This is a genomic window from Streptomyces sp. NPDC107562, from assembly GCF_055657325.1.
On record NZ_JBVKBE010000009.1, the window covers coordinates 113478 to 168850 of the forward strand.

Genomic DNA, 55373 nt, shown 5'->3' on the forward strand with positions numbered 1-55373 from the left:
GTCCGAGATCTCGTCGGCCCTGATGGCTCATATGCGGTACCCGCAGGACCTGTTCAAGGTCCAGCGTGAGCTGCTGACCCGCTACCACGTCAAGGACGCCGACACCTTCCTCAGCGGCAGCGAGGTGTGGCAGGTGCCGGACGACCCGACCAACAAGTCGGGCGACGCGGTACCGCCGTACTACCTCAGCATGCGGATGCCCGACCAGGCGGATCAGGCGTTCTCGCTGACGACGACGTTCACGCCCAACGGCCGCGACAACCTGAGCGCGTTCATGGCGGTCGACGCCGAGGCGGGCAAGAGCGACTACGGCAAGATCAGAATCCTGAAACTGCCGACGAGCACGACGGTCAACGGACCCAAGCAGGTCCAGAGCCAGTTCAACTCCGAGCAGGACATCGCCGAATCCATCCGGCTGCTGAGAGGCGGCGACTCGGAGGTGGAGTACGGCAACCTCCTCACGGTGCCGCTGGACGGCGGACTGCTGTACGTGGAGCCGGTGTACGTCCGTGGTGGCGGACTCCAGTACCCGCTGCTGCGCAAGGTGCTGGTGAGCTACGGCGGCAACACCGCCTTCGAGGACACCCTCGACGAGGCCCTCAACAAGGTGTTCGGGGCGCAGGGTTCGACCCCGCCGCCACCGGAGGAACCCGGCGAGGACGACGGCACCACCACGCCACCGCCGACGAGCGACAACCCGACGGTCCAGGAGGCGCTCAACGACGCCCAGAAGGCCTTCGAGACCGGCCAGGAGGCGCTCAAGAACGGCGACTGGGAGGCGTACGGCCGCGCCCAGGAGGACCTGGAGGCGGCGCTGCGGCGGGCCGAGGAGGCACAGTCGCGGGCCGGCGGTGGCGGCGCCGGTTCCGGTGGTGCCACCAGCAGCCCGAGCCCGAGCGGCAGCCCGAGCCCGAGTGGCAGTCCGAGCCCGAGCGGAAGTCCACAGAGCAGCTGATCGAAAAGCTCCTCCCGCGTCGTGATACGGTTGCAGAACAACGGCGCGGGGTGGAGCAGCTCGGTAGCTCGCTGGGCTCATAACCCAGAGGTCGCAGGTTCAAATCCTGTCCCCGCTACTGAAGTCGACGTGACGTCGGCCAAGCGAAGGCCCGGATCCTCCAAGGATCCGGGCCTTCGTGGTGTGCGAACGCATGTGCCGACGGGCCATATCGCCGTGCCGCCGTGGGGAGTTGGGGGATCTGTGTTTGACTTGTCTCTCTGTGGGCATGTCGACAAAACGCTGAAGTGACCTCACTGGCTGCGGTATACGAGGTGTACCCAGGTTGCAGGTGGTGCGACGATGGACGTTATGGGGGACAAGGCAACTCTGTTCGAGACAGGGCGATTTGTGCAGTCTGCCGGCCAGGAGGAGACCCGGGACGAAACGGGCGAGGCGGTCGAGGAGGCGCGTCAGCGGCTCGCCGCCGAGGCCGGTGACGTCGAGGCGATGAGCGTCCTCGGGGCCATGCTGCTGCGCCGCGGCGATCTCGACGGAGCCGAACCCCATCTGCGCGCCGCGACCGCCGAGGGCGACCGCGCCGCCGCGAACAATCTGGGCGTCCTGCTGCACCAGCGGGGATACGCCGACGAGGCCGCCGGCTGGTGGCGGATCGCCGCCGTCGCGGGCAGCGCGGCCGCCGCGCACGCCCTCGGGCGGCATCACCGGGAGCGGGGCGACGAGCCGGCCGCCGAGTACTGGCTGCGGCAGTCGGCCGAGCAGGGCCACGTCCTCGGGGCGTACGCGCTGGCCGACCTGCTGGAGCACCGGGCGGACGGGGGCGCCGAGCAGTGGATGCGGGTCGCCGCCGAGCGGGGGCACCGGGAGGCCGCGTACCGCCTGGCTCGCACGCTTGATCGCCGAGGGCTGCGCGAGGGCGGGGCCGGGGCCGACAACGGTGTCGTGAGCACGGGCGGATTCAGCGGCAGGTCCGGCGGTGGGGCCGTCGTCGTGCCCGCCGCCTCCGCGGGCGCTGGCGCGAGTGCCTCGCCGGGTGCTCGCGCGGAGGTCCTCGCGCAGGAGGAGGCCGAGCAGTGGTACCGGCAGGCCGCCGCGCGCGGGCATCGCCGGGCCGCGCTCCACCTGGGGGCGATCCTGGAGAAGCGCGGGGAGCTGAAGGAGGCCGGGCGCTGGTACCTGACGTCCGCCAAGGACGGGGAGGCGCGGGCCGCCTGCGCGCTCGGGTTCCTGCTGCGGGACGCCGGGGACGAGGAGAGCGCCGCCGTGTGGTGGCTGCGTGCCGCACAGGACGGCGACGGCAACGCGGCGAACGCGCTGGGCGCGCTGCACGCCGAGCGGGGCGAGACGCAGACCGCCGAGCGGTGGTACCGAGCGGCCCTGGACGCCGGTGACGTGAACGGGGCGTACAACCTCGGGCTGCTCTGCGCCGCACAGAAGCGGATCACGCAGGCCGAGCAGTGGTACCGGCGCGCCGCCTACGCCGGACACCGGGAGGCGGCCAACGCGCTGGCGATCCTGCTGCTCCAGGAGGGCGACGAGAGCGGGGCGGAGCCCTGGTTCTCCAAGGCGGCCGAGGCGGGGAGTGTCGACGCCGCCTTCAACCTGGGGATCCTGCACGCCAAGCGGGGCGAGGACCGGGCCGCCCTGCGCTGGTACGAGCGGGCGGCGGCCGCCGGGCACATCGAGGCGGCCCTGCAGGTCGGGATGGCACGGCTGCGGGAGGGGGACGAGCGCGAGGCGGAGCGGCACCTGCGGTGCGCGGCGGGGGGCGGCAGCGCCGAGGCGGCGTACCGGCTGGCGGCGGTGCTCGACGCCCGGCGGCCGCCGGTGTCGCCGCACGAGCTGGGGGAGCCGTCGCACGAGAAGTCCGAGTGCGAGGAGTGGTACGAGCGTGCCGCGACGCAGGGGCACCGGCGGGCGCAGGTGCGGGTCGGCATGCTCGCGGCCGCCCGGGGTGACGTCGTCGAGGCGGCCCGGTGGTACCGGGAGGCGGCCGAGGCGGGATCGCGGAACGGGGCGTTCAACCTGGGGCTGCTGCTGGCGCGGGAGGGCAGTGAGCCGGAGGCGGCGGTGTGGTGGACCCGGGCGGCCGACGCGGGGCACGGGCGGGCGGCGTTGCGGCTCGCCCTCGTCTACGCGCGCCGTGGGGAGCTGGCCGAGGGGCAGCGCTGGGCTGATCGCGCGGTGACGCTGGGGCCGGCTGAGGTCGCCGAACGGGCGGCGCGGCTGCGGGACGCCCTGCGGGAGGAACTGTCGGCCTGAGGGCGGGGCGGGCGCCGTCGCTGCCGGGGCGGGCGCCGTCGCTGCCGCGCAGGCCCCTCCCCGGTCCAGCCTTCTCAAGTGATTTGCTTCTGTCCGCGTCCTTGACGTAACGTTGCATTCACCGACGCGGGGTGGAGCAGCTCGGTAGCTCGCTGGGCTCATAACCCAGAGGTCGCAGGTTCAAATCCTGTCCCCGCTACTGAAGGCCAAGGGCCGGAGTCCAGTCACTGGACTCCGGCCCTTGGTGTTGGTGCGGGCGCCCGCGTCTCAGCACAACAGCAAGCCCCCGGCGGCCGATCGGCGCCGGGGGCTTGCTCAGCAGGGCGAAAACAGTGGAAGCGGCGAAACGGCGCAGGCTTACGCCGCGGCGCAGTTCGGGCACACACCGCGATAGGTCACTTCGACGTCCGAGACCGCGAAGCCGAAGCGCTCCGAGTCGGGGAGGTCGGCCAGCGGGTTGCCCGTGGGGTGGACGTCGCGGATCGCGCCGCACCGGGCGCAGACCAGGTGGTGGTGCGGCTGGCGGGCGTTCGGGTCGTAGCGCTTGGCACGCTTGTCCGTGCTGACCTCGAGCACCTCACCGAGGGAGACCAGCTCGCCCAGCGTGTTGTACACGGTGGCCCGGGAGATCTCGGGCAGCTTCGCGACAGCCCTGGCGTGCACCTCGTCGGCCGTCAGATGGACGTGTTCGCCGTCGAGGACCTCGGCCACGACGCGCCGCTGCGCGGTCATCCGCCATCCGCGTCCGCGCAGCCGGTCCAGAAGGTCACTCATGACAACCACCTTAGCAGCAAGCGGAATAAATTCCGAACAGGTGTGACTTTGGAGCTGTGCTTGACTTAGACAAAGTCCATTGTAGGATCGAGTTCGGCTCTGGTCGAAGGACAGGAATCGGCCATGCAGCTGGAAGACGCAAGAGTGACGCAGGAGGCGTACGTGACCCAGGGACCGCTCACGACGGAGGCCGGAGCTCCGGTCGCCGACAACCAGAACAGCGAGACCGCGGGCGCGGGCGGCCCCGTCCTCGTCCAGGACCAGCTGCTGCTGGAGAAGCTGGCCCACTTCAACCGTGAGCGCATCCCGGAGCGTGTCGTGCACGCCCGTGGCGCCGGGGCCTACGGCACGTTCACCGTGACCGCCGACGTCACCCCGTACACACGGGCCACGTTCCTCTCGGAGCCCGGCAAGCAGACCGAGGTCTTCCTCCGGTTCTCGACGGTGGCCGGCAACCTCGGCGCGGCGGACGCCGTCCGTGACCCGCGCGGCTTCTCGCTGAAGTTCTACACCGAGGAGGGCAACTACGACCTCGTCGGCAACAACACCCCGGTCTTCTTCGTCAGGGACGCCATCAAGTTCCCGGACTTCATCCACACCCAGAAGCGCGACCCGTACACCGGCTCGCAGGAGGCGGACAACGTCTGGGACTTCTGGAGCCTGTCCCCCGAGTCCACGCACCAGGTGACCTGGCTGTTCGGCGACCGTGGCATCCCCGCCTCGTACCGTCACATGGACGGCTTCGGTTCGCACACCTTCCAGTGGAACAACGAGGCCGGCGAGGTCTTCTGGGTCAAGTACCACTTCAAGACCGACCAGGGGATCAAGAACCTCACGGCGCGGGAGGCGGAGGTCCTCGCGGGCCAGGACCCCGACTCCCACCAGCGCGACCTGCGCGAGTCCATCGAGCGGGGCGAGTACCCGTCCTGGACCGTGGGTGTGCAGATCATGCCGGCGGCCGACGCGGCGACGTACCGCTTCAACCCGTTCGACCTGACCAAGGTGTGGCCCCACGCGGACTACCCGGTCGTCGAGATCGGCAAGCTGGAGCTCAACCGCAACCCGCGCAACGTCTTCGCCGAGGTCGAGCAGTCGATCTTCAGCCCCGCCCACTTCGTGCCCGGCATCGGCCCCTCGCCGGACAAGATGCTCCAGGGCCGCCTCTTCGCCTACGGCGACGCCCATCGCTACCGCGTCGGCATCAACGCCGACCACCTGCCGGTGAACCGTCCGCACGCCACCGAGGCGCGCACCAACTCCCGCGACGGCTTCCTGTACGACGGCCGCCACGGCGGTGCGAAGAACTACGAGCCGAACAGCTTCGGGGGGCCGGCGCAGACCGGGCGCGCGCTGTGGGAGCCGTTCGACGGCTTCGCCGGCGGCACCGGCAACCACCCGACCCCGGTGCACGCCGAGGACGACGACTTCGTCCAGGCGGGCAACCTCTACCGGCTGATGTCGGCGGACGAGCAGGAGCGTCTGATCGCCAACCTGGCCGGTGCGATCTCCGGCGTCTCGCGCGACGACATCGCCGCGCGGGCGATCGACAACTTCCGCCGGGCGGACGCCGACTTCGGCAAGCGGCTGGAGGCCGCAGTCCAGGCCCTGCGCGGCTGACACCACCAGCACTGGACCGCTTGCCGGGGAAACGGGCCGGGTCTCCCTCGGGAGACCCGGCCCGTTCGTGTGCTCAGGTGCCCGGTGCCCCCGTGTTCACGCGGGGACCTGCTGCCGCAGGGGTGCCCAGCAGCGGATGATGTCGCGGACCGAGACGATGCCGGTGGGTTCGCCGCCGTCCAGGACGATCAGGTGCCGGAAGCCGCCGTGCGCCATCGCGCGGGCCGCCTCCTCCAAGGTCCACGACGGGGCGGCGAACACCACGTCCGTGGTCGTGTGGTCGTGGGCGAGTTCGGTGTCGGGGTCCTGGCCGAGGCCCACGGAGTTCAGGATGTCGCGTTCGGTGAGGATGCCGATGCCGCCGGCGTCGGGGTCGTGGACGACGGCCGCGCCCACTCTGCGGGCGGACATCAGTGCGGCGGCCTGGCGCAGGGTGTGGGTGGGGCCGATGGTGAGGACGACTGTGCTCATGGCGTCACGTACGAGCATGGATGGAGCCACCTCCTGGTGTGTCCCCGCCGTTTGTTCATCGTTTCACAAATTCACAATCGGGGGGACTTTCAGAGTGGCAGGTAAAGCACGGGTCAACAAGTGCGCGTTCAGTACCGCTGGTTGAGGTAGCCCAGCAGTTCGTCGTGCAGCACGCCGTTCGACGCGGCGGCGTTGCCGCTGTGCGGGCCCGGGCGGCCGTCCAGGCCGGTGAAGGTGCCGCCCGCCTCGGTGACGATGATCGCGTTGGCGGCCATGTCCCACAGGGACAGCTCCGGCTCCGCGCACATGTCGACGGACCCCTCCGCGACCATCATGTAGGGCCAGAAGTCGCCGTACGCGCGCGTGCGCCACACCTCGCGGCCGAGGTCCAGGAAGCCGCCCAGGCGACCCTGCTCCTCCCAGCCGGAGAGGGAGGAGTACGCGAAGGAGGCGTCGGACAGCTTGGAGACGCGGGAGACCTGGAGCCGGCTCGCGGAGGTGAGGCTGCGGCCGCTGAAGGCGCCGTTGCCCTTCGCCGCCCACCAGCGGCGGCCGAGGGCCGGGGCGGAGACCAGGCCGACGACGGGCTGGTAGCCCCCCTCCGCCGCCTCCATCAGGGAGATCAGGGTCGCCCAGACGGGGACCCCGCGCACGTAGTTCTTGGTGCCGTCGATGGGGTCGATGACCCAGCGGCGGGGGCCCGTGCCCTCGACGCCGTACTCCTCGCCGAGGACCGCGTCGCGTGGTCGGGCCCGCTGGAGGTGGCCCCGGATGAGCTCCTCGGCCGCCCGGTCGGCCTCGGTGACCGGCGTCATGTCGGGCTTGGTCTCGACCTTGAGGTCGAGGGCCTTGAAGCGGTCCGTCGTCGCGGCGTCGGCGGCGTCCGCGAGGACGTGGGCCAGACGCAGGTCGTCGAGATAGTCGGGCATGTGACGAACCGTATCTGTCATGGTCCGTGCGGAGCTACAGGGGGGAGGTGGTGGCGAGTTGCGGCGAACGGCGGGCGCACGGCGGGAGCGCGTGCCCCGGCGCGAGGACACCGACCGAGACCTCCACCCCGGACGACCTGCGCGAACCCTTGACAGTGCTCGCGTACGCGTCAAATCTGGGCGCAGTGTCCGTCCCCCCAGGGAGGCGACGATGCCTGCTGCCCGGGAATCCCTGCTGGACGCCGCCTCCACGGCACTCGCGCGGCGGCCGTGGGCCGCCGTGCGGATGGTGGACGTGGCCGCGGCGGCCGGCGTGTCCCGGCAGACGCTGTACAACGAGTTCGGCAGCAAGGAAGGGCTGGCCAGAGCCCTGGTGCGCCGCGAGGCCGACGGCTACCTCGCCGGCGTCGAACGGGCCCTCGTCACGCAGGGCGACGCCCGCGACCGTCTGACGGCGACCGCCGAGTGGACCGCCTCCGCGGCCCGCGACAACGTGCTCGTCCGTGCCCTGCTGACCGGCTGCTGGAGCGAACGGCTGCCCTCTCCCACGCTGTCGGCGGTGCCGTCCTCCTCCGCGGTCCCCGCGCAACGGCGGGCGGACGGGGCGCTGCCGTCGCCCGGCGACTTCGTGGCGCTGGTCCGCGACCGCGCCGTGACGGTGCTCGGCGGACCGGGCGCGCCCCCGACGGAAGCCGCCGACCTGGCCCGCGCCTGCGAACTGGTCGTCCGGCTCGCGCTGTCCTGCGTGGCGGCGCCGCCCGGTGAGGGCGGCGTCGGGGACCTGGTGCGCGGCGCGCTGCTCCGCCGGACGGTGTGAGGCGGCGCTGCGAAGGGCTCAGTGGGACGAGCCGGAGAGCTGGAGGCCGATGACGCCGATGATGACCAGGCTGATCGAGACGATCTTCAGCGTGGAGACGAGGTCGCCCAGGAAGACCATGCCGTAGATGGCCGTCCCCGCCGCGCCGATGCCGGTCCACACCGCGTAGGCGGGACCCACGTCGAGCTTCCGCAGCGCGAGCGTCAGCAGGCCGAAGCTGCCGAGCGCGAAGACGGCGAACGCGATGGTCGGCCAGAGCCGGGTGAAGCCGTGCGAGAGCTTCAGGCAGACCGCGAAGCCGGTTTCCAGCAACCCGGCCACGATGACCAGCAGCCACGCCATGTGCTGTCCTCCCCGTTTCTCCACGTACTGTGACCGCTTGTCGGCGTTTGTCAGGGTTGGCATCCGGCTTTTGCGATTATGCCCTTACCGAAGCCGCCCCCGGACAAACCCCGCGTGAAGAGAAACAGCGGAAACGTCAGTCACCTTCCGGCTGCTCCCGCGTCGCCAGCAGCCGCCGCAGCGAGTACAGCCGGGCGGGGTCGGCGTGCCCGTCGGCCACCCACTGGTCCAGCGCGCAGTCCGGCTCGTCGTGACTGCACGCGCGCGGGCAGCCCTCCGTGCCCGGCTCCAGGTCGGGGAAGGCGTGGATGACCCGGGACGGGTCGACGTGCGCGAGTCCGAACGACCGGACGCCCGGGGTGTCGATCACCCAGCCGTCCGTGCCGTCCAGCGGGAGGGCGAGCGCGGACGTGGTGGTGTGCCGGCCCCGCCCGGTCACCGCGTTCACATGCCCGGTCGTGCGCCGCCGCTCCTTCGGTACCAGGGCGTTGACGAGGGTGGTCTTGCCGACGCCGGAGTGCCCGACGAAGGCCGTGACCCTCCCGTCCAGCTGCGCGAACACCCGCTCCGCCGCGTCGCCGTTCGCCAGCTCCTCGCGGCTGGTGACGACGTAGGGGATGTCGAGGTCGCCGTACAGTTCGAGGATCTTGTCCGGCGGGGCGAGGTCCGACTTGGTCAGCACCAGGAGCGGTTCCAGACCGCCGTCGTACGCCGCGACCAGGCAGCGGTCGATCAGGCGCGGGCGCGGCTCGGGGTCGGCGAGGGCGGTGACGATGGCGAGCTGGTCGGCGTTGGCGACGACCACCCGCTCGTAGGGGTCGTCGTCGTCCGCGGTGCGGCGCAGCACCGAGGTGCGCTCGGCGATGCGCACGATCCGCGCCAGCGTGTCCTTCTTGCCGGACAGGTCCCCGACCAGGGCGACCCGGTCGCCGACCACCGCGGCCTTGCGGCCCAGCTCGCGGGCCTTCATGGCCATGACCACGGTGTCCTCGACCAGGCAGGTCAGGCGGCCGCGGTCGACGGTGAGGACCATGCCCTCGGCCGCGTCCTCGTGCTTGGGGCGGATGTGCGTACGCGGCCGGTTGCCCTTGCGGTTGGGGCGGGCGCGGATGTCGTCCTCGTCGGTGTGCTTGCCGTAGCGGCGCATGGCGTGACCCCTAGGCCCCGAGCATCCCGGTCCACAGGTCGGGGAAGTCCGGCAGGGTCTTCGCCGTCGTCGCCACGTTCTCGATCTGCACGCCCTCCACCGCCAGGCCGATGATCGCGCCGGCGGTGGCCATGCGATGGTCCTCGTACGTGTGGAAGATCCCCCCGTGCAGGCGGCGCGGGCGGATGTGCAGGCCGTCGGCGGTCTCGGTGACGTCACCGCCGAGCGCGTTGATCTCCTTGGTGAGCGCGGCCAGCCGGTCCGTCTCGTGCAGCCGCAGGTGCGCCACGCCGCGCAGCGTGGAGGGGGAGTCGGCGAGCGCGGCGACCGCCGCGACGCCGGGGGTCAGCTCGCCGACGTCGCCGAGGTCCACGTCGATGCCGTGGACCGCGCCCGATCCGGTGAGGACCAGGCCGTACTCCGTCAGTTCGCAGGAGCCGCCCATCGCGGTGAAGATCTCGCGCAGCCGGTCGCCGGGCTGGGTGGTGCGGGACGGCCAGTCCGGGATCAGCACCTTGCCGCCGGTGACCAGGGCCGCCGCGAGGAACGGCTGGGCGTTGGACAGATCCGGCTCGATCGTCAGGTCCCGGCCGAGCAGGGCACCCGGCGTGACCCGCCAGACGTCGGGCTCCCCGCCCGCCTCCGGGGTGTCGACCTGCGCGCCGACCGCGCGGAGCATGTCGACGGTCATCCGGATGTGCGGCACGGACGGCAGGGTCGAGCCGATGTGGCGGACCTCTACGCCCTGGTTGAAACGCGGGCCGGAGAGCAGCAGGGCGCTGACGAACTGGGAGGAGGAGGACGCGTCGATCTCGACCGGGCCGCCGTCCAGGGCACCCCCGCCGTGCACGGTCAGCGGCAGCGCGCCGCGACCGTCGTCGTCGATCCGGGCGCCGAGCACGCGCAGGGCGTCGATGACGCCGTTCAGGGGACGCTCGTACGACCTCGGGTCGCCGTCGAAGCGGATCGGCCCGTCGGCGAGCGCGGCGACCGGCGGCAGGAAGCGCATCACCGTGCCGGCGTTGCCGACGTCCACCGTGGCCGGACCGCGCAGGCCCGCCGGAAGCACCCGCCACGCCTCGCCCGTGCCGTCGGGGCCCACGCCCTCCTCGATGCCGACGCCCATCGCCCGCAGGGCGGCGGCCATCAGCAGCGTGTCGCGGGAGCGCAGCGGGCGGCGCAGCCAGCCGGGCTCGGAGGCGAGGGCGGCGAGCACCAGGGCGCGGTTGGTGACCGACTTGGATCCGGGCACATGGACCGTCGCGTCGACGGCTCCGCTCGCGTGCGGGGCGGGCCAGAGGGAGGTGTCTGCGGGGTTCTGCGCCATGGGCCCCACTCTAGTGGGCGGCGGGGGATCGGGTGCTGGTGCGTTGTGGCTGGTCGGGCAGTTCCCGGCACGCCCTCGCGCGCCGCTCACACCTCCAGCAGCCAGCGCCCGCCACCGATCAGCGAGCTCAGCGAGACCGCGTGGAAGAAGAACAGCCACAACCCGGCCGGCACGTGTGTCAGCCGCGACAGCTGGTCGGCGTCGGAGTCGCCCGCGCCGCCCCGGCGCCGCTTGGCCTGGAGCTCGAACGCCGGGCGCACCCCGCCGAGCAGCAGGAACCACACCACCACGTACGCGAACGCCGCCTGCACCTGGGGCCCGGCCAGCCAGGAGACCAGCAGGAACGAGCCGCCCGCCAGGACGACCGTCAGCACGCCGTAGGCGTTGCGGATCATCACCAGCATCGCCACCAGCAGGGCCGTCGCCACCCACAGCAGCAGCGTGATGTGCCCGGAGGCGAGCAGCGCGGCACCGCCGAGGCCGAGCAGCGGGGGAGCGGTGTAGCCGGCGGCGGCCGTGAGGATCATGCCGATGCCGTAGGGCTTGCCCCGGCTGACCGTCAGTCCGCTGGTGTCGGAGTGCAGGCGTATGCCCGTCAGGGTGCGGCCGGTGCACAGCGCGATCAGGCCGTGGCCGCCTTCGTGGGCGATGGTGATCGCGTTGCGGGCGAGCCGCCACAGTCCGTGCGGGACGACCACGGCGACGGCGGCGGCCAGGGTCGCGAGGACGACCCACAGGTCCGGGTCGGGCTGGCTGCCGATGAGTTCGTCCCAAAGAGACGTGGCTGTCGTGCTGTCCATGTTTCCGGGGCGCTCCCTCTGTTCGGCGGAGGTCTGGCAGTGTGGCACGTATGTGCGGACGGTATGCGGCCAGTCGTGGACCCGAGGATCTCGCGGGAATCTTCGAGATCGAGAAGTGGGAGCCGGAGGAGACCCTGGAGCCCGATTTCAACGTGGCGCCCACCAAGGAGGTCTACGCCGTCCTGGACCGTCCCTTGAAGGACGTGGCCGATCCGCGACCGGTTCGGCAGCTGCGCAAACTGAAGTGGGGGCTCGTCCCGTCCTGGGCCAAGACGCCCGAGGGCGGCGCACGGATGATCAACGCGCGTGCCGAGACGGTGCACGAGAAGCCGGCCTACCGCCGTGCCTTCGCCACCCGCCGCTGCATCGTGCCCGCCGACGGCTACTACGAGTGGGTCACCGGGCAGCAGGAACGGGAGCTGGAGGTCGAGGGCAGGAAGAAGCGGCCGCGCAAGCAGCCGTACTTCGTGCTGCCCGCCGACGGTTCGGTGTTCGCGATGGCCGGTCTGTACGAGTTCTGGCGGGACCGCACGCTGCCCGACGACCACCCGCGGGCCTGGTGGGTCACCTGCTCGGTGATCACCACCGAGGCCGAGAGCGACCCGCTGGCGGTGTCCCCGGCCGAGGGCCCGCACACGCTCGCCGACATCCACCCGCGGATGCCGCTGATGCTCACCCCCGACCGCTGGGACGCCTGGCTCGACCCGTCCCGCACCGACCCCGACGACCTGCGCGACCTGCTCGCCCCGCCCCCGCCGGGACGGATGCGGGCCTACCCGGTGACCACGGCCGTGTCCAACGTCCGCAACAACGGGCCGGAGCTGCTGAAGGAGCTGGAGGGACCGGTCGAGGGCACACTCTTCTGATGTGAGTCCAGAAGTGACCGACGAGACGGTCGAGACCGAGGTGGGCACCGCCCGCATCACCTGGCACCGGCCGCGGGGGGCCAGGCTCGTCCTGGCCGTCGGCCACGGCGCCGGCGGCGGCATCGAGGCCCGTGACCTCAAGGCGTTGGCGCAGGCCCTGCCCCCGCACGGGGTGACCGTGGCCCGGGTGGAGCAGCCCTGGCGGGTCGCCGGGAAGAAGCTGGCGCCCGCGCCGAGGACGCTGGACGCCGGCTGGCGCGGGATCTGGCCCACGCTGGCGGCCCAGGGGCTCGCGGTCGTCTCCGGCGGGCGCAGCGCCGGCGCCCGGGTCGCCTGCCGCACGGCGACGGAGCTGGGCGCGGCGGCCGTCCTCGCGCTCAGCTTCCCGCTGCACCCGCCGGGCAAGCCGGAGCGGTCCCGCGCCGCGGAACTGCTCGGCGCGGGGGTGCCCACCCTCGTCGTGCAGGGCGGGAACGACCCGTTCGGCAGGCCGCGGGAGTTCCCGGACGGCGACCACGAGCTGGTCGAGGTGCCCTACGGCGATCATGGCTTCGCCGTGCCGAAACGGGCGGAAATCGGCCAGGAGGAAGCTGTCGCGATCATCACCGACGCGGTGCTCGGGTGGACCGGGTCACTGGGGTGACGCTCCGGGAATGCCGGGAACCCGGCCACTGTTGAGGCGGACAGAAGTGCTGATGACCAGCACCGACGTCGTAGGAGAGGAAGTCCGCCGCATGGGTTCGACCTTCTGCCCGAGCCGTGGCAGCCGTGCTGACCTGGACTGGACGGTGCTGCACGCGGCCAAGACCGCCCCCATTCGAGCGGCGGCGGGTGCGGATCGTCGTCTATCCTCCGATTCTGGTGGGACCGGCTTCGGGCCTGCCCAGATTCCCGAGGAGGTGGGTCCGGTCACCGGTAACGACGCAGGGACCGACAACGGCCAGGCGGAGCTGCCCGAGGGCCAGGGCATCGGCGCGGAGACGACCGCGGAGCGCAGTGCGCGCTTCGAGCGGGACGCGCTCGAATACCTCGACCAGATGTACTCGGCGGCGCTGCGCATGACGCGTAACCCCGCCGATGCCGAGGACCTGGTGCAGGAGACGTACGCCAAGGCGTACGCGTCCTTCCACCAGTTCCGCGAGGGCACCAACCTCAAGGCCTGGCTGTATCGCATCCTCACGAACACCTTCATCAACTCGTACCGCAAGAAGCAGCGCGAACCCCAGCGCAGCGCCGCCGAGGAGATCGAGGACTGGCAGCTCGCCCGCGCCGAGTCGCACATGTCGACGGGGCTGCGCTCCGCCGAGTCGCAGGCGCTCGACCACCTGCCCGACTCCGACGTGAAGGAAGCGCTCCAGGCCATCCCCGAGGAATTCCGCATCGCCGTGTATCTCGCGGACGTAGAGGGCTTTGCGTACAAGGAGATCGCGGACATCATGGGGACACCCATCGGTACGGTGATGTCCCGGCTGCACCGGGGTCGTCGTCAGTTGCGCGGCATGCTCGAGGACTACGCCCGCGAGCGCGGGCTGGTCCCGGCCGGCGCCGGAGAGTCGAACGAAGCGAAAGGCTCGGGCTCATGAGCTGCGGAGAGCCGCACGAGACGGACTGCAGTGAGGTACTCGACCACCTGTACGAGTTCCTCGACAGCGAGATGCCGGACCTCGATCGCGAGAAGTTCCAGCAGCACTTCGAGGAGTGCTCGCCGTGCCTGGAGAAGTACGGCCTGGAGCAGGCCGTCAAGAAGCTGGTCAAGCGGTGCTGCGGTCATGACGACGTGCCCGCCGACCTGCGCGCCAAGGTGATGGGACGGCTCGACCTCATCCGCTCCGGGCAGTCGGTGCCCGAGCACGACGTGGCGGCCGCTCCGCAGGAGTCGTAGGGTCACCCGAATGCGTTAATCCGCCGGCCTTCCGCCCGCGCCTCCTCCCGACCGTCCTAGGCTCCGAAGCCTGGGACAGGCACGGGACTGGGGGAGGGCGTCGTTCATGGAGGCGGTTCCGGCACGGGCACGCGCGTACGTGGCCTGTGTCGTGCTCGGCGCGCTGGTCTGCCTGCTGCCACCACCCCTGGTCCGCACGCCCTGGTGGGCGACGACCCTGCTCGCCGTCCTGTACGCGGGCGGGGAGTGGATCGCCCGCAGGCGCTGCCCCGGCACCTTCTACCCGGTTCTGCTGGCCGCGGTGTTCGTACTGCCCCCGCCCGCCGCCGCGCTGGTCGCGCTGACCGGCGCGCTGCCGGCACCCGTCGAGCGGCGTCCCGTCGTCCTGCGACGGATCTGGCGGGCGGCCGAACTGGTCGTGACCGTGTGGGCCGCCGGGTGGGTGTTCTGGACGCTGGGCGGGCGCGACGCCGTGGTGGCGCCCGACGTCCCGCACGCGCTCGGGCCGGCCGCGGCCGCGGTGCTGACCTTCTGCGCGGTGCAGACCGTGCTCGACGGCGGCATCCTCGTCGTCGCCGAGCGGGTCCCGGCGCGGCGGGCCTGGCGCGGCCTCTTCCTGCGGTCGCTGGCACCGGTCGGCGTGCACGGGCTCGCCGGGCTGATGATGGCCGTGCTGTGGCGCAGCCCCTACGGACCCGTGGCCGCGCTGCTCGTGCTGCTGCCGATGGGCGTCTCGTGGTGGGCGTTCGTCCAGTACCACCGCGAGCGGGGCGCCCACCAGGCGACCATCAGAGCGCTGGTGCAGGCCGTCGACATCAAGGACGGGTACACACGCGGGCACAGCGAACGGGTCGGGCAGGCCTCCATGCTGATCGCGCGCGAGCTGGGCATGGACGACGGACGCGTCGAGGTGCTGCGGTTCGCCGGGATCCTGCACGACGTGGGGAAGCTGGGCGTGCCCACGCGGCTGCTGCGCAAGGACGGGCCGCTCACCCCCGAGGAGCGGCGGGTGATCGAGCTCCATCCGGAGTACGGGCACGAGATGGTGCGGGGGATCGCCTTCCTCGGCGAGGCCCGGGCCGCCGTACTGCATCATCACGAGCGGCTGGACGGAAGCGGGTACCCCTACGGGCTCGTGGGGACGCAGATCCCCGAGTCCGCGCGGGTGGTCGCGGTGGCCGACGCGTTCGACGCCATGACCTCCACCCGGTCCTACAGCAGGGCCCGGCCGGTCTCCGTGGCACTGGAGGAGCTGGAGCGGTGCGCGGGGCGGCAGTTCGACCCGGTGATGGTCGACGCGCTGGCGCGGGTGGTACGGCGGTCCGGGTGGGACCCCGTCGTCACCGCCCAGGGCGGGCGCTCCCGCCGGGTCCCGCCACCGCACCCGCCGGTCTCCAGCCGGGCGGGGGCGAACCGTTGACCCGCGGCCGGGCCCTGCCCCTGATCCGCGGCTCCGCCGCGCTCCTCGCCTCCGGCTGTCTCGCAGTCACCCTTTGGACCGGTCTCGAACAGCGCGGCGTCGCGCTGGCCTTCGGCGTGTTCGTCGCCCTCGGGGAGCTCACCCGCTGGACGGGACCGCGGACCCGGGAGGCGGCGCCGCTCGGTGCGGCCGGGGCGCTGTCGTACGCGCTGCTCGGGGAGGTCGCCGGGCGGCCCGGTGCCCACGGGGTCGCCCAGGTGGTCAGTGTGGTGCTCGCCGCCTCGCTGGCCGGATGCGTGCCGAACATCGCGCGCGGGCGCGGGCCCGTGGTCGACCATCTGGCCCGGCGGGTGCTGACCGTCGGGTTCGCCGCCGTGTGCTTCCAACCGCTCTACGACGGCGGCACTTTCACGGACTGGAACGGACCCGCCTACGCGTTGCTGCTCGTCGCGGTCCTCGCCCTCACCGCGCTGTGCGACGCCCTGCTCGCCGCCGCGCTGGCGTACTCCCGCACCGGCTGGCCCTTCGGACCGCTGCTCCGGGACGAACTGCACCGCATGCTCGGCATCGGGTCGGCCGTCTGCGCGACGGGCGCCGTGATGGCGCTCGCGGTGGCGGTCGTCGGCCTCTGGGCGCTGCCCGTGTTCTGTCTTCCGCTGCTGCTCACCCAGGTGTCCCTGCGCCGCTACGCCGCCGTCCGCCGGACGTACCGGCAGACCATCGCCTCACTCGCCCGCGCCACCGAGATCGCCGGGTACACCCCGGCCGGCCACGCCCGCCGGGTCGCCGCGCTCAGCCGGGCCGTCGGGCGGGACATGGGCCTGACCGGCCCGGAGCTCACCGTGCTGGAGTACGCGGCGCTGATGCACGACATCGGGCAGCTCAGCCTGGTCGATCCCGTGCCGGCCGGTGCCACCGCCGGGCTGCCCGGGGCCGAGCAGCGGCGGATCGCGCTGCTGGGCGGCGCGGTGGTCCGGCAGACCGGGGTGGACGCGGAGGTCGCCGTGGTGGTCGAGCGGCAGGCGGATCCGTACCCTGAGCAGCCGCCGGCCGCCCGGATCGTGCGGGCGGTGAACGCGTACGAGGAGAAGGCACGGGACGCGGGCCCCGGCGGGCCGCTCACCGCGCTGGAGGAACTGCGGCTGGGGACCGCGGGAGACTACGCTCCGGAGGTCGTCGAGGCGCTGGCCCGGGTGCTGTCGAGGGAGGGTCTGACCCTGCCCTCGGCTGGGTAACCCATGGGTAATGAGCGCCTCTCCAGCCGCACGTGGTTGGATGCGAAGGAGAGGGTGTCCGGGGGCACAGGCCAGCCCACTCCACGGAACTGGCAGGCGGGAATCGTGAGGATCTTCGGCAAGGGACGGCACCGGCCCTCCGCCTCCTGGCGGCAGGCCACCGACCGGGCTTTCACGCTCATCGGGGACGGTCGCTACGAGGACGCGGGCGCGTTGTTGACGCGGGCCGCCGACCTGGAACCCTGGCTGTCGGAGTCCTGGTTCAACCTGGCGCTGCTGCACAAGTTCCGGCACGACTGGGAACAGGCCCGGGCCGCGGGCCTGCGGGCCGTGGCCCTGCTCGACCGGGAGACCGGCGCACCCGACTGGTGGAACGTCGGCATCGCGGCGACCGCCCTCCAGGACTGGCCCCTGGCCCGGCGCGCCTGGCAGGCCTACGGGCTGCATGTGCCCGGCGGTGCCACGGACGCCGGCGAACCCCTCGGCATGGACCTGGGCAGCGCGGCTGTACGGCTGTCGCCCGAGGGCGAGGCCGAGGTGGTGTGGGGACGTCGGCTGGATCCGGCGCGGATCGAGGTGCTGTCCATCCCGCTGCCGTCGTCGGGACGGCGCTGGGGTGAGGTCGTCCTGCACGACGGGGTGCCGCACGGCGAGCGGACCACCGCCGCCGGGCACTCGTATCCGGTGTTCGACGAGATCGAACTGTGGGCGCCCTCACCCGTGCCCACCTGGGTGGTCCTGCTGGAGGCCGCCAGCGAGGCCGACCGGGACGCCCTGGAGCAGCTCGCCGCCGACGCCGGGTTCGCCGCGGAGGACTGGTCGTCCTCCGTGCGGCTGCTGTGCCGGCTGTGCTCGGAGTCACGGATGCCGTCCGACGAGGGCGACGGGGAGCATCTGGACCCGCACGACCACAGCGAGCCCGGGCATCCGGGGCCGCTCGGTCACCGTACGGACGGGCAGCTGTGGGTACCGGAGCGCGAGTGCGGGGTGGCCGCGCCGGCCTCGCTGGTCCGGGGGCTGCTGGACGGGTGGGTCGCCGATTCGCCCGACTCCCGGGACTGGCGGGACCTCGAAGAGGTGTGCTGAGGCCCTCGGCCGGCCGCCGGCCCGTCGTGGCTGGTCGCGTACTTGTCCGCGCCCCCCTCAGGGCGCGTTCCCCGTACCCTGTATCAGCATCACACCCCGGTTTTTCCAGAAAGGCGTACGTCGGTCATGGCGCAGCAGGACACCGATCAGCAGCACGCGGGCGTGCTCCCCGTCGACGACGAGGGCTTCGTCGTCGACTCGGAGGACTGCGAGGAGCGCGAGCAGGCGTACCGCGACCGCGGCACCTCGCGGCCGATCACCGTGGTCGGCAACCCGGTGCTGCACAAGGAGTGCGAGGACGTCACCGACTTCGGTGAGGAGTTCCAGCAGCTGGTCGCCGACATGTTCGCCAGCCAGCGCACCGCCGAGGGTGTGGGTCTGGCGGCCAACCAGATCGGCGTCGACCTGAAGGTGTTCGTCTACGACTGCCCGGACGACGACGGTGTCCGGCACACCGGCGTGGTCTGCAACCCCAAGCTCGTCGAACTGCCCGCCGACCGGCGCCGGCTGGACGACAGCAACGAGGGCTGCCTGTCGGTGCCGACGGCGTACATGCCGCTGGCCCGTCCCGACTACGCCGAGGTGACGGGACAGGACGAGCGGGGCAACCCGATCAAGGTCCGTGGCAGCGGATACTTCGCTCGGTGTTTGCAGCACGAGACCGACCACCTCTACGGCTACCTCTACATCGACCGGCTGTCCAAGCGGGAACGCAAGGACGCGCTGCGGCAGATGGCCGAGAACGAGCCTCGCTACCCCGTGGTCGCCAACGACTGACACCTCGCCTCACCCCCACGCACGGCGTCTGATCAGGTTCTCGGCCTGACCAGGCGCCGTTCGTCTGTCCGTCGCACGTTCGATCGGATGTACGCCCTGAGTGATCCAGAACCAGTCAGGTGCCAGGAGAATCTCGGCACTGTGGGGTAGTGAATGAAGCAAATCCGTTCCCAGAACGGTCAGTTGTGGTGCTGAATGGGAAGTGCGGGGTTACGCAACGGCGCACGCCCGGCACAGCGGGAGGGGCGTGCCCAACTGGCGGCTGAGAGGGGTTTGTTCGTGCCTGCTTTCCCACACAGCACCACAGCGACCGCGACCGCGATCGCAGTCCCACCTTCGCTGTCTCTTCCGGTGATCGAGGCGGCGTTTCCCAGGCAATTGCACCCGTATTGGCCCAGGCTCCAGGAGAAGACCCGTACCTGGCTCCTGGAAAAACGGCTCATGCCGGCGGACAAGATTGAGGAATATGCCGACGGCCTGTGCTACACCGATCTCATGGCCGGGTACTACATAGGTGCCCCCGACGACGTCCTGCAGGCGATAGCGGACTACAGCGCGTGGTTCTTCGTCTGGGACGACCGGCACGACCGTGACATCGTCCACCACCGCCCCGCGGCCTGGCGCCGGCTCCGGGCGCTGCTGCACGAGGCGCTCGACTCCCCCGAGGACCATCTGCACCACGAGGACGCGCTGGTGGCGGGGTTCGCGGACAGTGTGCTGCGGTTGTTCTCGTTCCTGCCCCGGACCTGGAACGAGCGCTTCGCCCGGCACTTCCACGCGGTGATCGAGGCCTACGACCAGGAATTCCACAACCGGAGCGAAGGGATCGTGCCGACGGTCGAGGAATATCTGGCGCTGCGCCGACTCACCTTCGCGCACTGGATATGGACCGATCTGCTGGAGCCGAGTGCCGGACAGGAACTTCCGGACGCGGTGCGGAAACATCCGGCCTATCGGCGGGCGGCGCTGCTGAGCCAGGAATTCGCCGCGTGGTACAACGACCTCTGCTCACTGCCCAAGGAAATCGCGGGCGACGAGGTGCACAATCTCGGAATCAGTCTCATCACCCATGAGGGGCTGAACCTGGAAGAGGCTGTCGTCGAACTGCGGCGGCGCGTCGAGGAATGCATCGCGGAATTCCTGGTCGTCGAGGACGAGGCATTACATTTCGCGGACTCTCTCGCCGACGGCACGGTACACGGAAAGGAATTGAGTGCTGCCGTGCGCGTCTGCCTCGGGAACATGCGGAACTGGTTCAGTTCCGTCTACTGGTTCCACCACGAGTCCGGCCGCTACATGGTCGACAGCTGGGACGACCGGTCCACGCCCCCGTACGTCAACAACGAAACGGCAGGTGAGAAATGACCGTCGAGTCCGTACCCGCGGCCCCGAACCGGCAGCAGGCCCCGGAACTGCGGGAGCCCCCCGTCGCGGGCGGTGGTTTCCCGCTTCTGGGCCACGGCTGGAAGCTGGCGCGCGATCCCTTGGCCTTCATGTCCCAGCTGCGCGACCACGGTGACGTGGTCCGGCTGCGACTCGGCCCCAAGACGGTCTACGCCGTCACCACCCCGGAGCTCACCGGCGCCCTGGCGCTGAGCCCCGACTACAAGATCGACGGCCCCCTGTGGGAGTCCCTGGAGGGCTTGCTCGGCAAGGAGGGCGTGGCCACCGCCAACGGGCCGCGTCACCGGCGGCAACGCCGTACCATCCAGCCCGCGTTCCGGCTCGGCGCGATCCCCGCCTACGCGGCGATCATGGAGGAGGAGGCGCACGGGCTCACCACCCGCTGGCGGCCCGGCGAGACCGTCGACTGCACCTCCGAGTCCTTCCGGGTCGCCGTGCGCATCGCGGCCCGCTGCCTGCTGCGCGGCGAGTACATGGACGAGCGCGCCGAGCGGCTGTGCCTGGCGCTCGCCACCGTGTTCCGCGGCATGTACCAGCGGATGGTGATCCCGCTGGGGCCGCTGTACCGGCTGCCGCTGCCCGCCAACCGGGAATTCAACCGGGCGCTGGCCGATTTGCATCTCCTGGTCGACGAGATCGTGGCCGAGCGCCGGGCATCCGGTCAAAAGCCGGACGATTTGCTGACGGCATTGCTGGAGGCGAAGGACGAGAATGGCGAGCCCATCGGGGAACAGGAGATCCACGACCAGGTGGTCGCGATACTCACCCCGGGAAGCGAAACCGTGGCCTCCACGATCATGTGGCTGCTCCAGGTGCTCGCCGAGCATCCGGAACACGCCGACCGGATCCGGGACGAAGTCGAATCCGTGACCGGCGGCCGGCCCGTCGCATTCGAGGACGTCCGGAAGCTCACGCACACGAACAATGTGGTCGTGGAGGCGATGCGTTTGCGTCCCGCCGTCTGGATACTCACCCGGCGGGCGGTCGCCGACACGGAACTCGGTGGCTATCGCATTCCGGCGGGTGCGGACATCATCTACAGTCCGTACGCGGTTCAGCGCGATGCGCGATCGTACCGGGACAACCTGGAGTTCGACCCCGACCGCTGGCTTCCGGAACGCGTCAAGGACGTGCCGAAATATGCCATGAGTCCGTTCAGTGTGGGCAATCGCAAGTGCCCGAGCGACCACTTCTCGATGGCCCAGCTGACGCTGATCACGGCGGCGGTCGCGACGAAGTACCGCTTCGAGCAGGTGCCCGGCTCGGACGACGCGACCCGGGTGGGCATCACGCTCCGTCCGAACAAGCTCCTGCTCACGCCCGTGCCGAGGTGAGGGACGCGGGTGCGCTCAGGCGGCCTCCGGGCCCCTGAACGTGCGCCGGTAGGCCTGGGGGGTGGTGCCCAGCGCCCGGACGAACTGGTGGCGCAGCGCGGCCGCGTTGCCGAACCCCGTCCGGCCGGCGATCGCGTCCACCGTCTCGTCCGTCGCTTCCAGCAACCGCTGGGCCAGCAGTACCCGTTGGCGCAGGATCCAGCGGTAGGGGGTGGTCCCCGTCTCCTGCTGGAAGCGGCGGGCGAAGGTGCGCGGTGACATGAGGGCGCGGGCGGCGAGCTGCTCGACGGTGACCTCCTGGTCGAGGTTGCGCTCCATCCACACCAGCACCTCGGCGACCGCGTCGCCCTCCGACCGGGGCAACGGGCGCTCGATGTACTGGGCCTGCCCGCCGTCCCGGTGCGGCGGCACCACCATCCGCCGGGCGATCTTGTTGGCCACCTCCGGCCCCTGCTCCTTGCGCACGATGTGCAAGCAGGCGTCGATGCCGGCGGCCGTGCCCGCGGAGGTGATCACCGGGTCCTCGTCGACGTAGAGCACGTCCGGCTCTACGACCGCCCGCGGATACTGCCGCTCCAGCTCCTCGGCGTGCCGCCAGTGCACGGCGCAGCGCCGCCCGTCCAGCAGCCCCGCGGCGCCCAGCACGAAGACGCCGGAGCACACGCTGAGCACCCGGGAGCCCCGCTCGACGGCCCGGCGCAGGGCGTCGAGCAATTCCGGCGGGAAGGTCCGCGTCTCGTAGCACGAGCCGGCCGGCACGGCGATCAGGTCGGCCGTCTCCAGACGGTCCAGCCCGTGCTCGACCCGCAGGGAGAAACCGGCGTTGGACCGCAGCTGCGGCCCCTCGGCGGAGGTGACCGCGAAGTCGTACACCGGCAGTCCGTCGTCGCTCCGGTCGATGCCGAAGACCTCGCAGACCACGCCGAGTTCGAAGGGATTCACGCCGTCGATGAGTACCGCGGCCACGTTCTGCAGCATGCCCTCAGTGTGCCTCAGTGGTGGCAGTAAATCGAGGGTCTACGGCAGTCCTGCCACTGTCGGTAAGGAGTGTCCGGCGCGAGAGTGGTGTCCATGAACACGAACCAGATCGAAGCACTCATCGGAATGCTGGCCGTCGCGGGACTCTTCGTGATCATGGTCCTCCCTTCTCTCATCGGTATCGCGCACGACCGGCGCGTCGACCGCGAGATCCGGGAGGCCCAGGACCAGCGCAGGCAGAAGGAGGATCAGAAGTCCTCGTCCAGGTCGACCGTGCCCTCCACGGCCACCTGGTACGCCGAGGGACGCCGCTCGAAGAAGTTGGTCAACTCCTGAACCCCCTGGAGCTCCATGAAGGAGAAGGGGTTCTCGGAGCCGTACACCGGAGCGAAGCCGAGGCGCGTGAGGCGCTGGTCGGCGACGCACTCCAGGTACTGCCGCATCGACTCGGTGTTCATGCCCGGGAGGCCGTCACCGCACAGGTCGCGCGCGAACTGCAGCTCGGCCTCGACGGCCTCCCGCAGCATGTCGGTGACCTGCTGCTGGAGCTGGTCGTCGAAGAGCTCCGGCTCCTCCTTGCGGACGGTGTCCACCACGTCGAACGCGAAGCTCATGTGCATGGTCTCGTCGCGGAACACCCAGTTGGTGCCGGTCGCCAGACCGTGCAGCAGACCCCGGCTGCGGAACCAGTAGACGTACGCGAAGGCACCGTAGAAGAACAGGCCCTCGATGCACGCGGCGAAGCAGATCAGGTTGAGCAGGAAGCGCCGGCGGTCCGCCGTGGACTCCAGGCGGTCCAGCTTCTCGACCTCGTTGATCCACCTGAAGCAGAACTCGGCCTTCTCGCGGATGGACGGGATGTTCTCCACCGCGTCGAACGCCGCCGCCCGGTCCTCCGGGTCGGGGAGGTAGGTGTCCAGCAGGGTCAGATAGAACTGGACGTGCACCGCCTCCTCGAACAGCTGGCGGCTCAGGTAGAGCCGGGCCTCGGGGGAGTTGATGTGCTTGTACAGCGTCAGGACCAGGTTGTTCGCCACGATCGAGTCGCCCGTCGCGAAGAACGCCACCAGCCGGCCGATCAGGTGCTGCTCCTCGGGGGAGAGCTTCGCGAGGTCGGCGACGTCCGAGTGGAGGTCGACCTCCTCCACGGTCCAGGTGTTCTTGATGGCGTCCCGGTAGCGCTCGTAGAAGTCCGGGTAGCGCATCGGGCGCAGCGTCAGCTCGAAGCCGGGGTCGAGAAGGTTCTGGGTACGGGTGGACATCACTGGCAGGCCTCGCAGGACTCGGGGTTTTCCAGGGAGCAGGCGACCGCTTCGGGGTCGGTGGCCGCCTGGACGGGGATGGTGGTCCGGGGCTGCGCCTGGGCCGCGCGGGCGATGCGGGTCGCGGGGCGTGAGCGCAGGTAGTACGTCGTCTTCAGGCCCGACTTCCAGGCGTAGGCGTACATCGAGGAGAGCTTGCCGATGGTCGGCGTCTCCAGGAACAGGTTCAGCGACTGGGCCTGGTCGAGGTACGGGGTGCGCGCGGCCGCCATGTCGATGAGCCCGCGCTGCGGGATCTCCCACGCCGTGCGGTAGAGCCGCCGTACGTCCTCGGGGATCCAGGCGAAGTCCTGCACCGAGCCGTTGGCCTCGCGCAGCGCCTCACGGGTGCGGGCGTCCCAGACGCCGAGCTCCTTCAGCTCCCGCACCAGGTAGGAGTTGACCTGGAGGAACTCGCCGGACAGCGTCTCGCGCTTGAAGAGGTTCGACACCTGCGGCTCGATGCACTCGTAGACGCCGGCGATCGAGGCGATCGTCGCGGTGGGCGCGATCGCCAGCAGCAGGGAGTTGCGCATGCCGACCGCGGCGATGCGCTCGCGCAGCGCGCTCCAGCGCTCCGGCCAGGTCGGCTCGACGCCGTAGTGGTCGGGGTGCAGCACGCCCCGGGCGGTGCGGGTCCGGTCCCAGGCGGGCAGCGGCCCGTTGCGTGCCGCGAGGTCGGCGGACGCCTCGTACGCGGCGAGCATGATGCGCTCGGCGATCCGGGTGGACAGCGCCTTCGCCTCGGGCGAGTCGAAGGGCACCCGCAGCTGGAAGAAGACGTCCTGCAGGCCCATCGCGCCGAGGCCGACCGGGCGCCACCGGGCGTTGGAGCGGCCCGCCTGCTCGGTCGGGTAGAAGTTGATGTCGACCACGCGGTCGAGGAAGGTCACGGCGGTGCGGACGGTGGCGTCCAGCCGCTCCCAGTCGATGCCGTCGCCCACGACGAACGCGCCCAGGTTGACCGAGCCCAGGTTGCACACGGCGGTCTCGCCGTCGTCCGTGACCTCCAGGATCTCCGTGCAGAGGTTCGAGGAGTGGACGACGTGGCCCGGCTCGGCGGTCTGGTTGGCGGTGCGGTTGGCGGCGTCCTTGAAGGTCATCCAGCCGTTGCCGGTCTGGGCGAGGGTGCGCATCATCCGGCCGTACAGCTCACGGGCGGGCAGGGTCTTCTTCGCCAGGCCCCGGCTCTCGGCCGCGCGGTACGCGGCCTCGAACTCCTCGCCCCACAGGTCGACCAGCTCGGGCACGTCCGACGGGGAGAACAGCGACCACGCGGCGTCCGCGTCGACCCGCCGCATGAACTCGTCCGGGATCCAGTGCGCGAGATTCAGGTTGTGCGTACGGCGGGCGTCCTCGCCGGTGTTGTCCCGCAGCTCCAGGAACTCCTCGATGTCGGAGTGCCAGGTCTCCAGGTAGACGGCGGCCGCGCCCTTGCGCCGGCCACCCTGGTTCACGGCGGCGACCGAGGCGTCCAGCGTCTTCAGGAACGGGACGATGCCGTTGGAGTGCCCGTTGGTGCCGCGGATCAGGGAGCCCCGGGAGCGGATCCGGGAGTACGACAGACCGATGCCGCCGGCGTGCTTGGAGAGCCGGGCGACCTGGTGGTAGCGCTCGTAGAGGGAGTCCAGCTCGTCCTTGGGGGAGTCCAGGAGGTAGCAGGACGACATCTGGGGGTGCCGGGTGCCGGAGTTGAAGAGGGTGGGGGAGGAGGGGAGGTAGTCGAGGCGGCTCATGAGCCCGTAGAGCGCGGCGACTTCGTCCACCGACCGGGTGGTGTCGTCCTCGGCGAGGCCGGCGGCGACGCGCAGCATGAAGTGCTGGGGCGTCTCGACGACCTTGCGGGTGATCGGGTGCCGGAGCAGGTAGCGGCTGTACAGGGTGCGCAGGCCGAAGTAGCCGAAGCGGTCGTCGGCGTCCCGGTCGACCAGGGCGTCCAGGCGGTCGGCGTGCAGGCGTGTGAACCCGGCCGTGCGGTCGGCGATGAGCCCTTCCCGGTGTCCCACCGCCACGGACTCCGTGAAGGACGTGACCCCCTGGGAGGCGGCCTCGGCGGCGATGGAGACGGTCAGCAGCCGCGCGGCGAGCCGGGAGTAGGCGGGGTCCTCGGAGATCAGTCCGGCGGCGGCCTCCGTGGCCAGCTCCCGCAGTTCGTTCTCGTCCGCCCGCGCGGAACGGCCGCGCAGCGCGGCGGCGGCGACCCGGCCGGGGTCGGCGTCGGGGAGGTCGGCGGTCAGCTCGGTGAGGGTCCGCAGCAACGCGGTCCCTGGTCCGTCGGTCTCCCCTTCCACGGTGGTCGCTGCGGCCGGTTCGGCTGGCGCGATGGTCACGTGGGGCTCTCCCTCGCTCGGCACGGGGGCCTCGCGAAGGGCAGGGGAGGGCACACGAGCGCAGGGGCGTTCGCGTCCACCGGCCCATTCCACGAGACCCGGACGTCAGGGCACCCGGGCCGGACGGCCGGGCGCACTGTCGGCAGGTCCTCGGACTGAACCGGCGTGCGCTCCCTTTTCGGGACGGACGCACGCGAGTACACCGTTGCGGGACAGTTCCGGATTCGCACCGGATTCCCCTGCGGCGACAGCGAGCATGAGCATACATCTGGTGCCGGGTGCCGACAGCACCCCCATATGTTGTGTCGCCGATGACTTCAGAGCGTCAACTGGTAGGTGAGAAGCGTGATGTCGTCCAGCTCCGGGAGGGGGTTCCAGTCCCGCTCGGGGGTGCGGGTGAAGCCCAGCCGTTCGTAGATGCGGTGGGCCGCGTGCATGGTCCGCTGGGTCGACAGGACGAGCCCGGCGCAGCCGTCGAGGGCGCGGGCGCGGTCGACGCAGGCGCGCACCAGGGCCTCGCCGACCCCGCGGCCGCGGGCCTCCCGGGCGACGGCGAGCATGCGGATCTCCGCCTCGTCGGGGGCGGCTATGTCGGCCATGGGGCCGCCGGAGGGGACGAACGTCACGCCGCCGAGGACGCGTTCGTGCGCGACGGCCACGAGCACCTGTGCGGCGGCCGCGCGCTTGGCGACGTCTCGCAGCTCGCCGAGGTAGCCGTCGCTCTCGCCGAAGTCGAGGAGTCCGTCCTGGAGGTAGGCCTGCGCGGTGATCTCACCGAGGGTGGCGTACTCGGCGGGGTGCGCGCGGCGGATGTCGATGTCCATGGCGGCAGTGTGTACGACGACGGGCCGCCGCATCATGCGATGTCGGCGGCCCGCTGCGGGTCGTTCAGTGGTCGCTCGCGCTCACGCGGCCACGCCGCGTGCCGGAACGGCCCCGCGCCTCAGTGGGCGGCACCCGCGGTCGCCGGGGGAAGCTCCACCTGGACTCCCGGGTCGCCGGCGTCCGCCGTGTAGTCGCCGGGCTTGGTCTCGTCGACGCCCTCGGGAGCCTTCACGGCCTTCAGGACGAAGGTGAGGACCACCGTGACCACCAGGTTGAGGACGAACGCCGTGAGGCCGATGTAGCCGATCTCACCGATGCCGGGGATCTCCGCCGAGGAGCCGCCGAAGTGCTTCTGCGTCGGGGAGGCGACACCGTAGGCCGCGACCGTGCCGTAGGTCATGCCGACCGCCCAGCCGGCCAGCAGCGCCCAGCGGTGGAACCAGCGGGTGAACAGACCGCCGACCAGGGCGGGCATGGTCTGGAGGATCCAGATGCCGCCCAGCAGCTGGAAGTTGATCGCGACCGTCTTGTCCATCCCGAGGACGAAGACGAGGGCGCCGACCTTCACCAGCAGGGACACCAGCTTGGAGACCTTGGTCTCCTGCGCGGGGGTGGCGTCCGGCTTGAGGAAGTCCTTGTAGATGTTGCGGGTGAAGAGGTTGGCCGCCGCGATCGACATGATGGCCGCCGGGACCAGCGCGCCGATGCCGATCGCCGCGAACGCGACGCCGGTGAACCAGTCCGGGAACATGTTCTCGAACAGCTGGGGGATCGCCAGCTGGCCGTTCTCCACCTTGACGCCGGCCGCGATCGCCATGAAGCCGAGCAGACCCAGCAGGCCCAGCATCAGCGAGTACAGCGGCAGGATCGTGGAGTTGCGGCGGATCACGTCCCTGCTGCGGCTGGACAGCACGGCCGTCACGCTGTGCGGGTACATGAACAGGGCGAGCGCCGAGCCCAGTGCCAGCGTGGCGTACGTCCACTGCGAGGCGGCGTTCGGCACCAGCCCGCCCGCACCGGCCTCCGTGTACTTGTCGTTCGCGGCGGCGAAGATGTCGTCGAAGCCGCCCAGCTTGATCGGGATGTAGATGATGGCGACGGCGATCACGATGTAGATCAGCGCGTCCTTGACGAACGCGATCAGGGCCGGCGCCCGCAGACCCGAGGAGTACGTGTACGCGGCCAGCACTCCGAAGGCGATCAGCAGCGGCAGGTCCTTGATGAACCAGTTGGTGTCCTCGCCGCCGCCGATGCCCATCACGTCCAGCACGGCCTGGATGCCGACCAGCTGGAGCGCGATGTACGGCATGGTCGCGAGGATGCCGGTGACCGCGACGGCGAGGGACAGGCCCTTGGAGCCGAAGCGGCCGCGGACGAAGTCCGAGGTGGTGACGTAGCCGTGCTTGTGGGAGACCGACCACAGTCGCGGCAGGAAGACGAACATCATCGGGTAGATGAGGATCGTGTACGGCACCGCGAAGAAGCCGGCCGCGCCCGCCGCGTAGATCGCCGCCGGTACGGCGACGAAGGTGTACGCCGTGTAGAGGTCGCCGCCGAGCAGGAACCAGGTGATCCAGGTCCCGAAGGACCGGCCGCCGAGGCCCCACTCGTCGAGGCTGTGCTCGTTCTCGGCCTTGCGCCAGCGCGCGGCCAGGAAGCCCATCACCGTGACGGCGACGAAGAAGAGGATGAACACGGCGAGTGCGACGCCGTTCACACCGTCCTTCATGCTCCGGCACCCCCCTGCGTCTTGCGGGCGCGCTGGTCACGCTGCCACAGCCAGTAGGCGGTCATGGTGAGGGCGGTGGAGATCACGACCCAGGCCATCTGGTACCAGTAGAAGAACGGGATGCCGATGAAGGTCGGGTCCGTCTTCGCGTACGAGCCCACCCAGAGCATGGCCACGAACGGTGCTATCAGGCAGAGGGCGATGACGACGCGCACAGGCGTCACCACCGGCCCTCTGTTCACTTCTGAGGCTTCTGACATCGGACGGCTCCGTCCCCTCGCTGATCACCTGGTGCAACGCGCAGGCAATCTAGGTCACGGTGTCCCGCTACCGGAAGCCCCTGTTCAGATACCGGTTACTCAGCAGCAGCGGAATCCTTGCCGCGGGTCTGTTTCCTGCCGGTCCGTCCGCATCCGCTCGAACTCCCGCCGGGTGGGCACCTCCGCCTCCGGGTGGCCCTTACGGACATGCGCGACATAGCGGTCGTAGGCCGACTCGTCCGTCAGCTCACGGACGTACCAGCGCACCCCGCTAGTCACTCGGCGCAGCAGTGCCGACGCTCGCACGGCGCTCCTCCTCCCGCTCCTCGGGCGTGGCGATCAGTCCGGCGGGCGCGACGATCTTCGACGCTACGTACGGCGCCTCGCTGAGGGTGGTGAGCGCGGGCCGGCGGACGTGCCGGACGCAGATCCGCGCCGCGTCCACGAGGACCGCCACGATCAGCAGGGCGAGGACGGCCGACAGGACGCCGTCCACCGTGGAGTTGGTGACGACGGTGTGCATGTCGTCCATGGACTTGGCCGGCGGCAGGATCTCGCCCCGGTCGATGGCGTCCTGGAAGACCTGGCGCTGCTGGAAGAAGCCGACCCTGGGGTCGCTGGAGAAGACCTTCTGCCAGCTGGCCGTCAGGGTCACGACCGCGTCCCACAGGAGCGGGACACCGGTGATCCAGGCCCATTTGAGGCGGCCCGACTTCACCAGCAGCGTCGTGCAGACGGCGAGCGCCACCGCCGCCAGCAGCTGGTTGGAGATACCGAAGATCGGGAACAGCTGGTTGATGCCGCCGAGGGGCTCGTGGACGCCCACCCACAGGAAGTAGCCCCACAGCCCGCAGACGATCGCGCTGGTGATCACCAGGCCCGGCTTCCAGCTGACGTTCCGGAAAGGCCGGTACACGTTGCCGAGGGTGTCCTGGAGCATGAACCGGCCGACGCGCGTGCCCGCGTCCAGCGCGGTCAGGATGAACAGCGCCTCGAACATGATCGCGAAGTGGTACCAGAAGGCCTTGAGGCCCCCGCCGGTCACCTGGGAGAAGATCTCCGAGACGCCGACCGCCAGCGTGGGCGCACCGCCGGTGCGCGACAGCAGCGTCGACTCCTCGACGCTCCTCGCCGCCGCGGCGAGCTCCTCGGGGGAGATCTGGTAGCCCCAGCCGCCCACCACCTGCGAGGCCTGCTCCACGCTGGTGCCGATGACACCGGCCGGCGCGTTCATCGCGAAGTACAGCCCCGGGTCGATCACGCTGGCCGCGATCAGTGCCATGACGGCGACCGACGACTCCATCAGCATGGAGCCGTAGCCGATCATCCGGACCTGCGTCTCCTTCTGGATCATCTTCGGCGTCGTGCCCGACGAGATCAGCGCGTGGAATCCGGACAGGGCACCGCAGGCGATCGTGATGAACACGAACGGGAAGAGGGAGCCCGCGAAGACCGGCCCGTCGCCGCGGGAGGCGAAGTCGGTGACCGGGTCCATCCGCAGCGTCGGCAGCGCGATCACGACGCCGAGGGCGAGCAGCACTATCGTGCCGATCTTCATGAAGGTGGAGAGGTAGTCGCGGGGTGCGAGGAGCATCCACACCGGCAGGATCGACGCGATGAAGCCGTACGCCACCAGCCAGACGACCAGGGTCGAGGGGGCGAGGGTGAAGGTCTCCGCCCAGGACGACTCGGCCACCCAGCGGCCGGAGACCAGGGCGAACAGCAGCAGGCCCACGCCGATGAGGGACACCTCGGCGACCCGTCCGGGCCGCAGGACGCGCAGGTAGAAGCCCATCAGCAGCGCGATCGGGATGGTCATCGCGATGGAGAAGGTGCCCCAGGGGGAGGCCGCCAGGGCGTTGACGACGACCAGGGCCAGCACACCGAGCAGGATGATCATGATGGCGAACGCGGCGAGCAGCGCGGCCGCGCCGCCGAACGGGCCGATCTCCTCCCGCGCCATCTGGCCGAGCGAGCGGCCGTCCCGGCGGGTGGAGAAGAACAGCACCACCATGTCCTGGACCGCGCCCGCGAAGATGACGCCGGCGACGATCCAGATCGTGCCGGGCAGGTAGCCCATCTGCGCCGCGAGCACGGGGCCGACCAGGGGGCCGGCGCCGGCGATCGCGGCGAAGTGGTGGCCGAGCAGGACACGGCGGTCGGTGGGGTGGTAGTCGATGCCGTTGTCGAGGCGCTCCGCCGGGGTGGCACGGGTCCTGTCGACCTTGAGGACCTTGTGCGCGACGAACTTCGCGTAGAAGCGGTAGGCGATGGCGTACGAGCCGAGGGCCGCCGCGACCATCCAGGCGGCGGAGACCTCCTCGCCGCGGGAGAGCGCGAGCACGGTCCAGCCGACGGCGCCGACGAGGGCGACGAGGCTCCAGATGACGATGGTTCGGGCGTTCGCTGTGCGCACGGGTCGTCCTCCCGTCGTATGCGTTACGGGAGGACGGTAGGGCAGGCGATGTGACCTGCGCTACACCGCGAACACGTTTACGCCGTGGGGCGCTTGAGGCGTGCCACGAACTTGTAGCGGTCGCCGCGGTACACCGAGCGCACCCACTCCACCGGCTTGCCCTCCCGGTCCAGCGAGTGCCGGGACAGCATGAGCATCGGCAGGCCGACGTCCGTGCCGAGGAGCCCGGCCTCCCTCGGGGTGGCCAGCGAGGTCTCGATGGTCTCCTCGGCCTCGGCCAGATGGACGTCGTAGACCTCGGCGAGCGCGGTGTAGAGGGAGGTGTACTTGACCAGGCTGCGGCGCAGGGCCGGGAAGCGCTTGGCGCTCAGGTGGGTGGTCTCGATCGCCATCGGCTCGGCGTTGGCCATGCGCAGCCGCTCGATGCGCAGGACCCGGCCGCCGGGGGTGATGTCGAGCAGTTCGGCCAGCCGGTCGTCGGCCGTGATGTAGCCGATGTCCAGCAGCTGGGAGGTGGGCTCCAGGCCCTGGGCGCGCATGTCCTCGGTGTACGAGGTGAGTTGCAGTGCCTGCGAGACCTTCGGCTTGGCGACGAACGTGCCCTTGCCCTGGATCCGCTCCAGCCGGCCCTCGACCACCAGCTCCTGAAGGGCCTGACGCACGGTCGTGCGAGAGGTGTCGAACTCCGCGGCCAGCGTGCGCTCGGGCGGGACCGGGGTGCCGGGCGGCAGGGTCTCCGTCATGTCGAGCAGATGCTTCTTCAGGCGGTAGTACTTGGGCACGCGTGCGGTACGGACGGGTGTCCCGCTCTCGTTCTCCGCACTGCTGACCTCAGTGCTCATGCTCCGCCTTCCCGGCTCACCTACCGACCCGACCGACGTCCGCCGGTCGCGGCTCACATCGTGGCACGGCCACGCGCGAGGGGTTCCCCGCACGCTCCGTGATCCCCCCTGTATACCGTCGGCGCCTCCGATGGTCTAGTCCACGACGGTCATGTGGTCTACCCCGGAGCGGGTGGAGGAGCCATGGTTTTCGAGGGGTTCTTACTTAAAGGTTCCTGCATATGTAGGTCCCATAACGGCTGGTCGGGCCCTACGCGAGACCCTTGACACGTCCTATGGTCTGGGCCAAGCTCCCCGGTACTGGTCTACACCATTGGTCCAGGTCCCGGCCCCAGGGCGGTACGTCAGTCACCGCGGGGACGAGGGGGGTTTGTGGCATCCCTGAGGAGGGTGGCGTGAAGCGCAAGCTGATATCCGCGATCGGTGTCGCGGCGATGATGGTCTCCATTGCGGCGTGCGGGGGGTCCGACGACAAGGCGTCCGAGCAGGACCCGAAGGACCGCAAGGGCGAGCTCACTGTCTGGCTGATGGTCGACGCCCAGTCCACCTGGCCCGAGTTGGTCAAGCAGGCCAACGCGGACTTCAACAAGAAGTACCCGGGTGTCAAGGTCAACGTCCAGTACCAGCAGTGGGCCGACAAGACCAAGAAGCTCGACGCGGCACTGTCGGGCGACAGCTTCCCCGACGTGGTCGAGCTGGGCAACACCGAGACGATGACCTACATCCTCAACGGCGCCCTCGGCGAGATCGACCCCAAGAAGCACGACAACTCGGACACGTGGATCGGCGGTCTGAAGGACACCTGCACCTACGAGGGCAAGCTCTACTGCGTCCCGTACTACGCCGGTGCGCGCGTCGCGATCTACAACAAGGACATGCTCAAGGCCGGCACGGGCTCGGACCAGCTGCCCGCCACCGAGGACGAGTTGGTCACCGCCCTCGACAAGGTCCAGAGCAAGTACAAGAGCGACAACGCGTTCTCCTCGCTGTACCTGCCGGGCCGTTACTGGTACGCCGCCATGTCGTACGTCGCTGCCTACGGCGGCGAGATCGCCACCTACGACGAGGGCGGCAAGGAGTGGAAGGGCGCCCTGTCCACGCCGGAGGCGCAGAAGGGCATCCAGCACTTCATCGACCTGGTCAAGAAGTACAACAACGGCGACCAGACGAAGGACGAGCAGGACCACGCCAACGTCATGGCCAACGAGAAGGCCGCCGTGCTCTACGGCAACGGCTGGGAGGCCGGAAGCGTCGTCGACGGCGCGAACAACGGCAACCCGAAGCTGGAGGGCAAGATCGCCACCGCGGGCATGCCCGGCCCGGAGGGCAAGGCGCTTCCCTCCTTCATCGGCGGCTCCGACCTGGCCACCATCTCCAAGTCCGAGCAGCAGGACCTGGCGGAGGAGTGGATCTCGCTGTTCACCAGCGAGAAGTCCGAGGCCGCCCTGGCCGCCAAGAACATCCTCCCCAACAACACCAAGCAGCTCGAGCCGCTGAAGGCCAAGCCGGAGACGGCTCCCATCGCCAACGCCGTTCCCGACGCCTGGTTCACGCCGATCGCGCCCGGCTGGGCCGCGATCGAGAAGAAGGAAACCCTGGAGACGATGCTGCTCGACATCCTCAAGGGCAAGTCGGTCGCCGAGGCCACCAAGGCCGCCGACGCGGAGATCGACTCGCTGATCAACGAGGCCTCCTGATCCAGGAGCCGAACTCCCGTTGACCTCCGGTGCCTTGCCCGGCCCGCCGTTGGCCGGGCAAGGCCGGTCGGGCGTGCCGGCCGCCCAGGCTGTGCCGGCCCGCCCTCCAGGAACCCCTTCGAACGGAAGGCCAGCACAGTGAGTGCCGCCGACATCAAAGCAGCCGACCCGGAGGTGTCCGTCGCACGGGCCCAGGGTGACGGCCCGACACCGGCCCCTCCTCGGCGCGTCCGGTGGACGAACGGGCCACTGCTGCCCTATCTGCTGATCGCTCCGGCTGTGGTGGCACTCGCCGCAGTGTTCGTCTGGCCGCTGATCAAGACCGTGATCATGTCCTTCCAGGACGTGGGCCGCCGGGAGCTGTGGACGGGCGACGCCGCACCCTGGGTCGGCTTCGACCAGTTCACCAACATCCTCGGTGACGGCGAGTTCTACACCGTCCTGTGGCGCACCGTCGTCTTCATGGTGGTGTGCGTGGTCGCGACCATGGCCATCGGACTGTTCCTCGCTCACGCCATGCAGCGCATGACGAACGCGGTCCGGCTGCTGCTGACCGGTGCGCTCATCGCGGCCTGGGCGCTCCCCCTCCTCGTGGCCACCTCGATCTTCCGCTGGTTCGCCGACTCCGACTACGGCGTCGCCAACATGGTGCTCACCAAGTACCTGGGCCTCGACTACCAGGGCCACAACTGGTGGCTCGACCCCAAGCAGGGCTTCCTCGTGATCGGCGCCGTCGTGGTGTGGGGCGCGGTGCCGTTCGTCGCCGTCACCCTCTACGCCGCGCTCACCCAGGTGCCGGCCGAGCTGGAGGAGGCCGCCGCGCTCGACGGCGCCGGGCGGTTCGGAGTCTTCCGGTACGTCACCTGGCCGGTGATCAAGCCGGTCTTCCAGATGGTGGCCACGCTGTCGGTGATCTGGGACTTCAACGTCTTCGGACAGATCTTCCTGATGCGCGGCAACAAGCCGGAGTCCGAGTACAACCTGCTCGGTCTCTACTCCTACGAGAAGGCGTTCGAGTCGAACTCCTTCAGCCAGGGCGCCGCCATCGCGCTGATCACCGTGCTGCTGCTGTCCGGCGTGGCCGTCTACTACCTGCGCCAGCTGCTCAAGATCGGAGAGGTCGAGTGAGCGACACGACCGCCACGCGCGCCACGGCCGCGCCTCAGTACCGCCCCGACCGCAAGAAGCCGAGTCGGCACTTCTACAACGCCGTGGGACTCGTCGCCTTCGTGGTCATGGCGTTCCCGGTCTACTGGCTCGTGGTCAGCGCCCTGCGCCCCAACATCGAGATCCGGTCCTACGACCAGAAGCTCTGGCCGACGTCCCTCACGTTCGACAACTTCCGCCGGGCCGTCGACGAACCCAACTTCGGCACCGCGATCCAGTCCAGCCTGATCATCTGCGTGACCGCCGTCGTCGGGGCGATCCTGCTGTCCACGATCGGCGCCTTCGCCATCGCGCGCTTCCGCTTCGCCGGCCGCAAGATCTTCATGATCGCGCTGCTGGTGGTGCAGCTGCTGCCGCCGACCGCCATGCTCATCCCGCTGTACATCCAGCTGAACGACCTGGGCGCGATCAACGAGTACTGGGGCGTCATCGTCATCTACCTCGTCACGACGCTGCCCTTCGCCACCTGGATGATCCGCGGCTTCGTCGTGAACATCCCCCTGGAGCTGGAGGAGGCGGCGCTGGTCGACGGCTGTTCCCGGATGGGCGCCTTCTGGCGCGTGGTGTTCCCGCTGCTCGCTCCCGGCCTCGCGGCCGCATCGATCTTCTCCCTGATCAACGCGTGGAACGAGTACCTGCTCGCCTACATCGTGCTGCAGGACAACGACAAGTACACGCTCAACGTGTGGCTCATGAACTTCACCACCTCACGCGGGACGGACTACGGCGCCCTCATGGCGGCCTCGACGCTGATCGCGATACCGGTCGTCGCATTCTTCATGATCGTGCAAAAGAAAATGGCCGCCGGTCTGACCTCCGGCGCCGTGAAGGGATAGCGCCCTCGTGACCACATTCGCCAGCGATACCGACACGCTCACCCGTGACGCGCTGACGGTCCTCCAGCCCGGCTTCACCGGCACGGCGGCCCCTGACTGGCTGCTGCGCCGCCTCGGCGAGGGCCTCGCCTCCGTCGGGCTGTTCGGCCGCAACATCTCCTCGCCCGACCAGCTCGCCGCCCTCACCGCCCAGCTGCGCGCGGAACGCGACGACGTCCTGGTCGCCATCGACGAGGAGGGCGGTGACGTCACGCGCCTGGAGGTGCGGACGGGATCCTCCTTCCCCGGCAACCACGCGCTCGGCGCGGTGGACGACGTGGAGCTGACGAGGGAGGTCGCCGCCGAACTGGGCCGGCGCCTCGCCGCCTGCGGGGTGAACTTCAACTGGGCCCCGTCGGCGGACGTGAACTCCAACCCCGACAACCCCGTCATCGGCGTCCGCTCGTTCGGCGCCGACCCGGCGCTCGTCGCCCGGCACACCGCGGCCTATGTCACCGGCCTCCAGTCGGCGGGCGTGGCGGCCTGCGCCAAGCACTTCCCCGGCCACGGCGACACCAACGTCGACTCGCACCACGCCATGCCCCGTATCGACGCGGAGCCGGCCGTGCTCGGCGAGCGGGAACTGGCTCCGTTCCGTGCCGCGATCGCCGCGGGCACGCGGGCGGTCATGAGCGCCCACATCCTCGTCCCGGCCCTGGACCCGGACCGCCCGGCGACGCTCTCCGGCAAGGTGCTCACGGAACTGCTCCGCGGTGACCTCGGCTACGACGGCCTGATCGTCACCGACGGCATGGAGATGCAGGCCATCTCCGCCACCTACGGCATCGAGCGCGGCAGCATCCTCGCCGTCGCGGCCGGCGCCGACGCCATCTGCGTGGGCGGGGGCCTCGCCGACGACGAGACGGTACGGCGGCTGCGCGACGCCCTGGTCGCGGCGGTGCGCGCCGGTGAACTTCCCGAGGAGCGGCTCGCGGACGCGGCGGACCGCGTCCGCAGGCTCGCGGCGTGGACGGCGTCGGCTTCTGGTGCGCCCTCCGCGACGGCCGCGGGCGAGCCCGGGGCGGACGGCGAGGTGGGCCTGCGCGCGGCGCGGCGGGCGCTGCGGGTCACGAGCACCGGGTCCTTCACGCCGCTCACCGCGGCGCCCTACGTCGCCGCCCTGACGCCCGTCGCCAACATCGCCGTCGGCGACGAGACCCCCTGGGGCGTGGCGGCGGAGCTCACCGCCCTGCTCCCCGGCACGGAGGCGGGCACCTTCGGCGGGCCCGACGCGGGCGGCGCCGTCCTCGCCGCGGCGGGTGAGCGGCGCGTCGTGGCGGTCGTGCGCGACGAGCACCGGCACCGGTGGATGGCCGACGCGCTCGACACGCTCCTCCAGGCCCGGCCGGACACGATCGTGGTCGAGATGGGCGTGCCCCAGGCGGCCCCCCGGGGCGCGCTGCACCTCGCGACGTACGGCGCGGCCCGGGTCTGCGGACGGGCGGCGGCGGAGGTCGTCGCCGGGGTCTGAGGCAGTCCTGAGTGCGAGGGGTGAGCGGCGAGGCGCGCCGGGGGGCGAGCCGCGCCGCTCCTCCCGTGCCTCTCGCATCGGGGTACGCCGCCTCCTTGCGGACGCCGCTTCCTTTGGACGTCGTCCGCGCGGGAGAGGAGGATCGAGGGAGGGGAGTCCCCACCTGGGCCGTGCCCGGAGGTGATGCCCGATGACACCCCCCACTCAGCGCTCACGCCGCCCCACCGAGGCCTTCGGTGCGAGACCGGCGCCCCGGGCGATCGGCGCCGCCGACGTGGGCGTCCTTCTGCTCCGGCTCGCGGTCGGCATCATCCTGGCGGGCAGCGGCTCGCAGAAGCTGTTCGGGCTGTTCGGCGGACGAGGTCTCGACGCGACGGCCAAGGGGTTCGCCGCGCAGAGCTACGAGCCGGGCACGTTCTTCGCCGCCCTGGCGGGGATCTCCGAGCTGCTCGGCGGCCTGGGGCTCGCGGTCGGACTGCTCACCCCGCTGGCCGCCGCCGCGGTGGTCGGGGTGATGTTCAACGCCATGACGGTGGCGCCCCAGTTCAGCCTGTGGCCCGCCGGACCCCCGTCGTTCGCCTACCCCATGCTCCTGTGCGTCGGCGCCGTCACCATCGCCGCGGTGGGACCCGGCCGCATCTCCCTCGACACCTTCTTCCCCTGGCGCGACGGCGGCTGGATCCCGTTCTGCGTGGCTCTGGGCCTGGGCGTGCTCGGGGGCGCACTCGTCCTGGCGCTCTGAGGCCGGCGGGCCGCCCGGCGGTGGCCCGCGAGCCCCCGGCCCCGGTCACTACGGCACGCGGCTGGCTAAATGCCCTGCCACTGCGGCTTGTTCGCGTACGTGTGCCGGAAGTAGTCCGCCAGCTTCAGCTTGGACGCGGCGGCCTCGTCGACCACCACCGTGGCGTGCGGGTGCAACTGCAACGCCGAGGCGGGGCACACGGCCGCGACCGGACCCTCCACCGTCGCCGCGACCGCGTCCGCCTTGCCCTCGCCCGTCGCCAGCAGCACCAGGTGCCGGGCCTCCAGGATCGTGCCGATGCCCTGGGTGATGACATGGTGCGGCACCTGGTCGATGTCGCCGTCGAAGAACCGGGCGTTGTCGACCCGGGTCTGCTCGGTCAGCGTCTTGATACGGGTCCGCGAGGCGAGCGAGGAGCACGGCTCGTTGAAGCCGATATGCCCGTCGGTCCCGATCCCCAGCAACTGCAGATCCACGCCGCCCGCCGCGGCCAGCGCCGCGTCGTACGCCGCGCAGGCGCCGGGGATGTCCTCGGCCGTCCCGTCCGGGCCCATGAAGGCGTCCATCCCGATACCGAGGGGCTCCAGCACCTCACGCCGCAGCACCGACCGGTACGACTCCGGGTGCTCCGCGGGCAGCCCCACGTACTCGTCGAGCTGGGCTATCCGCGCCCCGGAGGTGTCCACCGCGCCCGAGCGCACCCGGGCCGCCAGGGCCTGGTAGACGGGCAACGGCGTCGAGCCGGTGGCCACGCCGAGCAGGGCGTCCGGCTTGCGGCCGAGCAGCCGTGCCATTGCCTCGGCGATCAGCTCGCCGCCCGCCTCGGCGTCGGGAACGATGACAACTTCCACGCTGGGCCTGCCGATCTGAAGAGGGGACTCGAAGGGCACCCGGAAGGGGCCATGTGGTTTAGACCAATCTAACAGAGAGGTGTGCCCCGTCCCAGGCGAAGACAAGCCCCTCCGGGCGCGCCTTGCCACGGGGGAACGGCCCGTGACGACAGGCCGGGATCCAGGTGAAGACACGCCCCGGGCGGCGCCCTTGGGGAGGCACGAGCCGCCGTGGGGGAGTGGAATGGCACCACGGCCGTGGCCGGCGACCGGCCACCGGCGACTCACCTCCCGGTGCCCCGGCGCCACAGGGCCGACGCAGCCGACGCCGACGCGGAGGGACCCCCATGACCGCCCCCGTCCCGTACCCCCACGACCCCCACGCGCCCCACAGCGAGGTTCCCGGCCGGATCATGGCGCGTGAGACGGGCGAGCAACCCCAGGTGCTGCGCCGGATCCTCGACAAGGGCGCGCCCACGATCCGCCAGGTGGCACGGGAGATCGCGGCCCGCGCGCCGCGCTTCGTGCTGCTGACCGCCCGCGGCACCTCCGACCACGCCGCCCTCTACGCCAAGTACCTCCTGGAGGTCCGGCTGGGCCTGCCCTGCGGTCTGACCTCCATGTCCACCTTCACCGCCTACGGCGCCCGCCCCGACCTCACCGACGTCCTGGTCGTCACCGTCAGCCAGTCGGGCGGCTCGCCGGACCTGGTCGCCTCCACGCGCGCCGCCCGCCAGGCGGGCGCGATCACCCTCGCGGTGACCAACAACCCGGACTCGGCGCTGGCCGGTGTCGCCGAGTACCACCTGGACATCCTGGCAGGGCCGGAGAAGGCGCTCCCGGCGACCAAGACCTACACGGCCTCCCTCCTCGCGCTCTACCTGTTCGTCGAGGGCCTGCGCGGCGGTGACGGCGCCCCGGCGCAGGTCCTGCCCGACCTCGCCGGGCAACTGCTCGCGCGGCACGAGGAGGTCCGCACCCTGGCCGCTCGCTACCGCTTCGCCGAGCGGATGGTGATCACCTCCCGTGGCTTCGGCTACCCCACGGCCAAGGAGGCCGCCCTGAAGCTCATGGAGACCAGTTACATCCCGGCCCTCGCCTACTCCGGCGCCGACCTGCTGCACGGCCCGCTCGCGATGGTCGACAACGTCTCCCCGGTGATCGCGGTCGTCACCGACGGCAGGGGAGGGGAGGCGCTCCAGCCCGTCCTCGACCGGCTGCGCGGGCGGGGCGCCGACCTGGTCGTGGTCGGGCCGAGGAGGCATGTCGAGCGGGCCTCGGCCGGATTCGTCCTGCCCACCGAGGGCGTCGCCGAGGAGGTCCAGCCCGTACTGGAGATCATCCCGCTCCAGCTGCTGGCCTACGAGGTCACGATCGCCCGCGGGCAGGACCCGGACGCGCCGCGGGCGCTGGCGAAGGTGACGGAGACGCGCTGACCTCCGGGGCGTGTCCCCACCGGCGTGCGACGGCGCGATCGCGCCGAACCGGAGGCTCTCGCGCAAATTGCCGTGGCCATCCGGCCCCGCGCATGAGCCGGGCGGGTTAGGCTGCGAAGCGCCAACACCACACACTCTTCAACAACAAACCGCCCCCGACGCATGGACACCAGTAGTGGTCTAGTCCACAATCGGGGAGACGCATAGAAACGAGAAGCCTCCGCCTTCCCCGCACAGGAGGGCGGACCGAGGAACCGGTGCTCTCTGCCCTGACTGCCCCGGCTCCTCATCCTTCGGCCGACCGGGACCGCACACCCCGTGGCCGATGCTGCTCCGGGCTGCGGTGCCGGGAGGGTTGAGGGTCCCTCCCAGGCGCCGCGGCCCGCGGGTGTTCCGGGCCCCGTAGCGTCTTCGTTCCCGTAACGCCGTCGTACCCGTACGGACACTTTTAGGACCTGCACAAACCGCCGGGTACGCTCGCAGACGTGCCCTCCATGAACGAACTGGTCCGCCAGCACACCGCCCTCGACGACTCCGATCTCGAGTGGCTCCATCTGCTGGTCTCGGAGTGGCAGCTGCTCTCCGACCTGTCCTTCGCGGACCTGGTCCTGTGGGTCCCCACCCGCGACGGCACGCGCTACGTCTCCGTCGCGCAGATGCGGCCGAACACCGGCCCCACCTCCTACCAGGACGACATGGTCGGCCACCTCGTCCCGCGCGGCCGCCGCCCCATGCTGGACGCGGCACTCGACGAGGGCCGGATCGTGCGCGAGGGCGACCCGGAGTGGCGCGAGGAGGTCCCGGTCCGAGTCGAGTCCATTCCGGTACGACGGGACGGGCGCGTCCTCGGCGTCATCGCCCGCAACACCAACCTGCTGACCGTGCGCACCCCGAGCCGTCTCGAACTGACGTACCTCCAGAGCGCCTCGGACCTGGCGCAGATGATCGCGGCCGGCTCGTTCCCCTTCGCGAACCAGCAGGTGGACATGGACGCCTCGCCCCGCGTGGGCGACGGCCTGATCCGGCTCGACGCGGAAGGCCTCGTCCAGTACGCCTCCCCGAACGCGCTCTCCGCCTATCACCGCATGGGCCTCGCCGCGGACCTCGTCGGCCACCACCTCGGCCGCACGACCGCCGAACTCGCCCCGAGCCGCGGCCCCGTCGACGAGGCCCTGGCCAAGGTGGCCAGTGGCTGGGCGCCGCGCGAGTTCGAAATCGAGGCCCACGACGGCGTCATCCAGTTCCGGGCCATTCCGCTCAAGCCCAAGGGCACCCGCATCGGTTCCCTCGTCCTGCTCCGGGACGTCACGGAACTGCGCCGCCGCGAGCGGGAGTTGATCACCAAGGACGCCACCATCCGGGAGATCCACCACCGGGTGAAGAACAACCTGCAGACGGTCGCCGCCCTGCTGCGCCTGCAGGCCCGGCGCATCGAGTCCGAGCGCGGCCGGGCGGCCCTCGAGGAGGCGGTCCGCCGGGTCGGCTCGATCGCGATCGTTCATGAGACGCTGTCTCAGAACCTGGACGAACGAGTGGAGTTCGACGAGATCGCCGACCGGGTGCTGGCGATGGTCGCCGAGATCTCGCCCGGCAAGGTCACCGGCCGGCGCACCGGCCGCTTCGGCATCCTCGACGCCGAGGTCGCCACCCCGCTGTCCATGGTGCTCACCGAGGTGTTGCAGAACGCGCTGGAGCACGGCTTCCGGGAAGGCGACACCGGCACGGTGGAGGTGTCGGCGGTGCGCGGCGGTACGACCAAGGAGTCCCGCCTGCTGGTCACGGTGCAGGACGACGGGGTCGGCCTGCCCGAGGGCTTCGACCCGCACACCTCCGGCAACCTCGGTCTGCAGATCGTACGCACGCTGGTGGAGGGCGAGTTGGGCGGCACGTTCGACATGGTCCCGGCACCGGAGCGCGGCACGCGGGTCGTGCTGGACATCCCGGTACGGGCGCAGAAGTGACCGGCTCGCGCGGTGAACGTGCCGCAGGCCCGAGCCGGTCGACGGGGTGCGGGCGCCACCGGGCGCAGCAAAAAGTCCCGGACCAGAAGGTCCGGGACCAGTCGCTCGCTGCGTAAGCGCTTAGGGGTACTGCGCGCTGCGGCTCGGGGGCGGGAGATGCGTACTCGCTGTACGCGCCGCCAAGCTCAGGCTGTCAGCGGGGTGGGTAGGTCAGGCGGAGGCCTGACGAGCCCGGTTGCGGGCGGCGCGGCGCTTCATGGCGCGGCGCTCGTCCTCGCTGAGACCACCCCAGACGCCGGAGTCCTGGCCGGACTCGAGCGCCCACTGCAGACACTGCTCCATCACGGGGCAGCGACGGCAGACGGCCTTGGCTTCCTCGATCTGCAGCAGCGCAGGACCGGTGTTGCCGATGGGGAAGAAGAGCTCGGGGTCTTCCTCGCGGCAAACGGCGTTGTGACGCCAGTCCATGGCTGCTACCTCTCCTTGGTATTACGTGAAGATGTGCTTGTGAATGTGAACGCTTTCACGAATCCCTCAACAAGTGAAGGGCCGCCCACCGAGTATTCCTCGGCGTGGTCCTTGATTGAGAGGGGTTCCGGTGATCTGTGGAGGCCGGTGTTGCGGGCCGTCCCGATCGCCATGTAGAGACTCGCAAACCTCGGCGACGGATACAACCCCTTCCGGAAAGTTTTTTTTGATTCCTCGGTGTCGACTAGGTCACAGCCGTACTTCCATGGGGTGGACCCTGGCCTAAACGTTCGAGTGAAAGGACTTTAGCCCCTTCTGCTCACACAATCACACGCAGTGCACGGCGTACGCCTGTGAACGTCACGCTGGTGCGCAGTCCCAGGTGGTCACCGTCCATCTGAAGGGGCAGTGGCGCCTTCGAATGCAAGGTGAACTCGTCCAGATCGTGCAAGGACACGGCGTGCTTTCCCTGGGGTCCACGCTCGGGGGACGAAGTGAGCAACTGGGTGCCATACCGGGCAACCGACGCCGTGGACATCCGGCTCAGACCGAACACATCGAGTCCGGTGTCGAACGAGGCCTTGGGCGACGCGTACATCGGGCGGTTGCCGAGGAACGTCCAGGGGGCGGTGTTCGACGCTATGCACAGCAGCAGATCCGTCACCGGGTCCTCGCCCGGCCGCTCCATGGTGATCGTGCCCTGCCGGCGGCTCGGCTCGCCCAGCAACTGGCGCAGCACCTGGCGCACGTAGAGCGCGTGGGTCGACTTCCTGCCGCGTTCGCGCTGCTGCTCGACCCGGCCGACGACGCCGGCGTCGAAGCCGAGTCCGGCGTTGAAGGTGAACCAGCGGGGCGGCACCGCCTCGTCCGCGGTTCCCGGCGGGCCCGAGGTCAGACCGAGTCCGACGGTGCGCTCGCCGCCCTCACGCAGGGCGTCCAGCAGCGCGCCGGTCGCCTCCACGGCGTCGTTGGGCAGGCCGAGGGCGCGGGCGAAGACGTTGGTGGAGCCGCCGGGGACCACGGCGAGACCGGGGACGTGGCCGGGGGCGGGACCGTTGTGCAGCAGACCGTTGACCACCTCGTTGACCGTGCCGTCGCCGCCGAGGGCGACCACGAGGTCGATGTCGTCGCTCTCCGCCGCCTGCCGGCCCAGGTCGCGCGCGTGTCCGCGGTACTCGGTGGTGACCGCCTCCAGCTTCATCTCGCTCGCCAGCGCATGGATCAGGACATCGCGCGTACGTGCGCTTGTGGTGGTTGCCGCCGGATTGACCACGAGAAGTGCACGCATGACTCGCAGGGTACCTACTGGGTGGTACCGGGCACAGGCCGGACCGGGGATCGGGCGGAGATCGACGAGTGAGCCTGGACACGGGTGACCGGATCCGTGCGCCGCACCCGCCCCGGGGTCCTCGGGGACGGGACGGAGGCGAGGGCTACCCTTCTGGGGTGAGCGCTGAGCAGAACCCCACCCCCGCTTCGGAGACCGCCGCCGAGGCCGGTCCCCGTCCCGTCCGGCTGACCGTGGCGGCGGCGCTGGCCGCGCTGGAGGGGCTCGCGCTGGTGGTCGGCGGGGTCTGGATCCTCGTCCTCGGGCTGACCGGGCACCCGGACGACCGGCAGCAGGCCGTCACCGGCGGCGTCACGCTGCTGGTGCTCGCGCTGCTGCCGCTGCTCGCCGCGCGCGGGCTGCTCGCGCGGCGCAGCTGGAGCCGTGGCCCGGCCGTCATCACCCAGATCATCTCGCTGCCCGTGGCCTACAACCTGCTCCAGGCCGACAGCATGGCCATTCCGGGCGGCATCGCCCTGGCGGTGGCCGCGGTCGCGTCCCTGGTGCTGCTCCTCAACCCGGAGACGACCCAGGCCCTCGGAATCCGCGGACCCGGCGGCGCCGGCAAGTAGCAAGGTCCGCCTACTCCTCCACCAGCAGCTTCTCCCGCAGCTGGGCCAGGGTGCGGGCCAGCAGGCGGGAGACGTGCATCTGGGAGATGCCGACCTCCTGCGCGATCTGCGACTGGGTCATGTTGCCGAAGAAGCGCAGCAGCAGGATCCGCTTCTCGCGGGGCGGCAGGTCCTCCAGCAGCGGTTTGAGCGACTCCCGGTACTCCACACCCTCCAGCGCCTCGTCCTCCGCGCCGAGGGTGTCCGCGACGGCCGGGGACTCGTCGTCGGTGTCGGGGACGTCCAGGGACAGCGTGGAGTACGCGTTGGCGGACTCCAGGCCCTCCAGGACCTCCTCCTCCGAGATCGCGAGCTTCTCGGCGAGTTCGTGGACCGTGGGGGAGCGGCCGTGCAGTTGCGAGAGCTCAGCGGTCGCCGTCGTGAGCGAGAGGCGCAGCTCCTGGAGCCGCCGCGGCACGCGCACCGCCCAGCCCTTGTCGCGGAAGTGGCGCTTGATCTCGCCGACCACCGTCGGGGTCGCGTACGTCGAGAACTCGACACCGCGGTCCGGGTCGAAGCGGTCGACCGACTTGATGAGGCCGATGGTGGCGACCTGGGTCAGGTCGTCCAGCGGCTCACCGCGGTTGCGGAAGCGGCGTGCGAGGTGCTCGACGAGTGGCAGATGCATCCGGACCAGCTGGTTGCGCAGCTCCGCGTACTCCGGGGAGCCCTCCTTCAGCCCGCGCAGCTCCACGAACAGGGCGCGCGCGCCGCTGCGGTCCTGCGGGTGGTGGTGGGTGGACTGCGCGCCGCGCGCGGCCGCCGGCTCGGGCGTGGCACGCGCGTCCTGCCGCGCGTCGGGCACGTTCTGCACGTCCTGCTCCGCGTATCGCTCGTGCTCGCTCATCGTCGCGCCCGTCGCCCTTCCCCGAGGCCTCGTCCCGTCCCCCACTCCCGACGTCGCCCGCGCGGGGGGACCCCCATGGGCAGGGGACGTTGCGATCCGCCGTTGTGGAGGTGCACTCCGCACGGCACCCTTGCCGTCCCGCTGCCCGTCGTCCGGGAAGCCGGCCTCCGTCGCGTCGGAGTCGTCCTCCGGATGCGGCCGGGCCTGCTCGGGGATGCCGTCGACGCCGTCCGCCGTGCGACGGGCGACCGGACCGTCCCCCAGGCTCTCGGCGCCGCTGGGGCCGGGGACGCCTTCGGGCTCCCCCGCCGGCAGCTCCCGTGTGCCGCGCTCTTCGTCCCGCACCGGTCCGTCCCCGTCCCTCACGCCGGCCCGGGTCCCGCGCCGCGCTGTTTGTAGAGGCTGATCGAAACGGTTTTGTCGTCGTCCACGGCGGAGGAGACCTTGCCTGCCAGAGCGGACAGCACGGTCCAGGCGAAGGTGTCCCGCGAAGGGGCGTGACCGTCGGTCGTGGGTGCCGAGACGGTCACCTCCAGCGAGTCGTCGACGAGCCGGAAGACACAGCTGAGCACCGAGCCGGGCACGGCCTGCTGGAGCAGGATCGCGCAGGCCTCGTCCACCGCGATGCGCAGGTCCTCGATCTCGTCGAGGGTGAAGTCCAAACGGGCTGCGAGGCCGGCCGTGGCCGTCCGCAGCACCGACAGGTAGGCACCCGCGGCCGGCAGCCGGACTTCCACGAAGTCCTGGGTCGCGGGCTCGCCTGCGATCTGGGACACCCTCACCTCCAAGGTGGTACAAGCTCTACGGGGCCGAGGGTCGCCCCTCGGGGTAACGCGAAGTGTGTTCAGCGGTGACGCTACCGCGCTCGGAACCTACCTGTCCCCGGGACCCCAACCCCTTGCTGTCACTCATAGTAAACACATGAACACGCACAGTGGCTAGAGGGTGGGCGCCCCCAATTGGGAAGAGCGCGCGCCGGGTTGACGTACCCAGACGTCAGACGCTCGAACCGTCGGTCCGGACGTCACGAAACGGTCACGCGAGGACGTGGTCGACGAAGCACCATCGCCAATTCTCCCCCGGTTCGAACGTCCGCATCACCGGATGACCGGAGTCCTTGAAATGCTCCGTGGCGTGCCGTCCCTCGGAGGAGTCGCAGCAGCCGACGTGGCCGCAGGTGAGGCACAACCGCAGTTGCACCGGATGCGAGCCGTCCGCCAGGCACTCCGGGCAGGTCTCCGTACGGGCCCCCGGTTCCGGGTGCGGCAGCTCGTCGGCGTGCGTGCACTGTTTCATGATTGCCAGGTTACGACGGGCGCGCGGAACGCCGCGCCGAAAACGAGGGTGGGCGAGGACCATGGACGTGATGCCACTGCTGTTGCTGGTGGCGGGCAGCGCCGCGATCGCCGCGGCAGGACGGCGTACCCCGGTACCGGCGCCGCTGCTGCTGGTCGCGGCCGGACTCGTGCTGTCCTACCTGCCGGGCGTGCCGGACTACCACCTCGACCCGCACGTCGTGCTGCCGCTGATCCTGCCGCCGTTGCTGCACACCGCGGCCACCGACAGCTCCTACCTGGACCTGCGCGCCCAGCTGCGGCCGGTCGCACTGCTGTCGGTCGGGTACGTGCTCTTCGCGACCTTCGTGGTCGGCTGGGCCGCCTATGTGATCGTCCCGGGCCTGCCGCTGACCGCGGCGCTGGTGCTGGGCGCGGTGGTGGCACCGCCGGACGCGGTCGCGGCCACGGCGATCGCCCGCCGGGTCGGGCTGCCGTCCCGGATCACCACGATCCTCCAGGGCGAGTCCCTGGTGAACGACGCCACCGCGATCACCGCGTACCGCGTGGCCCTCGCGGCCGCCGTCGGCGAGGGCGCGACCTGGGCCGGCGGCATCGCCGAGTTCCTGGTCGCGGCGCTCGGCGGCATTGTCGTCGGACTCGTGCTCATGGTGCCGATCCACTGGCTGCGCACCCACCTCAAGGAGCCCCTCCTCCAGAACACCCTCTCCCTGCTGATCCCGTTCGTCGCGTACGCCGTCGCCGAGGCGGTGCACGCCTCCGGTGTCCTCGCGGTCGTCGTGGTCGCCCTGTACCTCGGACATCGCGCGTGGGAGGTGGACTTCGCCACCCGGCTCCAGGAGAGCGCGGTCTGGAAGATGGTCGCCTTCGTCCTGGAGTCCGCGGTGTTCGCCCTCATCGGCCTGCAACTGCCGGTGGTCCTGGAGGGACTGGGGGAGTACGAGGGTCTGGAGGCCGCCTGGTACGCGGTCGCCGTCTTCCTGGTGGTCGTCGTGTCCCGGTTCGTGTGGGTGTATCCATCGGTGTGTCTGCCCCGGATGCTGTCGGTACGGATCCGGGAGCGGGAGGCGGACGCCGTCTCGGAGACGGGTGCCGTCTGGAAGGGCGCGTTCATCATCTCCTGGGCCGGGATGCGGGGCGTGGTCTCGCTCGCCATCGCCTTCTCGATCCCGCAGGTCATGGAGGGCGGGGAGCCCTTCCCCGGCCGCAACCTGATCCTCTTCCTGACCTTCACGACGGTCATCGGCACCCTGGTCCTGCAGGGCCTGACCCTGCCCCCGCTGATCCACCTGCTCAAGCTGCCCGGCCGGAACGTCCAGGCCGAGACGCTCGCCGAGGCCAACGCCCAGGCGCAGGCCTCCCGGGCCGCCGAGCGACGCCTGGACGAACTGCTCGCCGACGAGCGCAACGCCCTGCCCGAACCGCTCGCCGCCCGGCTGCGCGCGGTCCTGGAACGCCGCCGCAACGCCGTCTGGGAGCGCCTCGGCCAGTCCAACCCCATCACCGGTGAGACCGCCGACGACACCTATCGCCGGCTGGCCAGGGAGATGATCAGCGCCGAGCGCGAGGTGTTCGTCAGGCTCCGCGACGGTCGCTTCATCGACGACGAGATGCTGCGGACGCTGCTGCGCCGCCTGGACCTGGAGGAGGCGGCGGCGTACCGCGAGACGGCCTAGACCAGGTCAGGGGAAGGGGCGGCCGGTCACGACGGCCGCCACCGTGCTCCCGCGGGCGAAGGCGCCCTCTTCGGCGAGGGCGACAAGACCGTACAGCATTTTGGCGACATACAGCCGCTCGACGGCCAGTCCGTGCCGGTCCTCGAAGTCCGCGGCGAAGGCTTCGAGTTCCGGGCCGGTACGCGCGTAGCCGCCGAAGTGGAAGCGGTCGTCGAGGTGCCAGTCACCGCGCGGCCCGCCGAAGGCCGTCTGCTGCAGGGTCCGTATCTCCGCGCCCAGGAAGCCGCCCTTGAGCACGGGTATGCCGAGCGCGCGCCCGTCGGGCCCCAGCCCCGCCGCCAGGCCCGCCAGGGTGCCGCCGGTGCCGCAGGCGATCGCCACCACGTCGGCCTGCCCGCGCAGTTCCTCGCCCAGCGGCCGGCAGCCGCGTACGGCCAGGGAGTTGCTGCCGCCTTCGGGCACCACGTGGGCGTCCTCGGCGCCGACCGCGCGCAGCAGGGCGGCGAGGGCGACGGGGTCGCTCTTGCGGCGATACGTCGATCTGTCGACGAAGTGCAGCCGCATGCCGTCGTCCGCGCACCGGGCGAGGGAGGGGTTGAGGGGCCGGTCGGCGAGTTCCTGGCCGCGGACCACACCGACGGTGGCGAGGCCGAGGAGGCGGCCCGCGGCGGCGGTGGCGCGCAGATGGTTGGAGTACGCGCCGCCGAAGGTGAGGACGGGGCGCCCGTGCGCCGCCGTGAGGTTGGGCGCGAGTTTGCGCCACTTGTTGCCGACGAGGTCGGGATGGATCAGGTCGTCGCGCTTCAGCAGCAGCCGAACGCCGTGCCGCTCGAAACGGTCGTCGTGCACCTCCCGCACCGGGGAGGGGAGCCGCGGGTGCAGGGTGGCGAGGGCGTCGGGGCCGGTCACCCGGCCATTGTCGCTCGTGGGCTACTTCAGTCGCTCGGCGATACGCCCCCGCATGGCGGCCATCGTGAACCCGCGCGGGTCCACCTTCCCGGGCTGCCACTCCAGGTGGCCGATGACCGACCGGTGCGTCCAGCCGTGCTGCCGGCAGATCGCGGCGGAGGCGCGCTCGATGGCCTCCAGCTGCACCTCGGGCCAGGGGTCCTTGCCGTCGCCGAGGTTCTCGCACTCGAAGCCGTAGAAGTGGCGGTTGCCGTCGGTGTTCGCCTCGTTGTCCGGCGGCAGCGCCTTCTCCGCGATCACCGCGCGCAGCACGTCGTCGTCGCCGAGCCCCGCGTGGTTGGCGCGGCCGTAGCCGACGAGGTGGACCCTGCCGTCCTTGGTGATGACGCCGTGGCACAGCGGGCCGGGCAGGCCTTCGTAGCCCTTGCGGCAGAGCTCGACGGTCCGGGCGCTGCCCCGGGTCACGGTGTGGTGGATCATGACACCGTGCACGGGGCCCCAGGGGCCCTTGTGGTTGCGGTTGTGCTCTCTCCAGTCGCCCACCTCGACGACGGTCAGGCCCTCGTCCCGCAGGCAGTCGAGGAAACGGTTCGCGGACAGGGGTGAGGCCATCGGTGCCTCCTTCGCGGCGCGACGGCCGCCCGGCGCGGCCGCCTCGTACATGCTGCTTGTACCGAACGCGGAAGAAACGGAACCTCCCGTTCGTACATCGAGCGAGCGTATTCGGCCACTGTGCGTGCGCGGACGCCGTGCGAGGCGGAACCCATATGTGCCCAGGGGGAGTTGATCCATTCCCGCTCTTTCGGGTAATAGCACGATCACTGTCCGTGCTGGAAGGCTTCTCCGTGGAGATCGGTGCCCGGGGCAATCCGTTGCCAGGGCATGACCGGGAGGGCAATTCCTTATGTCGGTAGGCGAAGAGGTCCGCACGGAGCAGGGCAGGCCGCAGCAGAGCCTCGGCACGGCGGCCGCGCGGAACCTGGCCACCACGACCAAGTCCGTACCCCAGATGCAGGAGATCAGCTCGCGCTGGCTGCTGCGCATGCTGCCGTGGGTGGATGTACAGGGCGGCACGTACCGCGTGAACCGGCGACTCAGCTACGCCGTGGGAGACGGACGCATCACCTTCGTGAAGACCGGCGACCGTGTCGAGGTCATCCCCGCGGAGCTGGGCGAACTGCCGGCGCTGCGGTCCTACGAGGACGAGGAGGTGCTGACCGAGCTCGCGCACCGCTGCGAGCAGCGCGAGATCGCGGCGGGCGAGGTGATCGCCGGCTTCGGCAACCAGACCGACGAGGTCTACCTGCTGGCGCACGGCAGGGTGGAGAAGATCGGCACCGGCCCGTACGGCGACGACGAGAGCCTCGGTGTGCTCGCGGACGGCGCGTACCTGGGCGAGCAGGCGCTGCTCGACCCCGACGCCATCTGGGAGTTCACGGCCCGCGCCATCACCCCCTGCACGGTCCTCGTGCTCTCCCGGCAGCATGTCGAGCAGCTCGCCGAGCGCTCGGACTCGCTGCGGGAGCACCTGGAGGAGCGGCGCGCGCTGCCGCAGCAGCGCACCAACAAGTACGGCGAGAAGGCGATCGACCTCGCGGCCGGTCACGCGGGCGAGCCGGACATCCCGCACACCTTCGTGGACTACGAGGCGCGACCCCGCGAGTACGAACTGAGCATCGCCCAGACGGTGCTGCGCATCCACTCGCGCGTGGCCGATCTGTACAACCAGCCGATGAACCAGACCGAGCAGCAACTCAGGCTGACGGTCGAGGCGCTGAAGGAGCGCCAGGAGCACGAGCTGATCAACAACCGTGAGTTCGGGCTCCTCACCAACTGCGAGTACGACCAGCGGATCCAGCCGCACGACGGGGTGCCCGGCCCCGACGACATGGACGAACTGCTCAGCCGCCGGCGCGGGACCAAGATGTTCCTGGCCCACCCGCGCGCGATCGCGGCGTTCGGCCGTGAGCTCAACAAGCGGGGCCTGGTGCCGGAGACGATCGACGTCGGCGGCAACCGCATCCCGACCTGGCGCGGTGTCCCGATCTACCCCTGCGGCAAGATCCCGGTCACCGAGGCCCGCACCACCTCGATCATCGCGATGCGTCTGGGCGAGGCGGACCAGGGCGTGATCGGCCTGCGCCAGTCCGGCATCCCGGACGAGCTGGAACCGAGCCTGTCGGTGCGGTTCATGGGCATCAACGAACAGGCCGTCATCAAGTACCTCGTGACGGCCTACTACTCGGCGGCGGTCCTGGTGCCGGACGCGCTCGGCGTGCTGGAGAACGTCGAGATCGGCCGCTGGCGGTGACCTACCCGGTCCGGGTGTCGTGTCCCCGCCCGACAGGGCGGGTACACCTCGGGGTACGCGCCCGGCCGGAGCGCAGGCGCCGCTGCCCGCAGACTCTCCGAGGGGGGACCTCGCTCGTATGACAGAGTCCGTGACCGAGTCGAAGGACCAGTCCCCGGCACCGGCCGTGCGGCGCACGGCCGGTGTGCCCGGGGTCCGGAGCCCCGTCGCACCCCGGGCGGACGGCGGACCGGAGGCCCTCGACGGTCCCGAGGCCGTGGTGATCCTGGAGCGTGCGCGGGCTTCGGTGGACCCGGAGTTGCACGCGGCGATCGACTCGCTGCCCGCCGCGATGCGCCGGGTCGCGCGCTACCACTTCGGCTGGGAGCACGCCGACGGCACGCCCGCGTCCGGCAACGCGGGCAAGGCGATCCGGCCGGCGCTCGTCCTCGCCGCGGCGTCCGCCCTCGGCGGGGCCCAGGCGCAGACGAGCGCGGTGCGGGCGGCCGCGGCGGTGGAACTGGCGCACAACTTCACCCTGCTGCACGACGACGTGATGGACCGGGACACCACGCGGCGGCACCGGCCCACCGCGTGGACGGTGTTCGGCACCAACGACGCGATCCTCGCCGGTGACGCCCTCCAGGCGCTCGCCCTGCGACTGCTCGCGCAGGACCCGCATCCCGCCTCCTCGGCGGCCGCCGCACGGCTCGCGTCCTGTGTCGTCGAGCTGTGCGAGGGCCAGCAGATCGACACGGCCATGGAGCGGCGCGGGCCCTCGGAGGTCACCCTCGACGAGGTGCTCGCCATGGCCGAGGCCAAGACCGGGGCGCTGCTGGGGTGCGCGTGCGCGGTCGGCGGGCTGTACGCCGGTGCGGACCCGGCCGAGGTCGAGGCGCTGGACGCCTTCGGCCGACAGGCCGGGCTCGCCTTCCAGCTCATCGACGACGTCATCGGCATATGGGGTGACCCCCGCCATACCGGCAAGCCGGCCGGGGCCGATCTGGCGGCCCGCAAGAAGTCCCTGCCGGTCGTCGCCGCGCTGTCCTCGGGAACACCGGCCGCCGTCGAGCTCGCCGAGCTGTACGAGGTGCCGTACGAGGGCGGGGACCTGGAACCCACGGTGCTGGCCGTGGAGCGGGCGGGCGGACGCGACTGGGCGCAGGTCCAGGCGTCCGAACGGATGGCGCGGGCGATGCAGGAGCTGTCCCGGGCCATTCCCGACCCGCAGGAGGCCGGCGGACTGCTCGCCCTCGCCGAGTTCGTGACCCGGCGCAGCACCTGAGCGCCGGTGCCGCGAGAAGGACCCGGGCCGGCCGGGGCGTGCGGTTCCTGACCCGCGCGCCCCGGCCGGTTCCGGCTCGGGCGGGTCCCGCACATCCCCACGGTGTGCGGGGCCGGTCCCTGTCGCCCCCCGCCGGAGCCGGTGCGCGCCGTCGGCGACGGCGTGCTCGTGAGGGCGAACAGCAGGAAGCGCCGAGCCGTCGTCCGCCCTACGCTGGGGACATGGACAGCGCACAGCATGTCTGTCCCGACTGTGGACAGCCCGTCGATACGGTCGTCCGGCGCCACAAGACGCTGGGCGCGTGGGTCCCGGTATGGGTGGCCGGACCGTGCCGGAACCCCCACTGCGGAGCGTCCGCCACGGAAGGTGCCGCGTCCGAGCAGGAGCGGCCGGCGACGCCCGCCATGGAAGAGACCGAAACCGAGACAGTGGCCAAGAACCCCTGAGAGCCTTGGCGGAGCCCCGGGGGAAGGCCCCGGACCAGTGCCCGGGAGAAGTGCCGGGAAAAATTCTCCGACCAGGTGTCGAGAATCCCCGGTCGGCTCCGACGTCCCCTGCGAGAGCCGCCCGCGCCGGGTGGCCCGAGTGAAGGAGACGACGATGAAGTACCTGGTCATGGTGCTGGGCTCGCAGGCGGACTACCAGGCGATGCAGGGCAGCGCGTCCAAGGACTCGCCGGCCTGGAACGAGCAGGATCTGCAGGCCATGTACGCGTACATGAGCGCGCTCAACAACGATCTCGCCGAGAGCGGCGAACTGGTCGACGGACAGGGGCTGGCGGAGCCGGCCAGGACCCGGCTGGTCGGCCTCGACGCGGACGGCAAGGCCGTGATCACCGACGGCCCGTACGGCGAGACCAAGGAACTGCTGGCCGGCTACTGGGTGCTGGACTGCGCCAGCCTGGAGCGGGTCACGGAGATCGCCGAGCGGGTGGCCCGCAGCCCGCAGCCCGCGGGCGCCCCGGAGTACCCGGTGGTGATCCGGCCGATCATGGACGGCTCCGGCGACCTCGGCTGACCGGTACCGATGCACCGCACCGACGAGGTCGAGGACCTGCTGCGCCGCAACGCGCCGCAGGTCCTCGGCGCGCTCGTACGCCGCTACGGGCATTTCGACGCCGCCGAGGACGCCGTGCAGGAGGCGTTGCTGGCGGCAGCCGGGCAGTGGCCCTCGACGGGGATTCCGGACAATCCGCGGGGCTGGCTGATCAAGGTCGCCGCGCGGCGGCTCACGGACACACTGCGCAGTGAGGCGGCGCGGCGGCAACGGGAGGAGCGGGCGGCGGCGCTCACCCCGCGCGACGCGTTCACCGCTCCGGCCCCGGGCACGGACCGGGCGCCGCGCGAGGACGACACCCTGACGCTCCTCTTCCTGTGCTGCCACCCCGACCTGACCCCGCCCGCGCAGATCGCCCTCACCCTGCGCGCGGTCGGCGGCCTGACCACGGCCGAGATCGCCCGTGCCCACCTGGTGCCCGAGCCGACCATGGCCCAGCGGGTCAGCCGGGCCAAGCAGAAGGTGCGGGGCGTGCGCTTCGGCCGACCCGACAACTGGCGGGACCGGCTGCCCGCCGTCCTGCACACCCTCTACCTGATCTTCAACGAGGGCTACACCGCCACCTCCGGCGCCGCGCTCCAGCGCCGCGAACTGGCCGGCGAGGCGATCCGGCTCACCCGAACGGTCCAGCGCCTGCTCCCGGACGACGGCGAGGTGGCCGGACTGCTGGCCCTGATGCTGCTGACCGACGCCCGTCGCGAGGCCCGGGCGGGAGCGCACGGGGAGCTGATCCCCCTCGACGAGCAGGACCGGACCCGCTGGGACAAGGCGGCGATCGACGAGGGCGTCGCCCTGGTCACCCGGGCGCTGTCCGGTGGCCGCCCGGGCCCGTACCAGCTGCGCGCCGCCATCGCCGCCGTGCACGACGAGGCCCCGTCGGCTGAGGCGACCGACTGGCGGCAGATCCTCGGACTCTACGAGGTCCTCGTCCGCCTGGTACCCGGCCCCGTCGAACGGCTCAACCGTGCCGTCGCCGTCGCCATGGTGCGCGGCCCGCGGGCGGGCCTCGCCGAACTGGACGCGCTGGCCGGCGACCTGGGCGCCGGTCACCGCCTCGACGCGGTGCGGGGGCATCTGCTGGAGCGGACGGGGGAGTACGAGGCCGCCCGCGCCGCCTACGAGTCGGCGGCCGGCAGAACGCTGAGCCTGCCGGAGCAGCGTTACCTCAAGGCGCGGGCGGCACGGCTGAAGCCGTAGCGACGCGCGTCGTCATGGACGGGCGGGCAGCCCGCCCGTCTCCGGGTCCCGGCCGGTCAGGCAGTAGGTGCCGCCCGCCGGGTCGCGCATCACCGTCCAGTGGGCGC

At 71.0% G+C, this 55373-nt stretch carries 54 protein-coding genes, 2 tRNA genes and 1 riboswitch (2 of these 57 cut by a window edge); of the genes, 31 read left to right on the top strand and 25 right to left on the bottom strand.

Annotation, left to right across the window (positions count from 1 at the left end; translation table 11 throughout):
* The 4 genes from ACZ7LV_RS24295 to ACZ7LV_RS24310 form a co-directional block, all read left to right on the top strand.
* On the top strand, window positions 1-955 hold the 3' end of the coding sequence (locus ACZ7LV_RS24295; RefSeq protein WP_471942444.1) for a UPF0182 family membrane protein. 2021 nt of this gene lie to the left of the window's left edge; 955 of the gene's 2976 nt are visible here — the last part of the coding sequence; its start codon lies off the left edge, out of view; the stop codon is at window positions 953-955.
* Between the two features lie 44 nt (window positions 956-999).
* A tRNA-Met gene (locus ACZ7LV_RS24300) sits at window positions 1000-1073 on the top strand.
* 224 nt (window positions 1074-1297) lie between these two features.
* On the top strand, window positions 1298-3217 hold the full coding sequence (locus tag ACZ7LV_RS24305) for a tetratricopeptide repeat protein (RefSeq protein WP_471942114.1): 1920 nt from the start codon (window positions 1298-1300) through the stop codon (window positions 3215-3217).
* A 125-nt stretch (window positions 3218-3342) separates the two neighbouring features.
* A tRNA-Met gene (locus ACZ7LV_RS24310) sits at window positions 3343-3416 on the top strand.
* A gap of 158 nt (window positions 3417-3574) precedes the next feature.
* Here the strand turns inward: ACZ7LV_RS24310 and ACZ7LV_RS24315 are convergent.
* A complete protein-coding gene (locus ACZ7LV_RS24315; protein ID WP_471942115.1) occupies window positions 3575-3991 on the bottom strand; it encodes a Fur family transcriptional regulator in 417 nt (138 codons plus the stop codon).
* Window positions 3992-4153: 162 nt separating this feature from the next.
* Between ACZ7LV_RS24315 and ACZ7LV_RS24320 the strand changes: the two genes are divergently transcribed.
* Complete coding sequence (locus ACZ7LV_RS24320; RefSeq protein ID WP_471942446.1) at window positions 4154-5608, top strand: catalase; 1455 nt, start codon at window positions 4154-4156, stop codon at window positions 5606-5608.
* 96 nt (window positions 5609-5704) lie between these two features.
* On the opposite strand, the gene ACZ7LV_RS24325 is transcribed toward ACZ7LV_RS24320, so the two are convergent.
* On the bottom strand, window positions 5705-6097 hold the full coding sequence (locus tag ACZ7LV_RS24325) for a CBS domain-containing protein (protein ID WP_471942117.1): 393 nt from the start codon (window positions 6095-6097) through the stop codon (window positions 5705-5707).
* A 110-nt stretch (window positions 6098-6207) separates the two neighbouring features.
* A complete protein-coding gene (hisN, locus tag ACZ7LV_RS24330) occupies window positions 6208-7008 on the bottom strand; it encodes a histidinol-phosphatase (RefSeq protein WP_471942119.1) in 801 nt (266 codons plus the stop codon).
* Window positions 7009-7219: 211 nt separating this feature from the next.
* Here hisN and ACZ7LV_RS24335 point away from each other — a divergent pair, with 211 nt between their 5' ends.
* Window positions 7220-7825 carry a TetR/AcrR family transcriptional regulator gene (locus ACZ7LV_RS24335; protein WP_471942121.1) on the top strand — a complete coding sequence of 202 codons (606 nt, stop codon included), beginning with the start codon at window positions 7220-7222 and terminating at the stop codon, window positions 7823-7825.
* Between the two features lie 18 nt (window positions 7826-7843).
* Here the strand turns inward: ACZ7LV_RS24335 and ACZ7LV_RS24340 are convergent, their stop codons facing one another.
* From ACZ7LV_RS24340 to ACZ7LV_RS24355, 4 genes are all read right to left on the bottom strand, one after another.
* A complete protein-coding gene (locus tag ACZ7LV_RS24340) occupies window positions 7844-8167 on the bottom strand; it encodes a DMT family transporter (protein ID WP_401673077.1) in 324 nt (107 codons plus the stop codon).
* A gap of 136 nt (window positions 8168-8303) precedes the next feature.
* Window positions 8304-9314: a ribosome small subunit-dependent GTPase A gene (rsgA, locus tag ACZ7LV_RS24345; RefSeq protein ID WP_471942123.1), complete on the bottom strand. Its 1011-nt coding sequence runs from the start codon at window positions 9312-9314 to the stop codon at window positions 8304-8306.
* A 10-nt stretch (window positions 9315-9324) separates the two neighbouring features.
* Window positions 9325-10641, bottom strand: a complete 1317-nt coding sequence (aroA, locus tag ACZ7LV_RS24350; RefSeq protein ID WP_471942125.1) for a 3-phosphoshikimate 1-carboxyvinyltransferase — start codon at window positions 10639-10641, stop codon at window positions 9325-9327.
* Window positions 10642-10727: 86 nt separating this feature from the next.
* Window positions 10728-11441 (bottom strand): M50 family metallopeptidase, encoded by a 714-nt coding sequence (locus tag ACZ7LV_RS24355; RefSeq protein ID WP_401673085.1) that lies wholly within the window; start codon window positions 11439-11441, stop codon window positions 10728-10730.
* 50 nt (window positions 11442-11491) lie between these two features.
* Between ACZ7LV_RS24355 and ACZ7LV_RS24360 the strand changes: the two genes are divergently transcribed.
* From ACZ7LV_RS24360 to ACZ7LV_RS24405, 10 genes are all read left to right on the top strand, one after another.
* On the top strand, window positions 11492-12307 hold the full coding sequence (locus ACZ7LV_RS24360; RefSeq protein WP_471942127.1) for an SOS response-associated peptidase: 816 nt from the start codon (window positions 11492-11494) through the stop codon (window positions 12305-12307).
* Between the two features lies 1 nt (window position 12308).
* Window positions 12309-12950, top strand: a complete 642-nt coding sequence (locus ACZ7LV_RS24365) for an alpha/beta hydrolase family protein (protein WP_471942129.1) — start codon at window positions 12309-12311, stop codon at window positions 12948-12950.
* A 256-nt stretch (window positions 12951-13206) separates the two neighbouring features.
* Window positions 13207-13890 (top strand): RNA polymerase sigma factor SigR, encoded by a 684-nt coding sequence (gene sigR, locus ACZ7LV_RS24370; RefSeq protein WP_471942448.1) that lies wholly within the window; start codon window positions 13207-13209, stop codon window positions 13888-13890.
* Window positions 13887-14189, top strand: a complete 303-nt coding sequence (rsrA, locus tag ACZ7LV_RS24375; RefSeq protein WP_471942131.1) for a mycothiol system anti-sigma-R factor — start codon at window positions 13887-13889, stop codon at window positions 14187-14189. The genes sigR and rsrA overlap by 4 nt, the downstream gene beginning before the upstream one ends.
* A 106-nt stretch (window positions 14190-14295) precedes the next feature.
* On the top strand, window positions 14296-15609 hold the full coding sequence (locus ACZ7LV_RS24380) for an HD-GYP domain-containing protein (protein ID WP_471942133.1): 1314 nt from the start codon (window positions 14296-14298) through the stop codon (window positions 15607-15609).
* Window positions 15606-16844, top strand: coding sequence for an HD-GYP domain-containing protein (locus ACZ7LV_RS24385; RefSeq protein ID WP_471942135.1), 1239 nt, complete (start codon window positions 15606-15608; stop codon window positions 16842-16844). The genes ACZ7LV_RS24380 and ACZ7LV_RS24385 overlap by 4 nt, the downstream gene beginning before the upstream one ends.
* 105 nt (window positions 16845-16949) lie before the next feature.
* Complete coding sequence (locus ACZ7LV_RS24390) at window positions 16950-17930, top strand: tetratricopeptide repeat protein (RefSeq protein WP_471942137.1); 981 nt, start codon at window positions 16950-16952, stop codon at window positions 17928-17930.
* A 126-nt stretch (window positions 17931-18056) separates the two neighbouring features.
* Window positions 18057-18707: a peptide deformylase gene (gene def / locus ACZ7LV_RS24395; protein WP_471942138.1), complete on the top strand. Its 651-nt coding sequence runs from the start codon at window positions 18057-18059 to the stop codon at window positions 18705-18707.
* A gap of 279 nt (window positions 18708-18986) precedes the next feature.
* Window positions 18987-20072 carry an epi-isozizaene synthase gene (gene cyc1 / locus ACZ7LV_RS24400; protein ID WP_471942140.1) on the top strand — a complete coding sequence of 362 codons (1086 nt, stop codon included), beginning with the start codon at window positions 18987-18989 and terminating at the stop codon, window positions 20070-20072.
* Window positions 20069-21445, top strand: coding sequence for a bifunctional albaflavenone monooxygenase/terpene synthase (locus ACZ7LV_RS24405; RefSeq protein ID WP_471942142.1), 1377 nt, complete (start codon window positions 20069-20071; stop codon window positions 21443-21445). The genes cyc1 and ACZ7LV_RS24405 overlap by 4 nt, the downstream gene beginning before the upstream one ends.
* 15 nt (window positions 21446-21460) lie before the next feature.
* On the opposite strand, the gene ACZ7LV_RS24410 is transcribed toward ACZ7LV_RS24405, so the two are convergent.
* Window positions 21461-22423, bottom strand: coding sequence for a GlxA family transcriptional regulator (locus ACZ7LV_RS24410; protein WP_471942144.1), 963 nt, complete (start codon window positions 22421-22423; stop codon window positions 21461-21463).
* A 93-nt stretch (window positions 22424-22516) separates the two neighbouring features.
* On the opposite strand from ACZ7LV_RS24410, the gene ACZ7LV_RS24415 reads away from it, so the two are divergent.
* The gene (locus ACZ7LV_RS24415) at window positions 22517-22759 is read left to right on the top strand and encodes a hypothetical protein (protein ID WP_471942146.1); all 243 of its coding nucleotides are present in this window, start codon (window positions 22517-22519) and stop codon (window positions 22757-22759) included.
* On the opposite strand, the gene ACZ7LV_RS24420 is transcribed toward ACZ7LV_RS24415, so the two are convergent.
* The 8 genes from ACZ7LV_RS24420 to ACZ7LV_RS24455 form a co-directional block, all read right to left on the bottom strand.
* Window positions 22672-23685: a ribonucleotide-diphosphate reductase subunit beta gene (locus tag ACZ7LV_RS24420; protein WP_471942148.1), complete on the bottom strand. Its 1014-nt coding sequence runs from the start codon at window positions 23683-23685 to the stop codon at window positions 22672-22674. The two genes, ACZ7LV_RS24415 and ACZ7LV_RS24420, sit on opposite strands and share 88 nt — an antisense overlap.
* The gene (locus ACZ7LV_RS24425; protein ID WP_471942150.1) at window positions 23685-26054 is read right to left on the bottom strand and encodes a ribonucleoside-diphosphate reductase subunit alpha; all 2370 of its coding nucleotides are present in this window, start codon (window positions 26052-26054) and stop codon (window positions 23685-23687) included. The genes ACZ7LV_RS24420 and ACZ7LV_RS24425 overlap by 1 nt, the downstream gene beginning before the upstream one ends.
* 124 nt (window positions 26055-26178) lie before the next feature.
* Window positions 26179-26355: riboswitch (cobalamin riboswitch) on the bottom strand.
* Between the two features lie 16 nt (window positions 26356-26371).
* On the bottom strand, window positions 26372-26878 hold the full coding sequence (locus ACZ7LV_RS24430) for a GNAT family N-acetyltransferase (RefSeq protein ID WP_471942152.1): 507 nt from the start codon (window positions 26876-26878) through the stop codon (window positions 26372-26374).
* A 119-nt stretch (window positions 26879-26997) separates the two neighbouring features.
* On the bottom strand, window positions 26998-28608 hold the full coding sequence (gene mctP, locus ACZ7LV_RS24435) for a monocarboxylate uptake permease MctP (protein ID WP_471942154.1): 1611 nt from the start codon (window positions 28606-28608) through the stop codon (window positions 26998-27000).
* The gene (locus ACZ7LV_RS24440; RefSeq protein WP_401673128.1) at window positions 28605-28868 is read right to left on the bottom strand and encodes a DUF3311 domain-containing protein; all 264 of its coding nucleotides are present in this window, start codon (window positions 28866-28868) and stop codon (window positions 28605-28607) included. The genes mctP and ACZ7LV_RS24440 overlap by 4 nt, the downstream gene beginning before the upstream one ends.
* A gap of 99 nt (window positions 28869-28967) precedes the next feature.
* The gene (locus ACZ7LV_RS24445) at window positions 28968-29174 is read right to left on the bottom strand and encodes a YbdD/YjiX family protein (RefSeq protein ID WP_471942156.1); all 207 of its coding nucleotides are present in this window, start codon (window positions 29172-29174) and stop codon (window positions 28968-28970) included.
* The gene (locus tag ACZ7LV_RS24450) at window positions 29140-31284 is read right to left on the bottom strand and encodes a carbon starvation CstA family protein (RefSeq protein WP_471942158.1); all 2145 of its coding nucleotides are present in this window, start codon (window positions 31282-31284) and stop codon (window positions 29140-29142) included. Before ACZ7LV_RS24450 ends, ACZ7LV_RS24445 begins: the two co-directional genes overlap by 35 nt.
* 77 nt (window positions 31285-31361) lie before the next feature.
* Window positions 31362-32126: a GntR family transcriptional regulator gene (locus ACZ7LV_RS24455; RefSeq protein ID WP_401673135.1), complete on the bottom strand. Its 765-nt coding sequence runs from the start codon at window positions 32124-32126 to the stop codon at window positions 31362-31364.
* A gap of 395 nt (window positions 32127-32521) precedes the next feature.
* Here ACZ7LV_RS24455 and ACZ7LV_RS24460 point away from each other — a divergent pair, with 395 nt between their 5' ends.
* The 5 genes from ACZ7LV_RS24460 (at window position 32522) to ACZ7LV_RS24480 (ending at window position 38078) form a co-directional block, all read left to right on the top strand.
* Window positions 32522-33823 carry a sugar ABC transporter substrate-binding protein gene (locus ACZ7LV_RS24460; RefSeq protein ID WP_471942160.1) on the top strand — a complete coding sequence of 434 codons (1302 nt, stop codon included), beginning with the start codon at window positions 32522-32524 and terminating at the stop codon, window positions 33821-33823.
* Between the two features lie 138 nt (window positions 33824-33961).
* Complete coding sequence (locus tag ACZ7LV_RS24465) at window positions 33962-34951, top strand: carbohydrate ABC transporter permease (RefSeq protein ID WP_471942162.1); 990 nt, start codon at window positions 33962-33964, stop codon at window positions 34949-34951.
* Window positions 34948-35826: a carbohydrate ABC transporter permease gene (locus ACZ7LV_RS24470; RefSeq protein ID WP_401673143.1), complete on the top strand. Its 879-nt coding sequence runs from the start codon at window positions 34948-34950 to the stop codon at window positions 35824-35826. The genes ACZ7LV_RS24465 and ACZ7LV_RS24470 overlap by 4 nt, the downstream gene beginning before the upstream one ends.
* Before the next feature lie 7 nt (window positions 35827-35833).
* The gene (locus ACZ7LV_RS24475) at window positions 35834-37336 is read left to right on the top strand and encodes a glycoside hydrolase family 3 protein (protein WP_471942164.1); all 1503 of its coding nucleotides are present in this window, start codon (window positions 35834-35836) and stop codon (window positions 37334-37336) included.
* Between the two features lie 190 nt (window positions 37337-37526).
* Window positions 37527-38078, top strand: a complete 552-nt coding sequence (locus tag ACZ7LV_RS24480; RefSeq protein ID WP_471942165.1) for a DoxX family protein — start codon at window positions 37527-37529, stop codon at window positions 38076-38078.
* A 65-nt stretch (window positions 38079-38143) separates the two neighbouring features.
* Here ACZ7LV_RS24480 and nagB read toward each other — a convergent pair whose 3' ends face one another.
* Window positions 38144-38929 carry a glucosamine-6-phosphate deaminase gene (nagB, locus tag ACZ7LV_RS24485; RefSeq protein ID WP_401673151.1) on the bottom strand — a complete coding sequence of 262 codons (786 nt, stop codon included), beginning with the start codon at window positions 38927-38929 and terminating at the stop codon, window positions 38144-38146.
* Window positions 38930-39255: 326 nt separating this feature from the next.
* Here nagB and ACZ7LV_RS24490 point away from each other — a divergent pair, with 326 nt between their 5' ends.
* On the top strand, window positions 39256-40344 hold the full coding sequence (locus ACZ7LV_RS24490; RefSeq protein ID WP_401673153.1) for an SIS domain-containing protein: 1089 nt from the start codon (window positions 39256-39258) through the stop codon (window positions 40342-40344).
* Between the two features lie 494 nt (window positions 40345-40838).
* Complete coding sequence (locus ACZ7LV_RS24495; protein ID WP_471942450.1) at window positions 40839-42305, top strand: sensor histidine kinase; 1467 nt, start codon at window positions 40839-40841, stop codon at window positions 42303-42305.
* Between the two features lie 210 nt (window positions 42306-42515).
* On the opposite strand, the gene ACZ7LV_RS24500 is transcribed toward ACZ7LV_RS24495, so the two are convergent.
* Window positions 42516-42773, bottom strand: a complete 258-nt coding sequence (locus ACZ7LV_RS24500; RefSeq protein WP_016639615.1) for a WhiB family transcriptional regulator — start codon at window positions 42771-42773, stop codon at window positions 42516-42518.
* A 319-nt stretch (window positions 42774-43092) separates the two neighbouring features.
* Window positions 43093-44061, bottom strand: a complete 969-nt coding sequence (locus ACZ7LV_RS24505; RefSeq protein WP_471942167.1) for a diacylglycerol/lipid kinase family protein — start codon at window positions 44059-44061, stop codon at window positions 43093-43095.
* A 158-nt stretch (window positions 44062-44219) separates the two neighbouring features.
* Here ACZ7LV_RS24505 and ACZ7LV_RS24510 point away from each other — a divergent pair, with 158 nt between their 5' ends.
* Window positions 44220-44672, top strand: a complete 453-nt coding sequence (locus tag ACZ7LV_RS24510; RefSeq protein ID WP_401673158.1) for a hypothetical protein — start codon at window positions 44220-44222, stop codon at window positions 44670-44672.
* A gap of 10 nt (window positions 44673-44682) precedes the next feature.
* Here the strand turns inward: ACZ7LV_RS24510 and ACZ7LV_RS24515 are convergent, their stop codons facing one another.
* From ACZ7LV_RS24515 to ACZ7LV_RS24525, 3 genes are all read right to left on the bottom strand, one after another.
* Window positions 44683-45903 carry an RNA polymerase sigma factor SigF gene (locus ACZ7LV_RS24515; RefSeq protein WP_471942169.1) on the bottom strand — a complete coding sequence of 407 codons (1221 nt, stop codon included), beginning with the start codon at window positions 45901-45903 and terminating at the stop codon, window positions 44683-44685.
* A gap of 17 nt (window positions 45904-45920) precedes the next feature.
* Window positions 45921-46334 (bottom strand): ATP-binding protein, encoded by a 414-nt coding sequence (locus ACZ7LV_RS24520; protein WP_015657891.1) that lies wholly within the window; start codon window positions 46332-46334, stop codon window positions 45921-45923.
* 259 nt (window positions 46335-46593) lie between these two features.
* Window positions 46594-46854 carry a UBP-type zinc finger domain-containing protein gene (locus tag ACZ7LV_RS24525; RefSeq protein ID WP_471942171.1) on the bottom strand — a complete coding sequence of 87 codons (261 nt, stop codon included), beginning with the start codon at window positions 46852-46854 and terminating at the stop codon, window positions 46594-46596.
* Window positions 46855-46915: 61 nt separating this feature from the next.
* Here ACZ7LV_RS24525 and ACZ7LV_RS24530 point away from each other — a divergent pair, with 61 nt between their 5' ends.
* Window positions 46916-48529, top strand: a complete 1614-nt coding sequence (locus tag ACZ7LV_RS24530; protein ID WP_471942173.1) for a Na+/H+ antiporter — start codon at window positions 46916-46918, stop codon at window positions 48527-48529.
* A gap of 6 nt (window positions 48530-48535) precedes the next feature.
* Here the strand turns inward: ACZ7LV_RS24530 and ACZ7LV_RS24535 are convergent, their stop codons facing one another.
* Both ACZ7LV_RS24535 and ACZ7LV_RS24540 read right to left on the bottom strand, forming a co-directional pair.
* Entirely contained in the window at window positions 48536-49438 is a 903-nt protein-coding gene (locus ACZ7LV_RS24535) for a 1-aminocyclopropane-1-carboxylate deaminase/D-cysteine desulfhydrase (protein WP_471942175.1), read from the bottom strand.
* Window positions 49439-49459: 21 nt separating this feature from the next.
* The gene (locus ACZ7LV_RS24540; RefSeq protein ID WP_471942177.1) at window positions 49460-50050 is read right to left on the bottom strand and encodes an N-acetylmuramoyl-L-alanine amidase; all 591 of its coding nucleotides are present in this window, start codon (window positions 50048-50050) and stop codon (window positions 49460-49462) included.
* A 292-nt stretch (window positions 50051-50342) separates the two neighbouring features.
* Here ACZ7LV_RS24540 and ACZ7LV_RS24545 point away from each other — a divergent pair, with 292 nt between their 5' ends.
* The 5 genes from ACZ7LV_RS24545 (at window position 50343) to ACZ7LV_RS24565 (ending at window position 55266) form a co-directional block, all read left to right on the top strand.
* Window positions 50343-51749: a family 2B encapsulin nanocompartment shell protein gene (locus ACZ7LV_RS24545; RefSeq protein WP_471942179.1), complete on the top strand. Its 1407-nt coding sequence runs from the start codon at window positions 50343-50345 to the stop codon at window positions 51747-51749.
* A gap of 118 nt (window positions 51750-51867) precedes the next feature.
* Window positions 51868-53013, top strand: a complete 1146-nt coding sequence (locus ACZ7LV_RS24550) for a family 2 encapsulin nanocompartment cargo protein polyprenyl transferase (RefSeq protein WP_471942181.1) — start codon at window positions 51868-51870, stop codon at window positions 53011-53013.
* A 221-nt stretch (window positions 53014-53234) separates the two neighbouring features.
* Window positions 53235-53459, top strand: coding sequence for a hypothetical protein (locus tag ACZ7LV_RS24555; protein ID WP_471942183.1), 225 nt, complete (start codon window positions 53235-53237; stop codon window positions 53457-53459).
* Window positions 53460-53613: 154 nt separating this feature from the next.
* The gene (locus ACZ7LV_RS24560) at window positions 53614-54030 is read left to right on the top strand and encodes a YciI family protein (protein WP_471942185.1); all 417 of its coding nucleotides are present in this window, start codon (window positions 53614-53616) and stop codon (window positions 54028-54030) included.
* A gap of 9 nt (window positions 54031-54039) precedes the next feature.
* Entirely contained in the window at window positions 54040-55266 is a 1227-nt protein-coding gene (locus tag ACZ7LV_RS24565; protein ID WP_471942187.1) for an RNA polymerase sigma factor, read from the top strand.
* Between the two features lie 12 nt (window positions 55267-55278).
* Here the strand turns inward: ACZ7LV_RS24565 and ACZ7LV_RS24570 are convergent, their stop codons facing one another.
* On the bottom strand, window positions 55279-55373 hold the 3' end of the coding sequence (locus ACZ7LV_RS24570; protein ID WP_471942189.1) for a VOC family protein. It continues 640 nt past the right edge of the window; only the last 95 of its 735 coding nucleotides appear in the window; the start codon falls outside the window, past its right edge; its stop codon occupies window positions 55279-55281.

Bases quoted from the DNA above. Each gene is read 5' to 3' on its own strand.
- ACZ7LV_RS24305 (WP_471942114.1), top strand. From the start codon at position 1,298: ATGGACGTTATGGGGGACAAGGCAACTCTGTTCGAGACAGGGCGATTT.
- ACZ7LV_RS24315 (WP_471942115.1), bottom strand. From the start codon at position 3,991: ATGAGTGACCTTCTGGACCGGCTGCGCGGACGCGGATGGCGGATGACC.
- ACZ7LV_RS24325 (WP_471942117.1), bottom strand. From the start codon at position 6,097: ATGCTCGTACGTGACGCCATGAGCACAGTCGTCCTCACCATCGGCCCC.
- hisN (WP_471942119.1), bottom strand. From the start codon at position 7,008: ATGCCCGACTATCTCGACGACCTGCGTCTGGCCCACGTCCTCGCGGAC.
- ACZ7LV_RS24335 (WP_471942121.1), top strand. From the start codon at position 7,220: ATGCCTGCTGCCCGGGAATCCCTGCTGGACGCCGCCTCCACGGCACTC.
- ACZ7LV_RS24340 (WP_401673077.1), bottom strand. From the start codon at position 8,167: ATGGCGTGGCTGCTGGTCATCGTGGCCGGGTTGCTGGAAACCGGCTTC.
- rsgA (WP_471942123.1), bottom strand. From the start codon at position 9,314: ATGCGCCGCTACGGCAAGCACACCGACGAGGACGACATCCGCGCCCGC.
- aroA (WP_471942125.1), bottom strand. From the start codon at position 10,641: ATGGCGCAGAACCCCGCAGACACCTCCCTCTGGCCCGCCCCGCACGCG.
- ACZ7LV_RS24355 (WP_401673085.1), bottom strand. From the start codon at position 11,441: ATGGACAGCACGACAGCCACGTCTCTTTGGGACGAACTCATCGGCAGC.
- ACZ7LV_RS24360 (WP_471942127.1), top strand. From the start codon at position 11,492: ATGTGCGGACGGTATGCGGCCAGTCGTGGACCCGAGGATCTCGCGGGA.
- rsrA (WP_471942131.1), top strand. From the start codon at position 13,887: ATGAGCTGCGGAGAGCCGCACGAGACGGACTGCAGTGAGGTACTCGAC.
- ACZ7LV_RS24380 (WP_471942133.1), top strand. From the start codon at position 14,296: ATGGAGGCGGTTCCGGCACGGGCACGCGCGTACGTGGCCTGTGTCGTG.
- def (WP_471942138.1), top strand. From the start codon at position 18,057: ATGGCGCAGCAGGACACCGATCAGCAGCACGCGGGCGTGCTCCCCGTC.
- ACZ7LV_RS24405 (WP_471942142.1), top strand. From the start codon at position 20,069: ATGACCGTCGAGTCCGTACCCGCGGCCCCGAACCGGCAGCAGGCCCCG.
- ACZ7LV_RS24410 (WP_471942144.1), bottom strand. From the start codon at position 22,423: ATGCTGCAGAACGTGGCCGCGGTACTCATCGACGGCGTGAATCCCTTC.
- ACZ7LV_RS24415 (WP_471942146.1), top strand. From the start codon at position 22,517: ATGAACACGAACCAGATCGAAGCACTCATCGGAATGCTGGCCGTCGCG.
- ACZ7LV_RS24420 (WP_471942148.1), bottom strand. From the start codon at position 23,685: ATGTCCACCCGTACCCAGAACCTTCTCGACCCCGGCTTCGAGCTGACG.
- ACZ7LV_RS24430 (WP_471942152.1), bottom strand. From the start codon at position 26,878: ATGGACATCGACATCCGCCGCGCGCACCCCGCCGAGTACGCCACCCTC.
- mctP (WP_471942154.1), bottom strand. From the start codon at position 28,608: ATGAAGGACGGTGTGAACGGCGTCGCACTCGCCGTGTTCATCCTCTTC.
- ACZ7LV_RS24440 (WP_401673128.1), bottom strand. From the start codon at position 28,868: ATGTCAGAAGCCTCAGAAGTGAACAGAGGGCCGGTGGTGACGCCTGTG.
- ACZ7LV_RS24455 (WP_401673135.1), bottom strand. From the start codon at position 32,126: ATGAGCACTGAGGTCAGCAGTGCGGAGAACGAGAGCGGGACACCCGTC.
- ACZ7LV_RS24480 (WP_471942165.1), top strand. From the start codon at position 37,527: ATGACACCCCCCACTCAGCGCTCACGCCGCCCCACCGAGGCCTTCGGT.
- ACZ7LV_RS24490 (WP_401673153.1), top strand. From the start codon at position 39,256: ATGACCGCCCCCGTCCCGTACCCCCACGACCCCCACGCGCCCCACAGC.
- ACZ7LV_RS24495 (WP_471942450.1), top strand. From the start codon at position 40,839: ATGAACGAACTGGTCCGCCAGCACACCGCCCTCGACGACTCCGATCTC.
- ACZ7LV_RS24500 (WP_016639615.1), bottom strand. From the start codon at position 42,773: ATGGACTGGCGTCACAACGCCGTTTGCCGCGAGGAAGACCCCGAGCTC.
- ACZ7LV_RS24505 (WP_471942167.1), bottom strand. From the start codon at position 44,061: ATGCGTGCACTTCTCGTGGTCAATCCGGCGGCAACCACCACAAGCGCA.
- ACZ7LV_RS24525 (WP_471942171.1), bottom strand. From the start codon at position 46,854: ATGAAACAGTGCACGCACGCCGACGAGCTGCCGCACCCGGAACCGGGG.
- ACZ7LV_RS24530 (WP_471942173.1), top strand. From the start codon at position 46,916: ATGGACGTGATGCCACTGCTGTTGCTGGTGGCGGGCAGCGCCGCGATC.
- ACZ7LV_RS24540 (WP_471942177.1), bottom strand. From the start codon at position 50,050: ATGGCCTCACCCCTGTCCGCGAACCGTTTCCTCGACTGCCTGCGGGAC.
- ACZ7LV_RS24545 (WP_471942179.1), top strand. From the start codon at position 50,343: ATGTCGGTAGGCGAAGAGGTCCGCACGGAGCAGGGCAGGCCGCAGCAG.
- ACZ7LV_RS24550 (WP_471942181.1), top strand. From the start codon at position 51,868: ATGACAGAGTCCGTGACCGAGTCGAAGGACCAGTCCCCGGCACCGGCC.
- ACZ7LV_RS24555 (WP_471942183.1), top strand. From the start codon at position 53,235: ATGGACAGCGCACAGCATGTCTGTCCCGACTGTGGACAGCCCGTCGAT.
- ACZ7LV_RS24560 (WP_471942185.1), top strand. From the start codon at position 53,614: ATGAAGTACCTGGTCATGGTGCTGGGCTCGCAGGCGGACTACCAGGCG.
- ACZ7LV_RS24565 (WP_471942187.1), top strand. From the start codon at position 54,040: ATGCACCGCACCGACGAGGTCGAGGACCTGCTGCGCCGCAACGCGCCG.